This is a genomic window from Vibrio sp. LaRot3, from assembly GCF_027587025.1.
In the GTDB taxonomy this organism is placed as follows: Bacteria; Pseudomonadota; Gammaproteobacteria; order Enterobacterales; family Vibrionaceae; genus Vibrio.
This window is the reverse complement of the sequence record NZ_JAPPTI010000001.1, coordinates 1,151,839-1,209,509: the sequence shown is the minus strand read 5'-3', so window position 1 is coordinate 1,209,509 and position 57,671 is coordinate 1,151,839. Positions and strand designations below refer to the sequence as shown.

The window sequence follows — 57,671 nt, the reverse complement described above, 5'->3', positions numbered from 1 at the left end:
GGCGGTGCACAGCGTAGACACAACACGAGTGCCAGTGGCACCGTTCAATTATACAGCTCGGGTAGATCACTACTGGATGCAGCTGAAAGAATCATTAAAGACCGAACGTTACCAAACCATTTATCGCGATTGGCGAAATGCGCCAAGCCTTGCGGATGTCGGCCATACCTTGTGTCATTTCGATTTGGCGGGCTATAACATGGTGAATACCTCTGCGGGGGCGAAAATCATAGATTGGGAATATGCGACGATTGCAGACCCTCGCTTAGATCTGACATTGAGCCTCGAAGTAGCAGATGCGAATAGCATCGATAACATTCATCGTTATTGTCAATTGCGTGAAATAGAAGGCGTAGATGATTGGGTTGAAGGGGTGCTCGCTTGGACCCCAAGAGCAACAATGATGGCGATGCTGTGGTATCTGCTAGCCTATCAGCTATGGGGTGATGAGCCGTATTTACGCCAAGCAGAGCAGCTTAGCGAACAGTTTTGCAAATGAGATCACTGTTTCACGTAAAGTTATTATGAATTTTACAATGCGATCTTTAAAACCCTGATTTTCGTGTTAGATTAAAATTAGTTTGTTGCAGTTTAGTTAGTCACTCTCGAACTCGTGTTAAAACAAACAGCATAATAAATCGGGGAAATAACATGATAATCTACCTTCACGGCTTTGATAGCACCAGCCCAGGCAATCACGAAAAAGTGTTACAATTGCAGTTCATTGACGACGACGTTCGCTTCATTAACTACAGCACGCTTCATCCAAAACATGATATGCAGCATCTTCTTAAAGAAGTTCATAAGGTGATAGCTCAATCAGATGACCCAAATCCGATTATTTGTGGTGTTGGCCTTGGTGGCTATTGGTCAGAGCGTATTGGCTTCTTATGCGGTATCAAGCAGGTGATCTTTAACCCGAATCTTCATCCAGAGAAAAACATGGTAGGTCGGATTGATCGCCCTGAGGAGTATGAAGACATCGCGACGAAATGTGTTGCTGAATTCCGAATGAAGAATGCCAAGCATTGCTTAGTCGTGTTATCAAAAGAAGATGAGATTCACGACAACTCAAAGAGTGCAGCTGAGCTTGAAGGCTACTACGACATTATCTGGGATGAAAAAGAGAGCCACAAATTTAAGAAAATCTCTCAGCACCTACAAGCGATGAAAGCATTCAAGCAAGCAAGTTAATTTCATCAGGCATAAATTGTTGCAAAAAAGCGACACAACTAACGTTGTGTCGCTTTTTTTGTTTTTTAGCCTATAAAAGTAGCAACTTAGCTGCTTATTAGCCTGTCGAAACGATTTTAAGCAAACTTTCCTGTGGGATTACGAGGGAGCATATTGGCGTTGCTGCATAAATCCCTAACTTTTATGCAGAGATTCGTGCAATCTATGGTTGCGCGGTGAGTTTTGCTCTATATAATGAGCAGAGTAAAAATTATTTGATAAATATCAAAAAAAATTGAGAGTGAGTGAAAAACTTACCCAAAACTTTGCCAAACCGAGCAAATAATTAACTTGGAACGAGCAAACGGCTCCTATTGAGCTTTTAATCCAATACGTAACTTGAAGTACCTCTATCGCAAACGAAGGCGAAGATTGATTAAGAATTCCATCAAATCGCGTAGCGCGGTTTGTACAAATTTAATGTTTATTGTTTTTAGAGGGTAGTTGCTTTGACACGAATTATCGTAGTAGGTGGCGGTGCAGGCGGTTTAGAGCTTGTAACTAAGCTAGGCCATACACTTGGCCGTAAAGGACGTGCTAGCGTAACTTTGGTTGACCGTAAGGCAAGCCATTTATGGAAACCACTATTACACGAAGTGGCAACAGGTTCGTTAGATGAAGGCGTTGACGCATTGAGCTACCGAGCTCACGCGAAAAACCATCATTTTGATTTTCAAATGGGTAGCCTAGCGGACATCGATCGCGAGCGTAAAGTTATCACACTAGCTGAGCTAAAAGATGACAACGGTGAGCTATTGATGCCAAGCCGTGAACTTGAATACGATGTATTGGTTCTTGCTATTGGTTCTACGTCGAACGACTTCAACACTCCGGGTGTTCGTGATAACTGTATCTTCCTAGATAGCCCTGAACAAGCACACCGCTTCCGTACTAATATGAACAACGAATTCTTAAAGCTACACGCTAAGAATGGTCAAGGTACGGTAGACATCGCTATCGTTGGTGCCGGTGCAACGGGTGTTGAGCTTTCAGCAGAATTGCACAACGCAGTGAAAGAGCTACGCACATACGGCTTCGGCGATCTAGATTCAAGCAAGTTGAATGTAAACCTTGTTGAAGCAGGTGAGCGTATTCTTCCTGCTCTACCAACCCGCATTTCAAGTGCAGCGCACCAAGAGCTGACTAAGCTAGGTGTAAACGTTCGCACGGCGACGATGGTGACACAAGCTGATAAAGATGGCCTAGTCACTAAAGACGGCGACAAAATTCCTGCACAAATCATGGTTTGGGCTGCAGGTATTAAAGCACCGGACTTCATGAAAGAGATTGGTGGTCTTGAAAGCAACCGTATTAACCAGCTTGTTGTGAAAGATACGCTACAAACCACTCGTGATGACAACATCTTTGTTATCGGTGATTTAGCTCAGTGCACTCAAGAAGATGGTTCGTTTGTACCACCTCGCGCGCAAGCTGCTCACCAAATGGCGAGCCGAGCGTTTTCAAACATCATCGCGAAGTTAAATGGCCGCGATCTAAAACCTTACGTCTACAAAGACAAAGGCTCATTAGTGTCGCTTAGCCGCTTCTCTACCGTTGGTAGCTTGATGGGTAACCTAACGAAAGGTTCGATGATGGTTGAAGGACGTATCGCACGCGTTGTGTACATCTCTTTATACCGTTTGCACCAAATGGCGTTGCACGGCGTATTTAAGACAGCTTTAATCATTCTAATGGGCCGCATTAACCGCGTATTGCGCCCGAACTTGAAGCTGCATTAATACCAATCAAACCTAATCGTTTGAAATGAAAAGACCTCCGCTTGGAGGTCTTTTTGTATCTGCTTGCTATTCACTGCAGCTGAAACTCTTTAACTAGGAATGATGGAATAAACTGCCCCTTGTTTGGGCTTACCATTAAATACAAAGCGATTCGCGGCGAGCGTTTCAAACGTAGCGCCGCAGGCAATAGCGAGGCGTTGGCTAGCCTGATTTTCTGGGTCACACACGATTTCTACTCGCGTCAGTTTTAAAATATCAAAACAAAACTCGACCAAAGCGTCGACCGCTTGTTTGGCGTAACCTTGTTTTTGATAGTCATCACCAATCCAATAACCAATGCTAGCCATATTGAAGGTTTGATACAGCTCGTTGATTGCCACCATACCAATCAGTTTGTCATCACTACGACGAAAGATACCAAATCCGTAGGCTTCTGATTTTACCCAGTTTAATCGAGTCGCTAGTAAAAATCGTTCGGCTTCAGAGTGGCTGAAATCGCTATGACACCAGTCTATCCATTGGTGCAGGCTAGGGGACTGGGCAACCAGTGTTTGCAATTGCTCACTACACTCGCCGCCGATGAGCCTCAAGACAAACTGTGGGGTAATGATTTGATAATCAGGACTCATAAGGTGTTCATCGCAAAAACAAAAGAGTTAGCACAAATCGACTCATTACTTAAAGCACGTTACTTAAAGCATGGCGCTTTATTGAAATGACTTTCGATTAAGCGTTGAGTGATTGGGTGCTCAGGACAGGTCAAAATGCTTTGTGTATCGCCAGCTTCCACTACGTTACCTTCATGCATCACCATCACTTTGTCGGTAATATGTTTCACTACGCCAATGTGCTGAGACACGTAAACAAAGGACACCCCCATCTCTTCTTGTAGCTCTAAGAAGAGATTGATGATCTGAGAGCGCATCGCCATGTCTAAGCCGTTTAACGCTTCATCTGCAACGATGATCGAAGGTTGCAAAATAAGAGCACGAGCAAGACACACACGTTGTTTTTGGCCGGTCGCCAACATTTGTGGATAGAAGTAAGCATGCTCGGGTAGCAAGCCAACTCTTAGCAACGTATCTTTGACACGACGCATGCGCGCCTCTGGCGGCATATTGGTGTTTCGCTTTAATGGTCCTTCTAAAATGCGACCGATTTGGATTCTTGGGTTGAGCGAGGTGTTCGGGTCTTGGAAGATCATCCGAATCAACTTACAGCGAGTCGAGTAATCTTTGTGCTCTAACAACTCGCCATTAACGCGAATTTCACCAGAGCTTGGTTCAACCATGCCCGCTAACATACGTGCGAGGGTTGATTTACCCGAGCCATTTTGGCCGATAAACCCTATGGTTTGCCCGGCTTCTAAGGTAAAGCTAACCGGCTTAACTGCGTGTTGTTCTTTACGGCGGAAGATACCTGAGCGAGTGACAAATGACTTGGATAAGTTAGTCACTTCGAGCAAAGCATTACTACTGGTCATGCTTTTTTCTCCATATTGAGCGGGAAGTGACAGGCATATTTATGATTCTTCACTCGTTTAGCCATTGGAATTTCGACGCACTGTCTCTGCGCGTAAGGACAACGTGGCCCTAATCGGCAACCGATAGGCAGATGCTGTAGTGGTGGAATTGTCCCCGGTAGTGATTGCAGTTTTTCTTTGTGAGGAATCCATTCCGAAAAATCAGGCATTGCTTTAAGCAGCGCCACCGTATAAGGGTGCTTAGGTTTAGCTAATATCTTATCGGTATCGGCGGATTCAACCGATTGACCACAATACATGACGGTAATACGCGTCGCCCATTGAGTAATCGTTGTTAAGTCATGACCAATCAACATAATGCTGGTGTTATGCAGTTGATTCATACGGCTCAGTAGGCGCAATATTTGCGATTGCGTAATTGGGTCTAAGTCGTTGGTTGGCTCATCGGCAATGAGCAACTTTGGCTTAGCGGCAATCGCCATTGCAATCATGATTTTTTGGCATTCACCGTCAGTCAGCTCGTAAGGGTAGCTACCCATGATTTGTTTGTGATCTTTAATACCGACTTTGTGTAAAAGCGCAATAGCTTGCTTTTTACGCCATTGAAAACGCTGCCACCAACGACCTTCAAATGAACGTGATGGTATCGCCTCAATTAGCTGCTTGCCGACCTCGTCGGACGGGTCTAAACAGGTTGATGGTTCTTGGAAGATCATCGCGATATCACGGGCAATAACACGACGTCTTTCACGCGGCGTTAATTGCAGTAAATCGATATTGCCAAGGCGCATGCGGTCAGCCGTGACGCGCCAGTTGTCTTTACAAACGCCGACAATCGCTTTGGCAACTAGGCTTTTACCTGAGCCTGACTCGCCCACAAGACCACGAATTTCACCTTCGTTCATGGTTAGGCTCATGCGGTCGACGGCTTTCACCATACCTTGTGGTGTTTCGATCTCGATGGTTAAGTGTCGAATATCTAATAATGGCATTATTCGATCCCCGCATTAAGAGCTTGGCGTACGCCTTCACCCACTAAGTTCACCACAATCACGGTACACATGATGGCAAGTCCCGGTAGGGTCACTGTCCAAGGTGCTAAGTAAATCAGCTCAACGGAGTCACCAAGAATCGCGCCCCATTCAGCGCTAGGCGCTTGTGCGCCAAGGCCCAAAAAGCCAAGAGCCGTGATATCAAGAATGGCAATTGATAAAGCGAGGGTAAACTCAGAGGCGAACACAACAAGAATGTTCGGCAGGATAGAGTTCCAAAGTAGGTAAAAATCATTCGCGCCATCTAAACGTGCGGCTAGAACGTAGTCTTTTTCGACTTCGGTGTGCACTGCAATATAGACTGAACGAATAAAGCGTGGGATTAAGGCTAAGCAGATAGCAAGCAATACGTTGAACTCGCCAAAGCCTAGGAATGCGACAAAAATAATCGCTAAAAGCAAAGATGGGATCGACATAACGGTGTCGAGTAAGTGGTTCAACGTACTCGACAGTAGCCCTTTGGTCATGCCTGCAAGAATACCAATTAGACAGCCTATTGCTGCGGCAATCACTGTGATGATGACCGCTGCGCCAAAGGTAAGCTGTGAGCCGACAATCAGGCGAGACAAAATATCGCGGCCTAAATCATCAGTACCTAAAAAGTAGTCAACGGTGCCCGCTGGATTCCAAGATGGCGGCAGCAAAAGCTCACCAGTTTGAGCTTGTGGATCGTGCGGCGCTAACCAAGGGGCAATCAATGTGATCAGAACAATGAGAACGAAACACCATAGACCAAACATCGCGAGGCTATTTGCGCGGTAACTGCGCCAAAACCGCTCAAACTGAGTCGGGATGCGCTCTTCTTGATAAACACTATCGGTTAGCATACCACTCTTTCCTTACTAACGGGTTGATCATCGCACCAATCAAATCAGACAAAATGTTGGCCGTTAAAACCAAGGTCGCGACGACGATAACGCCAGCTTGAATGGCTACGTAATCTTGGTTCGACAGCGCATCCAGTAACCAGCGGCCAATACCCGGCCAGTTGAAAATGGACTCGGTGACGATCGCTAAGGTAAGCATACTCGATAATTGCACGCCTATTTTCGGAATGATCGGCGGAATGGCATTACGCAGTACGTGCTCAGTAACGATCTCGTGAGTTGCTAAACCTTTAATTCGTGCCGCGCGGATGTAGTTTTTACTCATCACCTCAGACACAGAAGCACGCATTAACCCAATAACCTGAGTGGTAGGGGCAAGCGCTAACACTAAACATGGCAAAATTAGGTGATCAATAACACTTTGCAGTGCATGAGCTCGGTATTCACCTTTAGCAAAAAACGCATCGATAATTGCAAAGCCTGTGATGTGGTCGATTTGGTACAACAAGTCGTAACGGCCAGCAACAGGGAACACTTGGTAGTGCAGTGAGAACACCATGATCATCAGCAGCGCAACCCAAAATAGTGGCGCGGAATAGCCGGACATTGAAGTAAACGAGATAATAGTGTCTAGCCACTTACCTTGTTTCATGCCCGCAACAGTGCCGATTGGGATACCAATCAATAATGATAAAACGAATGCAATTAAACACAGCTCTAATGTGGCCGGGAAGACGGATTTTAACTCATCGATAATCGGCACACCGTGTTTGTTAACCCCAAAGTTGAGCTGCATAAGCTCACCAAGGTAGTGAGACCAACCTTGCCAGTAATCTTGTAATAACCACGGGGAGGTAGGATCAAGACGTAGCAGGCTGTAGCCGACGATGGTTAAGATCAGCAAAGTGATAATGAAAAGGTTGAGGCGACGAATAGTATACAGCAGCATTTATTGCACCCTTTCCACTAAATCAAACGGTTGAGCATTAAATGGACTCACTTTAAAACCGGTCAACGATTTGTCATGCGCTTGAAATTGCATGCCATGGTTGAGCGGAATGACAGGAAACTCTTGGTTTAAAATGTTCTGCGCTTGTTTATACAAGTTGAGTCGATAGCGTGTTTTATCCACTTCGAGCGCTAAATCAAGTAAGAAGTCGAAATCAGGATTACACCAGCTCGATACATTTAACCCTGCGCGTTCAGAATCGCAAGAAAGCAGCGGGCGTAGGAAGTTATCAGGGTCTCCCGTATCAGCAATCCAGCCAGTCAGATAAAGGTCGATGTTACTATCGCTGCTTAAATCATTGCGGTTGAATCGGTCATCCGTCATCAAATTCAGTTTGATGCCGATATCGGCAAAGTTCGCTTGGATTAACTCGGCCGTTTTGCGTGGGCTCGGGTTGTAAGAGCGCGGTTCAAGCGGTACCGACATATTTAGCTCTAGTCCTTTGCTATAACCCGCTTCACGCAGCAAGGCGATGGCGTAGTTGCGATCATAGCGAACTTGAATACTGTCGCCGTTATAGGCCCATGAATTCGGTGGCAATACCGAATAGGCTTGACTGCCTGTTCCATAGTAAACCGAGTCGAGAATGTTCTGACGGTTGATGGCATAGTTGAGTGCCTTACGCACTTGAGCATCATTTAGGGCAGGGTGCGATGTGTTGACTGCGATAAAGGAGATGTTCATCGCTGGTTTGGCTGTCAGCTCAATACCATCATGAGCTTCGATAGTCGGAATTTGACTTGAAAGCGGTGAGCTTAAAACATCACACTCATTGCGCAGTAGCTTCGCTAAAGTACCGGTACCACGGTGAGAAATATCGAATACCACTTGCTCCATTTTTGCGCGACCCGCCCAGTAGCCATTGTGGCGCTTCAAACGGACTAAATCATTGATTTGATAATCATCAAGATAAAATGGTCCAGTGCCTACAGGATGGCTGTCTAACATGGGCTTTTCGTCAGCGACTTGCAGTTGATTGCCATACTCTTTCGATAAAATCACTGCATGGCTGGTAGAAATGTTTGATAAGAAAGTGTTGTCAGGGCGAGCAAGGGTAAATTTAACCGTGTGCTTATCTATCGCCTCAATGTCTGTCAATAAGTTCTGAAAATCGATGCCGCTAAACCAAGGATACAGGCCGCTTCCTACATAGTGAAAAGGATGCGAAGAGTCTATGATGCGACGGAAGCTGAATACCACATCATCAGCGGTTAGGTGGCGTGATGGGGTAAACCACTCTGTGGTCTGAAAAGAAACGCCTCGCTTTAGCTTGAAGGTGTATTCCGTGCCCTGATCGTTGACTTGCCAGCTTTCAGCAATATTAGGCACAGGTTGGAAGGTTTCACCATCGAGCGTGAGTAGGGTATCAAACAATTGAGAACTGAGAGTTTCTGACGTAATGCCACTATCCACTAGCTGTGGATTGAACGTAGTTGGCCCGGCTTGTCCACAAAAGACAAATCCGGTTTGGCGCACTTTATTGTGGTTAATTTTTTCTCCACAGCCAGCCAATAGGCTAACCGCGAAAAAACTTAACGTCAGTTGTATGAATGCTTTCATAAGAATATGGGAATCGAAGCACAGCGGAACTCACCATTATGCCCCATCCCCCCAGTGTGTGACTACTAATTGTTTTTGCAAACCTAATTATTAATTTTAAACCTTTTGGTGCGACTTATTTGCTCAGTTTGGTGGCTTGCCGTGAAATCTTGTTAACTCTCGCGACTCAGGTCATATTTTCGCACCATTCCTCTTAATTGATGATAACTTAGGCCAAGCAATTCTGCCGCTTTGCGCTGATTAAATTTACTTTTTTTTAGTGCCGCGGTTAACAAGGTTTGGTCTTGCTGTTCTTGCCAAGCTTTATAATCTAGCGGGAAGCTAAATTCCTCAGTGGTCGTTTGCTGAGGGGCTTGATTGTGTTCCGTGTTGTTTTTCGGCTCACGCTGAAACGGGTCAAAGATGAGATGATCGATAGGGTAATCTTGCACGCCATGTTGATAGACCGCACGCTCTACAACGTTTTTGAGTTCACGCACATTACCTGGCCAAGGGTATTCCAACAACTGGCTCATGGCAGTTTGGCTAAAGCCTACAAAGTATTCAAAACCTAACTCGCGACACATCTTAATGGCGTAGTACTCTGCCAGTAAGGGAATGTCTTCTAGCCTTTCCCTAAGCGGTGGCAAGTGAATCACGTCAAAGGCTAAACGGTCGAGTAAGTCAGCGCGAAATTCCCCTTCATTCGCCATTTTCGGTAAGTCGGCGTTGGTGGCGCATATTAATCGCACGTTGGCATTCATTAGTTGGTGGCCGCCAACCCGTTCATATTGACCGTATTCAATCACTCTAAGTAATTTTTCTTGCACCAGTAGAGGAGCGGTGGCGAGTTCATCAAGAAAAAGAGTGCCATTTTCTGCTCGTTCAAAACGGCCTTTATGGCGCCCTTTAGAGCCAGTGAAAGCCCCTGATTCATGACCGAAAAGTTCGGAGTCGATCAACCCTTCGCTTAAGGTTGAGCAATTCAGGGAGATAAGGGGTTTATCCCAACGTTTGGATAAATAGTGCAAGCGCTGAGCAATCAACTCTTTACCGGTACCACGCTCACCAATAATCAGTACAGGGCGCTCAATCGCGGCTAAGGTGGATACTTTGTCCAATACCGCTAGAAAGGCTGGGGACTCACCAATTAGGTTTTGCTGCATTGACTTTATCTCACTTGGTAAATTTTACCTATAGTTGGTCAAATTTATCACAAAGGCAAGATGAAAGATGATGAATTATGATTAAGTTACTGTTTTTATTGGGATGTAAAGTTGGCACGCGACTTGTAATGTATCTAGCAGATTGATTATCTTCGTTCAGTTATGACCAAGTAAAGGAGTCACCCATGGGTATTTTTTCTCGATTTGCAGACATTGTGAACTCAAATATTAGTGCTCTACTCGATAAAGCGGAAGATCCTGAAAAAATGATCCGTTTAATCATTCAAGAAATGGAAGACACATTAGTTGAGGTTCGCACTAACTCAGCTAAGGCGATTGCTGACAAGAAAGAGTTGGCACGTAAGGTTGAGGCCATTGAAGAGCAAGTTAGCGATTGGGCTGAAAAAGCAACGCTGGCATTAAGTAAGCAGCGTGAAGATTTGGCTCGTGCAGCGTTGATTGAAAAGCAGAAGTTGCAAGATGTATTGAAAGGCCTGCATACCGAACAAACGCTCGTTGAAGAAACCATCGAAAAGCTAACCGGTGAAATTGGTAAGTTAGAAAGTAAAATTACCGAAACCCGTGCGAAGCAGCAGGCGATTGTGATTCGCACCCAAACTGCCACCAATCGCCGTGACGTTCAAAAACAGCTACATACAGCACGAACTCATGAAGCTATGGCGAAGTTTGACCAATATTCACGTAAGATTGATGAGCTAGAGGCAGAAGCGGATCTTTACGCAAAAACAGGTCAAGGTAAGTCACTCGACCAAGAGTTCGCTGAACTACAAGCTCAAGACGAAATTGAGCAAGAGCTAGCAAAATTGAAACAGCAAATGGAAGAAAAGAAATAAATTATTTTGCTGCGACAGAAGCCCGAACACAGCTGGGTTTCTGTCCTAAGAGCCATTAGAGCGAATTTTAGGAGTTGTTTATGTCATGGTTTTGGATCGCGTTACCACTGATCGTATTTATGATCTTTGTAGCGCCAATATGGTTGATTTTGCATTACCGTAGCAAGAAAACCTCAAGCAGCGGCCTTTCTCAGGAAGACTACCATCGTTTAGAGAAGCTCTCTAAGCAGGCGGAATCAATGCGCGACCGCGTTGACACGCTAGAGCGAATTTTGGACTCGGAGTCTCCAAACTGGAGGCGTCGCTATGAGTAGAGAACTGTATCGAGATACGGCCAATGGTAAGCTATCTGGCGTGTGTGCTGGTGTTGCCCACTACTTCGGAATGGAAGTATGGCTAGTTAGAATCTTAGTCATTTCTGCGTTTTTACTCGGGGGTAACTTTTTAGTTCTACTCGCTTATATTGCGATGTCGTTTATGTTGGAAAAGCAGCCAGCTAACTACGTTGAGAGCATCAAGTCACAGCAAGAACATAAGCTAAAAAATAAGCCTTGGCAGGCAGGGCAATCAGCGGAACGTCTGCTTGATACTCTAGAGAGAGACATGGCTAGCCTCGAAGGTAAGGTACGCGATATCGAAGCTTATGTAACTTCCGATACCTTCAAAGTGAATCGCGAGTTCAGCAAGTTATAACCCTTCTATTGAGAGGTGCATTCGCATCTCTCAACTTCTTCATTTTTCACGATTATATCAATAGGACGTGTGGCGGACTATTTAACGGTCAACTATGTTTGATAGAGGCTTTTGCTCTCAAGCGATAGGGATGACCAATTATGCGCACAATTCTTTTGCTCTTTTTTGCCTTTCTTACCCTTTTGGGGTGTAGTGAGGAGCTTCCTCCAATTCCTGAACCTGATTCTCGCCCAGCTAAATTATTCTCTGTGTCTGTTGGCAATTCGCAGTTTCAACGCCAGTTTCCTGCCACCACAGAGGCGGGGGAGCGCGCAGTGTTGGCCTATAGAGTACCCGGCCAAATGCAAACTATCGATGTGGTCGCAGGGCAAATGGTGAAAAAGGGGGAAGTGCTGGCAACGCTCAATCCTGACGAGTACCAGTTATTGGCTGATCAGGCGCAAGCGCAGTTTCGCTTAGCTGACGTTCAGTATCAACGCTCTAAAAAGCTACGCCGAGATAAAGTCGTGTCAGAGCAAGATTTTGACCAAGCTAAAGCGAACCGAAATTCAGCAAAAGCAACACTCGATCAGGCAAAGGCTAATCTTGGTTATACAAAGCTTGTCGCCCCTTATGATGGCACAATCTCTCTAATCCCTGCTGAAAACTATGAATACATCGCAGCCAAACAAGGGGTGATGAATATTCAGACCAATCGTTTAATGAAAGTCTCCTTCCAACTTCCAGATCATTTGTTGACCCGTTTTACGGAAGGGGTGGATAGCGAAGCCTACATGGTATTTGATGCTTTTCCTGCCAACCAATACCCGCTGACCTTTCAAGAAATTGATACTGAAGCCGACCCCAAAACCGGTTCTTACAAAGTCACTATGGTGATGGAGCGACCGGAAAATGTCGGCATATTGCCGGGGATGTCGGGTGCGGTAACCGTAATAGCGGCGTCTTCTACCGCGACCAGTATTCCAGTCTCTGCGCTGTTTGAAGAAAACGGAAAAACCTGTGTGTGGCGGGTTAACCCTGAAGGTATCGTAGAAAAAGCTGCGGTGGAGCTAAATGATAAGCGACAAGTAGTGACTGGTTTAGCGGATGGCGATCAGATTGTCATTTCCGGTGTCAGTGGCATTACCTCCGGCATTAAAGTGCGTGAATGGATTAAAGAGAGAGGGCTGTAATATGAAATCAAGAGTTTGGTTTTTTCTCGCAGCCGCAATGATTTTATCCGCTTGTGGTGGTGAACCTCAGTATGTAGATTTTGGCGCACCAAAAGTGAAGGTTGTGACCTTAGGTTCGAATCAAAAGAACGATAATTTGTATTTTCCTGCGGTGGCTCATGCCGCAGAAAAGTCACATTTGAGCTTTCGTGTTGCTGGTGAAATCAGCCGCGTCTTCGTCAAAGAAGGGGATAAAGTCACCCAAGATATGGTTTTGGCACAGTTAGATCCGACTGATTACCAATTGGAGGTGGATAACGCCTCTGCGCGTTACAGCGTTATCAATAGTCAATACAAGCGCTCAAGCCCGTTAGTGAAGAAAGGGTTATTGGCTAAGTCTCAATTTGATGAGATAGCGGCCGAGCGACAAATCGCCTATGCCGAACTGCAACTCGCTAAGCTGCGTTTATCTTTCACGCAAATCAAAGCGCCAGTGGATGGCATTATTTCACGGGTATCGGTTGATCAGTTTGAGAATGTTCAGGTAGGCCAACAGGTGGTGAACATCCATAGTTTAGATAGCGTAGAAGTATTGATTCAGCTGCCAGACAGAATTTACGTCAATCAACCAGAGCAAGACAAGCTGGCGCAAATTGATGCGGTGGTTAAAGTGCCAAGCGGAAACGAGTACCACGCTACCATCAAAGAGTTTACCACTGAGCCAGATCCAAACACTGGCACCTTCAACGTGACTCTGTCACTTCCAATGCCTGAGAACGAATACATCCTTGATGGTATGGCGGTCGAAGTCACTTCAAAAAGCGAGCAGGTTGGATTGGATCTTAAACAGGGGGTAATGATACCAATCGAAGCCATGTTTAATGCCGATGGTGATGATATTGACCGAGCGAATAAGTTTGTATGGGTGCTTAACCAAGACAGTACCGTAAGCAAAACCAAAATAGTGGTTGGGGCGGCAAGCCAAAATAGCATTCAAGTTTTGTCGGGATTAGACCAAGGGCAGCAGATAGTGATCGCGGGCATTAGTCGATTACGTGATGGGATGCGTGTTGCACTAGCACAGGAGGCGGCCAATGAGTAATCAAGTAGAGCAGAATAATCCGGATGATAGCCAAACGGGCATTGCCGCGTATTTTATTCGCAATCGTGTAATTAGTTGGATGATAGCGCTGATCTTTTTGATTGGTGGTGTCGCTTCATTCTTTGGCTTGGGGCGGTTAGAAGACCCAGCGTTTACCATCAAAGATGCCATGGTGGTGACATCTTACCCCGGAGCAACGCCTCAACAAGTGGAAGAGGAAGTGACTTACCCGCTAGAGAAAGCGATACAGCAGCTGACTTACGTGGATGAAGTGAACTCGATTTCTAGCCGTGGTTTGTCGCAAATTAGCGTTTCAATGAAGAACAATTATGGCCCCGATGATTTACCGCAAATTTGGGATGAGTTACGCCGCAAAGTGAATGATTTAAAAGGGACGTTACCGCCCGGAGTCAATGACCCTCAAGTGATTGATGACTTCGGTGATGTCTACGGGATCTTGCTTGCGGTCACAGGGGAAGGGTATTCATACAAAGAGCTGTTGGATTATGTAGATTATCTGCGCCGCGAACTTGAGTTGGTGGATGGGGTTAGTAAAGTCTCTGTCACGGGGCAGCAGCAAGAACAAGTGTTCATTGAAATTTCGATGAAACGATTGAGTAGTCTAGGGCTTTCACCAACAACCGTATTTAACTTGCTTTCAACGCAAAACGTCGTCTCATCGGCTGGAGCGGTGCGAATTGGCGATGAATATATTCGTATTCATCCAACCGGTGAGTTCCAAAATGTAGAGCAGTTAGGCGACCTGATCATCACTGAAAGCGGTGCTCAAGGTTTGATTTACTTACGTGATGTCGCCAGCATCGAACGTGGTTACGTTGAAGTACCTAGCAATATCATTACCTTCAATGGTCGGCTAGCACTTAATGTTGGGGTCTCATTTGCACAAGGGGTCAATGTTGTTGATGTTGGTACTCGATTTGACCACCGCCTTGCTGAGCTGAAATATCAGCAACCAGTGGGCATTGAAATATCAGAAATTTACAGCCAGCCAAAAGAAGTGGATAAATCGGTCAGCGGTTTTGTTGTCAGCCTTGGTCAAGCGGTCGCCATTGTTATCATCGTGTTGCTGTTCTTTATGGGGCTACGTTCAGGCTTGCTGATTGGCCTTATATTGCTGCTTACCGTATTAGGTACATTCATTTTCATGAAGTACTACCAAATCGACTTACAGCGCATCTCGCTCGGCGCATTAGTGATCGCGCTAGGTATGCTGGTGGATAACGCCATTGTGGTGGTTGAAGGGATATTGATTGGTACCCAAAAAGGGCGAACGAGAATGCAAGCGGCGACAGATATCGTCACTCAAACCAAGTGGCCTTTGCTTGGTGCGACGGTGATTGCGGTTACCGCGTTTGCACCGATTGGTCTTTCTCAAGATGCAACGGGTGAGTATTGTGGCACCTTGTTCAGTGTATTGCTTATCTCCTTAATGCTCAGTTGGTTTACGGCGATTTCACTAACGCCTTTCTCTGCTGATCTGTTTTTCAAAGGGCAAAAGCAAGCGCAGCAAGATGAAGATAGCGACCCTTACAATGGTGTGATCTTCGTGGTGTACAAAAACTTCTTACAGCTTTGTATGAAGCGAGCCTGGCTGACAGTCATTGTGTGTGTGTTGGGTTTGTTTGCCAGTGTTTATGGGTTTACCCATGTGAAACAATCTTTCTTCCCATCATCGACGACACCGATGTTCCAAGTGGATGTTTGGTTGCCAGAAGGGACAGATATACGCGCGACCAATACTAAGCTGAAAGCGTTGCAAGCTTGGATTGCCTCACAACAAGGCGTCGAGCATGTGACCACCACCGCTGGTAAGGGGTTACAACGCTTCATGTTGACCTATGCGCCAGAAAAAAGTTATGCCGCCTATGGTGAAATTACGACCCGTGTTGAGAGCTATGAAATCTTGGCCGATCTGATGACGCGTTTTCGCGCTTATGTGGAATCGACCATGCCTGAGGTCAACTATAAGCTGAAACAGATCGAGCTTGGCCCTGGTGGCGGCGCGAAAATTGAGGCCCGAATTATAGGTTCAGATCCGACTGTGCTTCGCTCCGTTGCGGCGCAAGTTGAAGATATTATGCATGCCGATCCCGGAGCAACTAATATTCGTCATGATTGGCGCGAACGCACGAAAGTACTTGAGCCGCAGTTTAATGAAAGCCAAGCGCGCCGTTATGGTATCACTAAGTCAGACGTGGATGATTTCCTTGCGATGTCATTCTCTGGAACGTCGGTTGGTGTCTATCGAGACGGTACGACCTTGATGCCGATTGTGGCTCGTCTGCCTGAGGAAGAGCGGGTCGATATTCGCAACATTGAGGGAATGAAAATTTGGAGCCCAGCGCTAGGCGAATACATTCCGCTGCAACAGGTGACGCTAGGCTACGATACGCGTTGGGAAGACCCAATTATTGTGCGTAAGAACCGTAAACGCATGCTCACAATCATGGCTGATCCGGATTTGTTAGGAGAGGAAACGGCCGCGACATTACAAAAGCGGTTACAAACTCAAATAGAGGCGATAGAACTACCGCCGGGTTACTCGCTAGAGTGGGGCGGTGAGTATGAATCATCGGGTGAAGCTCAAGCTTCCTTGTTCACAACCATGCCGTTGGGCTATCTGTTTATGTTCCTGATTACGGTGTTCTTGTTCAACTCGGTGAAAGAGCCTTTAATTGTTTGGCTTACTGTGCCTCTGGCTTTGATTGGGGTAACAACGGGCTTACTGGCTCTTAATACGCCATTTGGGTTCATGGCGCTACTCGGTTTCTTAAGTTTGTCAGGGATGTTATTGAAAAACGGTATTGTTCTACTCGACCAAATTGAAATTGAGATGAAATCGGGTAAAGACCCTTATATCGCAGTGGTGGATGCAGCGGTTAGCCGTGTTCGACCCGTTTGTATGGCGGCGGTAACAACGATATTGGGTATGGTACCTTTGTTGCCTGATATCTTCTTCAAACCCATGGCGGTTACTATTATGTTTGGTTTGGGCTTTGCGACCGTACTGACATTAATCGTGGTACCAGTGTTGTATCGTATGTTCCATCGATTAGCCGTTCCAGAGTAAAAGAGTAATATGACAACGCAAACCTGCGCATGGGCGCTAAATCACCCGCTAGAGAAGGAATACCACGATAGTGAATGGGGCGTCCCTGTTTATGATGACAAAACATTATTTGAATTTATCACCCTAGAGGGAGCGCAAGCAGGGCTCAGTTGGATAACTATCTTGAAAAAGCGAGATGGGTATAGAGCTGCATTTGAAGATTATGATTTGCATAAGTTAAGTCAACATGGAGAGGTACGTGTAGAGCAAATCATTGCTCAGTTTGATGTGGTTAAGCATCGGGGCAAAATTGCTTCCGTATTTACCAATGCGCAAGCAGCGCTGGCGTTGATTGATGAATATGGCAGTTTATCCAACGCGCTTTGGTCACAAGTTGGCGGTGAACCTACCGTCAATCATTGGCAAGAGATGTCTCAAGTTCCTGCATCCACAGAAACGTCAAAAGCGTTGAGCAAGTTTTTGAAAAAGCGTGGCTTTAAGTTTGTTGGTGAAACAATCTGTTATGCCTTTATGCAAGCGGTAGGTATGGTTGATGACCATCTTGATGGTTGTCCCAGAAAAACAGGGGCTAAATAAGCCCCTGATTTTTATCTGCTAACTTGTTGCGGCTTTTTCTAGAATAAGTGCGTTATATCGCTCAAAGCCTGCTTCTAAATCGGCAATTAAATCGTCGACGTCTTCTAAACCAATATGTACACGGACTAGTGTCCCTGAAAAGTTAGGGTTAGCGACTGTGCGTAATGAGTTAAAACTTTTTGGCTCGTTAGCTAAAATGAGGCTTTCAAACCCGCCCCAAGAGTAGCCCATACTAAAATGTTTCATGCCATCAAGCAGTGCGGTAGTGGCACGTGGGTAACTGGTTTTTAGTACAAATGAAAATAGCCCATTACCGCCACTAAAATCACGCTCGAAGAATTGGTGGCCGGGACACGTATCCAGAGCAGGGTGGCGAACATGGTCAACTTCTGGTCGAGACTGTAGCCATTGGGCCACTTTTAAGCTGCTTTGCGCATGTTGGCGTAAGCGAACATCTAAAGTGCGAATACCGCGCAAACCTAGATAGGCATCATCAGGAGAGACGCATTGACCCATTAGGTAGCTTTGTTCACGCAATTGATCCCAACATTTTTCGTTAGCGACAGCTGTTCCTAGCATCACATCAGAGTGGCCAACAATGTATTTGGTGGCGGCTTGAATTGAGATATCAACGCCGAACTCAAACGGGGAGAAGTTCACACCCGCGCCCCATGTGTTATCGAGCATCACGACGATATTATGCTGGTGAGCAATGTCCGCCATGGTCGGAACATCTTGCACTTCCATCGTGATTGAACCCGGAGATTCAAGGAACAGAACTTTTGTGTTCGGTTGAATGAGCGTTTCAATCTCTGCACCAATCATTGGGTCGTAATAGGTCGTCTCTACGCCCATTTTCTTCATGATCTTATCGCAAAAATCGCGAGTCGGTTCGTAGCAGGTATCCACCATCAAAATGTGATCGCCAGTTTCGACAAAAGATAAGATGGCATTAGAAATGGCCGCGGTGCCACACGGGTATAGTGCACAACCTGCACCGCCTTCAATCTCAACCATTGCGTCTTGAAAGGCGAAGTGTGTGTTGGTGCCGCGACGGCCATAAAAGAGTGTTTTGTTAGCGCGATTAACGGTGGCATGATGCTTTTCAGCCACAGTATCAAATACTACCGTTGAGGCTCTTTGTACTGGGGGGTTAACGACACCATTTGTCCATTTTTTGTCACGACCTGCGGTTACATATTTGGTCTGCTTACCTTCTGACATAAGAATTCCTTGTCTCTGTTTCGAGTTGCTCTATTTAAACCACGCTGCACCACGAATAGCAAGGAATTGAATAGCTTGCGGCCGGATAAAATGTAAAACAAGTTAATCGCCTACAATAGCGGATTAAACAAATAGAACACGCGCTCAAGGAAACGAGAATACAAGGTGCGCTGACGCCATTGAGTCATATCGACCGTATGGGACTGCTCCATATAGCCTTTTTGCAGGTCGTACATTTGTTGGGTAAAGTCTTGGTCATCAATGGCTAAGGTAAGTTCGAAGTTAAGCCATAAGCTGCGCATATCCATGTTAACTGTGCCAACTAAGCAGAACTGCTCATCAATAACGACCGATTTGGTGTGCAATAGACCGCCATAAAACTCGTAGATCTTTACTCCAGCTTCCAGTAGTTCACTGTAAAACGCCCGAGAAGCCCATTGGACCATAATTGAATCATTTTTATGTGGAATGATGAGTTCGACTTTAATGCCTCGTTGTGCAGTCATTTTAAGCGTTTCAAGCAGATCGGCGCTCGGTACAAAATAGGGCGTTGTAATACGTACCGATTGATTGGCTTGGTTTATCGCTAACGTGAGCACTTGATAGATCAAATACTCTGGCATACCAGGGCCTGATGGCACGACTTGTACTGGATGTTCTGAAGCGAGAGTTTGGCACTGTGGGGTAGGAGGAAAAGCACGTTCACCTGTTTCTACTTCCCAGTCCCAACTGTGCACCGCAGAAAGAACATTGACCGTAGGGCCAGTAATTCTCACCATGATATCAATCCATTGACCGACGCCAGAATCTTGCTTGAAGTAGGCGGGATCAACCATGTTCATTGAACCGGTATAGCCAATGGTTTCATCAATAACGATGATCTTGCGGTGCTGTCTTAGATCCAATCTACGCAGGAAAATACGCCATGGGCTTACTGCTAATGCTTCGACTACTTTAATGCCAGCGGTTTTCATTTTCCCGACCCAAGGACTGCGGAAAAAGCGTGGGCTACCGGCAGAATCGAGGAGGAGTTTAATTTCAACGCCACGCTCGGCTGCACGAATAAGAGCGTTACCCACTTCATCAGCCATGCCGCCGGGGTGCCAAATATAGAAAACCATGCGTATCGAGTGTTGCGCATGGTCAATATCATCAATCACCGAACGCATGATCTCTTCAGGAGATTGTTGTAAAGAGAGCTCGTTGCCGCTTAATGCAGGTAAACCAAGACGATTATTACAAAGCTCATCGATGCGATAGATGTGACGGCCGAATTTCTCTGGCGAGTGGGCGGAACAATCGCTAAGGCTTGAAAACCATTCTGCAAATGGAGTTAGCATTTCTTTAGCGCGTTCAGCGCGCTTTCTACCTAGGTTTAGCTCACCGAATAAGAAGTAACAACCAACCCCTACAATAGGGATGATGTAGATAACCATCAACCACGCGAGCGATACACTCACCGCGCGGCGTTTTAATACCACTCGCAAGGTGACACCTGCGACGAGGATCCAGTACAGCACAATGCTAGCTATAGTGACAAAGTGATAAAACTGTTCCATATCTCAGCCTAAACAGTGGGGTGACGGTTGCCTGTAAGTGATTGTTAAATAGTAAGCTGTTTCTCGCGATCTTCACAGTAAAAGCTTCCGCTATTCATCATTTTTAAAACATGGGGGATTTGGGAGGCTGAGGTTTGTGTTGGAAAAAGTGGATTTGTGTTATGAGAATGTAAAATGCGATAGAAATCGTTTTCTCTGCTTAAAAAAGCAGCATTTAATCGATGTGGTAAGGGTTTTAAATAGAAAATAGAACTCTTGGGGTTCCAATTTTAATCTCAAACTGTTTTACTTGCTACAAATCGAGCGTCACTTATATTTTATAAAAGTGTAAACTTAAATTTACACCCACATTTTAGACGCCTACCTGCAAACACAACAATGGGTATTAACACTATGGCGAGTAACTCAAGAGGCCATTTCTCATCGAAACTGGGCTTTATTATGGCAGCCGCTGGTTCAGCTGTCGGATTAGGTAATGTTTGGGGCTTTCCGACGAAAGCCGCGAGTAATGGCGGCGCAGCATTTCTAGTCATCTATTTAGCAATGGTCTTTTTGATTGCATTTCCAATGTTGGTGGCTGAGCTAACGGTTGGCCGATATGGACAATCTAACCCAATTTCATCGCTGCGTAAGGTATGGACTAAAAATCGCACGGCGGCGGGGCTATTTGGTTTAGTCGCCATGATTGCCGCTTCGATGATTTTGAGTTTCTACTCAATTCTTGCGGGTTGGTTGATGGGCTTCTCAGCTGCTCCAGCGCTCGAGTTCATTGGTTTTCAGTCAGCTGCAGATTGGTTAACCAATTTTAGTGGTAGCCGTAACGTTGTTTTAGCAGTGCTGTTTTCTTTGCTTACCATTTACGTTGTTCAAAAGGGTGTCGCTGACGGTATTGAGAAGTGGTCATCTCGCTTGATGCCTGTGTTATTCGCGTTGTTTGGTGTGATGATCATCTATATCTTCACTCAAGACGGCGCGATGGAAGGTCTCAATATGTACCTTGTGCCAGATCTTTCTCATGTGACACCAAGCTTGATTGTTGATGCAATGGGTCAAGCGTTCTTCTCGCTATCTCTAGGTGTTGGCTCCATGATGGTGTACGGCTCATACCTTAAGAAAGATGTGAACATTCCAAAAACCGCTGCTCAGGTTGCAGCAGTAGATACGGGTGTTGCATTCGGTGCTGGCCTACTGATTTTGCCTGCGATGTTTGTGGCGAGAAATAATGGTGTAGAAATCTTTACTGACGCTGGTGAGCTAAAAAGTTCGGGCGATTTAGTATTTGCTGTGTTGCCTTCAATGTTCCATTCGTTGGAAGGTATTGTTGGGGTAGTTGTCGGAACTGGCTTCTTTATTCTTATGGTGATTGCTGCTTTAACATCTTCTATCTCTATGCTTGAAGTACCAGTATCGTGTGCTCAAGACGAACTTAAGATGGATCGCACCAAAGCAACTTGGGTTATTGGTGGTGCTATCCTAATTCTAAGTATTATTATCTCGCTAAACTTTGGTTCGCTGTTTGGACTTGTGGCTGATATCTCGACTGTTTATATGCAGCCGTTACTGGGGGTGGTATGGGCAATCGTAGTCGGTTGGATTTGGAACCGAAACAAGCTATTGAATGAGCTGAAAGAAGGTAATCCTGAAATTGAGCAAGGGTTGTTCTGGAAGATTTGGCCTTGGTACGTACGCATTGTTTGTCCTGTCGCTATCTTAGCCGTGTTCATCTTCTCAATTATTTAGTGAACTCACTCGCAAAAAGCCTCTAGTATTAGAGGCTTTTTTTATATTAGTTCAATTGCGTATCAAGTTTGCCTGAATTGGGCCGATAACATGACACTGACCTATTTTAAATTTCCTGGTTAGCACAAATCCCCATTTAAATAACAATTACAATTTAGAAGGTAAGCGGAAGTGAATCTATCAGTTAGAAAGAAGTTGTACGCCGGCTTTGGAAGTATTTTGGCGATTCTAATGATTATGGTTTCGATCATCTGGAGTGAAGTGTATTCATCGCACGCAGTGGCTGATGAGATTCGACAAGATGACGTGCCAGAGTTAGTGGGTTATCTAACCATGATTGATAACGCTGGCGATGTGTACCGTGATGCGACTGGTGCAGTCACGGGGGTAAAAGGGGCGTTAGAAGCATATTACGCTAACAAGCAAGAGTTTGCGGATGATGTCGCTCTGCTTAAAACGCTAGAAACCAAAGGTGGCAGCGATTATCAGCAAGTAGTGAAAGTTGAAGGCTTGATGAAGGCCTTTACTTCTGATTTTGAAAACAACATTGTCCCGTTGTTAGAAAGCCGCAACTATACTCTTGCGGCGGTCATTCCTCTGCTTAATCGCGGTTATCAGCAATACTTAGTGCCGATTGAAAACATTTTAGATGAAGCGACATCGGCTGGTGAAGTGAGCTCTCATGAAGCGCTGGTTGGTTTGAGTGATTCATTTGCCAAAATTGAATACACCATCATGGTGCTCTCTTCGATTGCGATTGCCCTGACTTGTGTTATCGCTTACATCCTATCTCACTCTATAACCACTCGATTGACCAAATTGGATGAAGTTGCACAAAAAGTCGCTGATGGCGATCTTTCTACCGAAGAAATTAGCGACAATTCAGGTGATGAGTTGTCAAACCTTGCGCGTTCAATCAACCGCATGCAAGGTTCATTAGTCACGCTGATCGGCTCAATCTCAACCGTTGCTTCAGAGGTTAAGCATGTGACAGGAGAGCTATCTTCAGTAAGCGGCGACATTGTGACTGGTGCTTCTTCACAAGCGGATAAAGCCAGCCTAATCGCAACCGCAGCAGAAGAGTTAAGTTTGACCATTTCGGAAGTGGCACAGCAAGGCGCTGCTACTTATGAAGAGTCTAAGCGCTCTGAGCAATCGGCGGAAGAAGGCCGCCAAGTGATTGTTGAGATGGTGAGCAGCATTCAACAAGTTAGCCAACAAATGGCAGATATGTCCTCACAGATGAACCAACTTGGTAGCCATGGTGAAAAGATTGGTAGTGTCATCAAAGTGATTGAAGACATCGCTGAACAAACTAACCTATTAGCTTTGAATGCTGCAATTGAAGCGGCGCGAGCTGGTGAGTTTGGTCGTGGTTTCGCGGTTGTAGCCGATGAGGTTCGCGCTCTTGCTGAGAGAACGACCAAAGCGACCCAAGAAGTTTCAGGGATTATCCAAGCGATTCAAACAGGCACTCAAGAAGCGGTGACCTTTACAGAAGATAACTGCCGCTTAGTTGAAATTGGCGTAAGTCAAAGTTCGGGTGCGGTTAGTGCGTTAGAAGAGATTGTCTCGGGCGCTTCTCATGTTCAAAGCATGATCAATTCGATTGCGACTGCTGCAGAAGAGCAAACAGCAGTAACCAAAGAGATTGCGGCAGATATTACTTCAATCAGTGACATTTCTACACGCTCACTGGAACTTGCGAATAGCAGCTCTAGCCGTGTAGCAGGCTTAAATGACCGCGTTTCTGAACTTGAAGCCTTAGTGGGTAAGTTCCGCCTAGCGTAACTCTCTACTATTTGCTGAGATAGTAATCAAACAGCTGATTTATAGTAAATTGAATGAGCCAAACTCCTGACTGGGGTTTGGCTCATTTTGCTTTAGGTATATACTCTTGCACTCCAAAGTGGAGTGGCTTCATGTTCGATATTCTTTTTACCCATCCTCAATTTGTTGTAATCAACAAACACCCTAATGTCTCCGTACATAGAGATGACGGCGATACTATGTTGGTCCAAGAGGTGGCGAACCAACTGGGAGAATCTCAGTTATACCTTGTTCATCGGCTAGACAAAATGACCTCTGGTATTTTGTTGTTGGCGCGAACTGCCCAAGCAGCGAGCCTGTTGTCGCAAGCTTTTGCGAATAGACAAGTAGAAAAGTTTTATTTGGCAATTGGCAGCAAGAAGCCGAAGAAAAAACAGGGATTAATCTCAGGGGATATGGAACGCTCAAGACGCTCTGCTTGGAAGCTACTAAACAGTCAGATTAATCCGGCGGTAACGCAGTTTTTCTCGTTAGCGGCAGAGCCGGGCGAGCGACTGTTTCTTTGCAAACCTCATACGGGTAAGACCCATCAAATTCGTGTAGCGATAAAATCAGTGGGTTCTGCCATTGTGGGTGACCCTATATACAACCCATCCTCCCATTCTGATCGAGGCTATTTGCACGCATTTGCTCTAAGATTTTCATATTTAGAGGATACATTTGAATTTATCTGTGACCCCCGTGACTATCAAGCGTTGGGTAGTAAATGGCATCAATCAACGACAAGCGAAGGTATTGACCAATGGCTGGAACCTTGGAGCCTAACATGGCCGAAAATCAACAAATCATAGAGTCTATGCAAATAGAACAGCTGCCAGTGTTTTTTGAACATCTAAATGGTCAGTTAACCGACGCGCCTAATGAAGTTCGCCGTCTTTTCCATGGCCGTGGTCGCCATTGGCCGGGGCTTGAGCAACTTACTTGTGATTGGTTGCAAGGGCAATTAATCGTAAATTTGTTTAAGCCAGTATCGTCTGAGTTTTTAAATGAGCTTAAACAGGGGCTAATGACATTAAGCAACAGTGCGTTATGGCAAGAGAAACAGGGCCGTTCAATGGTGCTTCAGCATCGTTATACCGATGGTGCGCCATCAGAGGTTCTGGTGGGCGAGTTAGACTCAAGACCTGTGGTGATGGAGTCTGGCCTGAAGTATCAGCTTGATATCGGCCGTAACCAGAATTTTGGCTTGTTCTTAGATATGCGATTGGGCCGAGATTGGGTTAAGAAAAATGCCCATCAGGCGAATGTCCTCAATTTGTTCGCTTATACCTGTGGCTTTTCAGTGGCTGCCATCAGTGGTGGCGCGGATAGCGTTGTTAACGTGGATATGGCAAAGTCGTCGCTCTCAAAAGGGCGCGAGAACCATAAAATTAATGGTCACAACATCAATCAAGTTCGCTTTTTTGCCCATGATATTTTTAAGTCTTGGGGCAAGATTAAGAAAGCCGGCCAGTACGACTTGATCATTATTGACCCACCGTCGTTTCAAAAAGGTAGCTTTGCACTGACCAAAGATTATCAAAAAATCTTACGTCGCCTACCTGACCTTCTAGCGGATGGTGGCCAAGTATTAGCATGTGTTAACTCGCCAGTGGTTAACTGCGACTTTTTAATTGATGGTATGAAACAAGAGGCGCCGACACTTCAGTACGTCGAACGACTGGATAACCCGCCAGAGTTCCCAGACACGGACGACCAAGCAGCGTTAAAATGTTTGGTGTTTAAAAAAGCCTAAGTGAAATAAGTAAAAAGCCCCGAAAGGGGCTTTTTTCATTTAGAGGTGCGAGCCGAGTTGTTGCTGCATGATGTTTAGGTATTTGTCGTTTAAGCCGCCTTCGACGTTGGCGTGTTTCAACTCTTCTGAGTCATTAGACAAGAATAGGAATTTCTTTCTGTAATGGGTATTGAGCGGGACTTTATTGATCTCAATGCCAACCGATTTAGCGACGCAGTTAATCCAAACATCATCGGCGTTCGGGCATAATCTGATAGCAAGATCGGTGTCTTTCAGCGATTTTCGTTGCTCATTAGCCGGGAAAAATGTCCCTCCACCAGAGGTAATAAAAGCATCTCCCGCAGTTGGCTCATCAATTTCAAAACTCCAATTGGCGTAAGGGAGTGGTTCATTATTTTTACCACGTTGAATTTGATGCGCGCGGCAACCAATGATGGCTTCAGGTTTTTTCTGGTGTTGTTTGTATAAGCGCTCTACCAGATCGTAAGGATAAAGAATGTCATCATCGACTGTGATGATGTGCATGTCTGGTGCAGAATCGATAGCAGGAAATAGCTTCTTATAAGATCCAGTGTTAGGTGTGAACTTAACCGTTAAGCCACGTTCGATCTGACGTTTTAGCGTTCCGGGCAGCGTCTCCATGGTAAATTCATTTTCATCCAACCAAAGCACAATACTGTTAGGTTTGATGGTCTGTGCGCCTAAAGACTCGATAGTGAGATAAACCAAACTCACGCGCGATGAGTAGCTGGTTAAACTAATCATGATGTTATGCGCAGAGTCGGGGTTGATCAGTGATTTTTCCGACTCTAAACATGAATGGGTGTAGCGATCGATTAATACTTGTTCTTTTACTTTTGACTCAATTGCGATGCGTTTTGATATATGGGAAAAAATTTTACTAATCACGGGCAATCCATTTATTTACACTGACGTTTAAAAGAAGGTGTATTAACTTCTTTTCTTCTATTAATCAGCGCATGTTCCCAATGGTGAGTCGTAAAATAAACCTCTGTACTATACCCGTTTAATATCAAATGAAACTTAAGACAGACCATTTCACTGATTACAATTTGTAGTGATTTAGATCACTATTTGAGAGTTTGAAAGCCAGAGTAAATCCGAGTGAATGTGGTAAACCAGCATGCCGCCCCAAATAGGTAAGCAATGATCGCGAAGTGCTGCGGCAACAGACAAAACAGCACAAAGCAAGCGATGGTCTCGGTGCCTTCGGTTAAGCCACTCATATAGTAGAGCGACTTGTTTTGATAGGTTGGGTTCTCAATGCCTCTTTTCCCTGCCATCACCGCAAAGGCCAAAAAGCTCGATCCAGTGCCAATAAAAGAGAAAATCAGGAAAGCACCGGCAATAGCGTTACTTTCAGGATTGGCGAGAACAAAGCCAAACGGAACCAAGGAATAGAATAAAAAGTCGAGGCTAATATCTAAAAAACCGCCAGCGTCGGTAATTCCTTGTCGTCTCGCTAGTGCGCCATCAAGGCCATCACAGACCCGATTACCAATAATGAACATGAGCGCTAGCCAATATTGTTCAAAAATAAGCGCGGGTAGTGCCAAGCAACCTATAGCAAATCCAAACAAAGTGGTTGCGTTGGCTGTCACTCCCAGATGATCGAGTAGAGATGCCATTTGAGTTAAAGGCCAACGAATGGCTTTGATACTGAATTTATCCAGCATGTTGGTTCTCCTTTGGCCATTGATAAATGGTGCCGTTACTTGGCGCATCATCTCGGTCGTGAGTTACGAGCAGTGCAGGTATATTGGCTTGAATGAGTTGTGCGTACACCCAATCACGAAATTGCTCGCGCAGTGACTGGTCCAGCTTACTGAACGGTTCATCCAACAGTGCGACTTTGGGTTGAGCAAGTAGCATACGCAGTAAGCTAATTCGCGCTCGTTGCCCCCCTGATATTTGCTCGGGAAACGCATTTGCAAGTGATGTGAGGTTAACCTTGGCTAAGTTTTCTAATGCTAACTGCTTTCTTTGATTTCCTTTTACATCATTGGGCAGTGCAAAGGCGAGGTTTTGCCACACGTTGAGATGTGGAAAAAGTAAATCGTCTTGGAATAGCACGCCGACGCCTCGCTCATGGGGCGGTACTTTCGTAATATTCTGTTCGTTCAGCCAGACTTCTCCGTCGTAACTGAAGTCTTTGTTTAAGTGGCCTGCGATAACATTCAATAGCGTTGATTTACCACAACCACTTGGTCCCATCATACAGGCCACTTCTCCCGGTTTTACCGAGATACTGAAGTCTTGAATGAGCGCCTCTTCGGAACGCTTATTGATGGAAAGGTTTTTGAGACAAAGTGTCATGACCAAGAGTTTCCTTAATTGGCGTGTAGGTTCGTTGTCTAGCTTTGTGGCTAATGAGCATAGAAATCATGAAGAAAATCAGTGGCAGGATTGCTTGCCAGATTGCGTAGATAGCGGTGACTCGGCGATCAAATCCGCTAGATAGCGCAACCGCTTCGGTGGTGATGGTTGCAACGCGTCCCCCTCCGAGTATCAATGTCGGTAGGTATTGCGCCAAGCTGACGCTTGCACCAATTGCCCATGCGTACAGCAGGGCAGGGAGCAAGATTCGACCTTTAATCATGACAAAAGCGTATAACGGCTTCTTGCCCAAGCTCAACGCTGTTTTGGTGAAGTTATCATTGTAGCTTCGCCATGGCCCGTCTAAGGCGAGATATACAAAGGGAAAAGCAAAAAACAGATGTGACCAAATCACCCAAAGCATAAATTGGTCGCTATCCAAATAGAGGGTGGTAATTTGCAGACCGAACAACAAAGAGAGTTGAGGCACCAACATGGGTAAGGCAATGATGTAGTTTGGCAGTGAGAAGCGATGTTTGACCCGATACTCTTGGGCGATAATTCCCATGAACAGGGCTAAGAATGCAGTGATTACCGCGAGCAGCAAACTTTGTTCGATAGTTGGCCATATATTCTGCCATTCGAACTGCCAAAAACGTAGGCTATATCGACTCGGTAGCAAGTCGGGAAAACGCCAACGGTGAGCAAAGCTCCACAGCAGCATAATTGGCAACATGAATAGAGCGAGTGCAGAGATCGCCGTAATAAAGGATTTTCCGGGTAACGAAAATCCATAGCGGCCAGAGTATTGCCATTTATTTAACTGCTGAGTTGCCAGCTTTTCAACGCCGACTACGAATAACAACAGCGCACTAGCGATGGCAAACAACACCATGGCTCCAGCTGAGGCTCTAGGTAGTAACGTCAAATCAGGATCACTAAACCATTGCCACACTAGCACAGCAAAAGTAGGTGGGTTGGTAGGACCAAGAATTAAACTTAAATCCACCACAGCAGCACCGTAGGCGATGACTGCAAATAAAGCGAAACGCATCTTGTTGAGCCACTGAGGGAATACGATTTTGAGCCACATTTGCGAGGGCGAATAGCCTAAGGCACTAGCAATGTGATGCGTTTTGTCGAGATTTAACTGCAGTAAGATAGGTAAACTCATTAAGAGTAAAAACGGCACTTCTTTCATCGCTAGTGCAAGAGTTAGCCCGATTGCGTAGGCATCATTCACAAACCAAGCGGTTGTTTGGTTGTTTGGCGCTAGATTAAATACTTCGTGCGCAATTCGAGCAAATACGCCGGTGGGAGCAAGCAAAAACGCAAAGCCGATGGCAAAGGCCACATGGGGGAGCGCCAATAAAGGTGACAGCATGGTTTCTACTTTGCGCCAATGGCGTGAAAACCAGAGTTGCTGAATGATAGCAAAACACACAAGTGCTGCGAGGTATGTACTGGCAATACTACTAAACAATGTGAGAAAAATGGATTGCGCTACGCCTGACCAGTCGAATACCAACGAATAAGCGCCGAGGGAAAGCTGTTCTAACCCTATTGGTGGTATGTAACCAAATGAAGAGAGCGAGACGCCAATAAGCCCTGGGGCCACTGGCGCAATACACACAATAATGAGGATTAAATAGCTCGCTCTAAACATCTGGCTCTCTATCTTTCTTTTTTGGTACTTATTGGCCGTAGCGCTCTAACCACGCCTTTTCTAACGCTGGTTGCCAACTAGGGTGCGGCTCAGCAATAGAAGTAAACAGCTTAGTGTTCTTCGCTGTTCCTGTTAAATGTTGATTTTCCAGCACGGATGGATCACCCCAAATGGCCAAGTCACCTTTGCGTGACTGGGCTTCTGGGCTTAAAAGAAAGTTAATCACTACCTGAGCGCCAGCTGAAGCGTTTGAGTTCCATGGAATAGCAAGGAAGTGGATATTGGATAACGCACCTGCTTGCATTGCATAGGTTTTGGTTGTTTCGGCTAAATTACCGCTTACTTGGGCAGAAAATACGGCATTTGGATTAAAGGTAACGGCCAAATCAAGCTGACCATCATCGAGTAATTGGAAGGTTTCAGTTGAACTTGCTGGAAACTGCTTACCCTGACGCCAAGCCACTTTGTGGAATTGATCGAGATATTGCCAAAGAGGCGCTGTTATCGCCGTGAAGTCTGCTTGCTCAACCGGTTTACTGAGTGCAGGGGCATTAGCGGTTAATTCGATAAGTAATGCTTTTAAGAAGCTTGTTCCATGAAATTCTGGCGGCTTTGGGTAGCTGATGCGGTTAGGAAAGGCTTGCGCGTAGCTCAAAAGCTCAGCAAATGAAGCAGGAGGGTTGTTGAGTGTTTGAGTGTCGTGAATAAACACAAGTTGTCCCACGCCCCATGGTGCTTCTAGGCCCAATGTAGGCTCAGAAAAATCGGAGTCAACAGGCAGAGTTTTGTCGACGAACTGCCAACTAGGCAAGTTTTCTACAAAAGGACCGAACAATAAATCGTTATCCTTCATTGATTTAAAGTTTTCGCCATTGATCCAAACCATATCGACACTGCCACCGTTGTTTTTGCCTGCCGCTTTTTCTGCGATAAGGCGTGTAGTGGTTTCAGCGATATCTGTCACCTTAACGTGTTTTAGCGTAACACCGTACTTTTGCTTTACTTGGTTACCAGCCCAACGAATGTAGTTATTAATTTCTTGGCTGCCACCCCAAGCATGAAAATAGACCGTTTCGCCTTGCGCTTGTTGTAGCGTCGCTTGCCAGTTTGTGTCTGAAGCAAAAAGTGAAAATGAAGTGATTAAGGAAGAAAAGAGTATCAACAGCCTTGTCATAATGATTCCTCGACGTTGTTAAATTATGAGTCTGTATTGCTAGACCGGTGTCGTTCAGTTTTCTATTCATTATGACGGAAAAATTTTAATTTTTTTATGTATTTGGCATGATTGTTATCTAATTGTATGCGTTTTGTGCGCTGGCAATAAAAAAGCAGCCAAATTGGCTGCTTTAAGTTTGTCTGAGTTCTATTTGCGGATTGCTTAGTTTTTCCAATCGCTTAACTTGAATGTTAGCGTGTGTTTTTCACCCGCTAAAACAAGGTTTTCTTTCGTTAGCGTCATTTCGCTCCAGCTTGATAATGTCGTAGCGAACTTGTGCTCGATTTCGTTTGCTGGACCCATGCAAAGCTTCATGGTCATGCCCATTTTATCGATACGGAATTGGTTCATATCTTTAAGTTCAGCAAGGCCAAAATAGTTATTGCAGCCAGCATTACCATTTGCAGTCATCTTTTCGCCAACTTCTAACGTTGGTGCTTTTGCTTCGTCACCTAACGCAAGCTCATCGCCGTCAATGCTGACCAGTTCCCAGTGATGATGTTGTAGATCTGAAGCAGTAATCTGTTGAACTTCATCACCTTGGCTTGCACACGCTGTTAGTAAAACAGGCAGAGTAAGTGCAGCAACGAGTGTTTTTGAGCTAAGCTTCATAGTAATAAACTCCAAAAAAGTGTTTGATGACATAGTGTCGTGGCGCAATTATAGGCTAAGCAATTGGTATCGTGTCAGTTTTTGGTCATGGTTGTGTAGAGTTTTATCGAGAAAATGGATGTAAACAAAATGGGGTAAGGTATGCAGCAGCTAGAATTTTTCACCATTCCCAACCCGTGTGTCGGTGTCTGTTCAGTGGATGAAAAAGGATACTGCCAAGGGTGCATGAGAAAACGTGAAGAGCGGTTTAATTGGCTCAGCTTCTCTCCTGCAGAACAGCTGCACATCATTAAGTTGTGCCGTCAACGATACAGACGGAAAATGTCCTCAAAATCAATTGATAGCAATACACCCACTGAGCCTCAGAGTCCTCAACAAGATTTGTTTTAACCCTGTCCTTTAATGTTTACTTCAATCCCCATTGATCACTGACCCATCCACCCGCATTTTCATCAAAGTGACAGCCTGAAAAACGATGGTTGCGTTCAATGCTTTTTTCACACTCTGGTTCTGAATCGATAAGCTTTTGAATATGGTTGGCCATAGGATCGCCGCTTTGCAGTCGTTGCTGCCTCGTCGCAACTTCTTTGATGATTTGAAGGCGGTACGAATTGCTAGCACGTTTCATAGCGGATGTCCTGTGTTGGTTGACCTTTAGAAAAGTTAGGACTGGAAAAGATCTTCGTCAAATGCTCCGCAGACTTTTTTTCTAATTTCTAACCCAAGTCGAAATCAATACCGAGATAAACACCGAGTTAATGCTGTTTTAAACCATATATTTAACTAATTTTCTGTGCCTCAAATATGAAATAAAAGATTCATATTTGTTCAATATAACGGGTTTGCGCAAAGCGTCTTTTGTTTAACCAAGGCGAAAGAATAGCGCTTAGGGCAATTGTCTTTAATGATAATTGTTTGCATGGATTTAAGTGCTTTAGTCAACGAATCAAGTGATATGTCCGCATGATTTTGATATTACGCGTAAAATATTTATCTGGTCGTACCTGTTAATTAGAGCCTTTGCGTTAAACGAGAGCAATTACTCTAATTAATGGTTTTATAAAGTGAGGCAGTTATAGGACATTTACCACGGAATAAAGTTCTGTAAAATATCAAACAAAACGCCGTAAGGATTAAGGCTGAGCGCCAAGGTTCGGTGTACAAACAGATGTTTTACAGGCATGACAATGACTAATAAATTTACGCTCTCTAACTCTGCATTGCTTATCGGTGCAGCGCTTATCTCTGCTCAAGCAAACGCAGCAGGTTTCCAACTGAACGCTCAATCTGCAACAGGTATCGGCCGCGCATTTGCCGGTGACGCAGTTATCGCTGATAACGCGTCAGTAATGGCACGTAACCCAGCCGCGATGGCCTTATTTGATGAAACAGCGCTTTCTTTAGGTTTTGAAACCATTATTACCGATATTGAAGTGAAGGATTCCACTTATACGTATTTGGAGTCGATTAAGCTTACCAATCCAAATCGCGGCCCTCAATATGTAACGGAAGAGTCTAATTATGACAATGCGGGTGGAACGTCTATTGCGCCGAATATTCATTTGATCGTTCCAATTGATGAGACATTCGCAGTTGGCGTAAACGCTTACTCAAATTTCGGCACTAGTACAGAGTTTGATTCTAGCTTTGCTGCATCAGAATACGGCGGTACAACCGATGTGATGAGCATGAACATTGGCTTATCAGGTTCTTACCGCTTGAATCAGCAGTGGAGTTTTGGTGCAGGTCTTGACCTTATTTACGGTAAAGGTGAACTAGAGCGCACGCTAAACGATGGAATTATGCTTTACGGTGGTGAGACTGGTGCGTCTGCATCTGCAGACGGCTGGGCGTTAGGTTTTAACCTAGGTACGGTTTATGAGCTGAACGAAAACAACCGTTTTGGTTTCTCGTACCGTTATTCCCCTGAAATTGAAGCGGAAGGTGAGGTAGAGTATCTACTGTCTGGCTTAGGTAAGGTAGAAGACACACTGTACTTATCGTTGCCACATATGGTGGAGTTCTCTGGTTATCACCGCATTGAGAATAGTAAATTTGCGGTCCACTATAGTGTTCAATATATTGGTTGGTCGGTATTTGAAGATTTAGAGGCTGAGAAATCAGGCGTACTGAATGAGTACAAATGGCAAGATGGTATGCATTACGCGATTGGCGGTACGTACTATCTGAACAATGATTGGACGCTGCGTGCAGGCTACATGTACGACACCAGCGCGCAGGACGAGCTGACATCTGTTTCTGTCCCAGACTCAGATCGCCAATGGTTCTCTGCTGGCTTTACATATCACATCAATGCGGAATCCAATATCGACTTTGGCTTTACTTACTTAATGGGTAAAGATGTAGACGTACACGAAAGTTTAGAACTTGACGGAATGTTAGTTTCAGAGATCACTGCCACAACACGCGCCAACGCCATTCTTGTTGGTCTGCAGTACAGCCGTACTTTCTAATTCTGTATAGATAATAAAAAACCTCGCAATTGCGAGGTTTTTTAGTTTTGAACTTAGTTGGAGCAGGTCGCTTCGCTGATAAACTCATCGGCGGTTAACTGGCCGCGGCTGTTTCTCATCTTAATACGATAGCTTAGCCCTGCTGCAAGGTTCTGCTTTGTATCTTTGTTACTACAGTAGTATTGCTTACTGTTGGCAATAACCTGAGGAACGCTTTTCGCCCCTTTTTGCTCTTCGTTGTACACCATCATGATTTCAATGGTTGAGCCTTTGGCGCTAGCACGCATAATCGATAGCGGGCCCGCTTCGATAGGCAGTTCAGCAGCTAAAATGCTAGCTCGGTTATTGGCGAGCAATTCTAGTTGTTTTTGTTCATCTGAGTTAGATGCACAGCCCATGACACTCGCGCCAATCAGTGTGGCGAGTAAGATATGTTTTCTCATTAGAATACTTTTTTGAATGGTTTCACAATCACAGATTGATAAACACCAGCATCGATGTACGGATCCGCATCTGCCCATGCTTGAGCTTGCTCTAAACTGTCAAATTGTGCAATCACAGTTGAGCCGGTAAAGCCGGCTTCTGCAGGGTTCTCTGTATCGATAGCTGGCATTGGCCCAGCGGTGAGCAATCGCCCTTCATCTTGTAATTCTTGCAGGCGCGCCAAATGAGCAGGGCGCACACTCATGCGTTTTTCTAGCGAATTTTCTACATCTTGAGAAAAGATTACGTACCACATTTGTTTGTCCTTATTCGTGGGCTTAGGTTAACACTCTACCTCAGCTTGCTAAGGTTTTTGAGTGCAACCGAGCAAAATGTGAAATATTCCTCGAATTGCCAGCTTGTTAGTAGAGTGACAAGCGAGTAATAAGCTAGGCCTGAATCACTCTTGGTTTTCCGTCACTATCAATAGCGACATAGTTAAACGTGGCGTGGCAAACCATAAAGCGGTCTTCAATGCCGTGCTCTTTAACGGGTTTAACCCATACTTCCAACTCGATGCTCATCGATGTGCGGCCAATGCGCGTGCATTCACCGTAACAGCAAACGACGTCGCCAACTTTGACCGGCTTTTTAAAGGTGATGTCTGAAACAGAAACGGTAACGATACGACCGCCAGAAATCTCCTTAGCCAGTATCCCGCCAGCGAGATCGAGCTGAGACATGATCCAACCACCAAAGATGTCACCATTGGCATTGGTATCAGCTGGCATAGCAAGCGTACGAAGCAGCATTTGGCCGCGAGGAGATGAAATTTCTTGGCTCATTTAGACATCCACAACTTAATGATGTCAGTTCACATGATGAACTGCAGGTTTGACAGAGAAACAAAAAGCGACCTCTTGGTCGCTTGACGGTGAATTATACCCAAGATGAGGTAAAAATCATCTGCTTGAATTAATTGTTCGGTTGTTGTTTCTCTTTTGCCATCTGTTTGTAGATGTAGAGTCCGGTGAGCAGAGTAAAACCAAAGGTCGCAGCAAGTAAGCCGAACACTTTAAAATTAACCCACACATCAAGCGGCAGTTGAAACGCTACGTATAAGTTCAGACCAGCACACATTGAAAAGAACAGGACCCACGCCCATGTTATTTTTGTCCAAGTGCTATCAGGTAAGGTGAGCTTTTTTCCAAACATGCCTTTTACTGCTGATTTACCCAGGATATGACTGACAGCAAGGCCGAGGGCGAAGATTGTGTACACGATGGTCACTTTCCATTTGATGAAGTTTTCATCGTGGAAAAATATCGTCATACCGCCAAAGATGGCCACCATGAAAAACGTAATTAATTGCATCTTTTCTACTTTTCTGTACAGAAAGAAGGTAACAGCAATTTGAATGGCAGTCGCGATGATGAGCGCCCCAGTGGCGACGTAAATATCTTGCAGCTTGTAGAGTGCAAAGAAAACAATCAGAGGAAGAAAATCGAGCAGTTGTTTCATGATGGCAAATTATTCGGAATCAAACTACTTTCAGTCTAATCAAATCCCTGCACAAAACAAATGTTGTCTAGTGCGCTGAGCTAACTGATTGACGCTTCGCGCGAAACTTTAGGTATCAAGTTTTTTACCTCTTCTAGATAACCTTCATCGCGTAAGTTGTCTACCGTGCCGATAAGTTCATCGTCAGACATCGAAAAACAGCTCGATTTCCCTGTCATGATGTTCAACGTATGGTGATATTCATCGTTATTGAAGTGACCCATTCTGTCGACCAGTAAGCTTTTTACGCCCAAATGAATTAGGTGGTAGTAGGTCTGTCTTTCTAGTTCCATAACCTTAACCTCATACTGCTGGCTAGTGATGCTATTGGGCAAGCATATTCAATGCCAGTAAAAAATCTTACGTTTGGTAAGGCCAGAGAGGTGTGAGAAATAAAGAGGTGTCAGTATGATTCTCAAAACGACAATCATACTGACAGCAACTTATGCAGGAGTGCTATCTAGGGCTTTTATTAGCGTCTCTTTCAGGGCGAGTTTACTGGTGGGCTTCACTAAACGACCATCCATCAGCTGTTTGATTTTTGCTACCTCCGGTTCGCCGGATTCTCCCGATAGTGCATAAATTGGGATCTGCGGGTAGTTTTCTCGGATAATTTGTGCCGCTTCAAACCCGTTCATGATAGGCATTTGAATGTCCATGAAAACTAAGTCAATGGCATTATTCTGGATGATTTCAACGGCCACCTTGCCGTTGTTTGCCAAGATCACATCGTAACCCAGTTGATTGAGATAGAGTTTAACCAGTTCACGCTGTACTTCTTTGTCATCAACCACAAGAATAGTGTGATAGATACGCTCCGTATGAGGCTCAGTACTCGCAATGGATGGAGTAAGTGTCGGCGAAGCTTCTTCTACATTATGGCGATGAGGCGTCGAAAGCGTGCCAACAGGGAAGGTTAGGTGGAACTCTGTAAATTCCCCTTCTTTTGAATAGCATTGAATGGAGCCGCCGAAAGATTTCATCACACGTTTACAATAACCAAGTCCTAGACCACTACCACCACTTTTATTGTGCGAGAAGAAATCGTCAAAAATGCGGTTGATCAGTTTCTCAGGAATGCCGGGGCCAGTATCGCGGAAGATAACGTAATTTTCGTACTTGCCTGCCATAGTGCGGATTTCTATCTTGCTCTCTGGGTAAGAATCGAAATAGTAAATCGCGTTGCGTAGCAGGTTAAAAAGAACAAAGCTAAACAAGGTATCGTTCATCTTCGCACGGAAGTCTTGAACGGTCACCAAGCTCACTCGCTGACGAATTTCATTTGAGGAAAACGCATAACGTTCGACCGCTTGATGTATCGATTGCTTCATTGACGTTTCGACCGCCGGCTCTTGTTCAAGGGTGGCGTCGTTGACCTCTCTTAGGATGATATCAATCAGCTGGCGACCTCGTTCGATAGCCATTTTTCCTTTAGTCACTTCAAGTTCGAGTTCTTCACTGGTTGCGCCTTGTTGAATCTTTTGGCTTATCGATTCAAATTGCAGTTGAACTTGAGCCAGTGGATTACGCATCTCATGGGCGATTGAATTCGCTAAGGCTTGAGATTGGCGGACTTTTCTATCGGCATTGATATAGCCTTGAGCGATTTTCAGCACTTTTTGCAGCGCTAATACTTCTTCACAGTAATAAAGGTGTCCATTGCGCTTTTTACGCGCGAGTAGCAGGTGCGTCATGTTGTCTTGGTAATCAAATATCGGTAGCACCAAGGCGACATTGTCGCTTTTCATCTTTTGGTACAAATGTTCGAGTACAGGGTTGCTGCTTGATTCGGTGAGAACGATTTCTTCTATTTCTTCATAGATGAGCACGCTGCTTTGGTTAAACAGTTGCGAGGTATAAACCTTCTCTTCATTTAGGTTGGAAATCAGTTGTAGATCGTGCTCTGAAATGTCCAAAGTATCGGCGATTTTAGTAATCGCTGCCGATGTAGAGCGTTGAAACTCGTTGCTCAATGCACGAATGGTTTGATGCGGCGCTTTCATATTGCCGTAAACCAATCGACTGGTGTACTTACCTGTTTTACGCAGCAGTTTGCGCCAAGCAAGGCCGGAGAACAAACAGCTCACGAAGATGATGGCCGAGAAGTCGAAAGTAGAGACTGAATTGATGACCAAAGAGAGCGGGACGGCTATCGCAATACTGGTCAAAACAACGGAAAGGACAGAGTAAAGAATGTGGCGATTGCTATAAAACCGTGAGGTCATCAACGCATAGCCCATCAATAGCATTTCTGTAATCGACAGGGTTGGCGGTAGCCAAGTTAATGAGAAGTTCTGCCAAATCAGAGGAACAATGCCGTTCACTAGGATAGTTGAGACCATGAACACGCCGATGCCAAATAACATATAGAGCGATTTAATATGTTGCAGTGGTCTCGCTTTACGAGAATAAAGCAGGATGTTTCTAAGCGACATGCCAAGCAAGGCAACGATCGAGAAGAAGAACCAAATGGCTTGCTCGCCTAAATGAAGGTGGAAGTTACCGATACTTTGGATGGTTACGCCAGTTACGGTAGGGCCTACATCTGCGTTCCAATAAAGCGCGAGTACCGTCAAGATTAAAAATATCACGCTCTGAATAGCTTGAGGAATCGGCTTATCTATATGTCGAACTAATTTGGTGGTGACGAGAAAGGCGAAGGAAAACGCACAATAAGAGGCGAGGTTAGCAAAAAGTGCCATGTTGAGAATGAGTGACTCATTCACTTCTACCAGTAATGGGGAATAGAAAAAGGCGTTACTCAAAACCCAAGCTAGAATCGAAAATGTATAGCAAACATAAGGGATGCTGATCGCTTTCTCGTAAATGCCGCGTGAAATTTTGATTGAATGAAGAAAATAAATTGCCCAACCGAGTACGATTAAACAAACGGTAGATAACAGTAAGAAGATCGGATGTAAAAACGACTCAATCATAGCCAACCTCATCACCTAGCAACGATTGCTGCGGAGGTTTTGGCATCGACGACACCTGATAACGATTAAAACTGCTCAGAGCCGAGTCTAAGCATTGAGATACAACTTTCATTACGCCAACTATTTCATTTATTGTTTTGATTGCGGTTTCTGGTCACCGCTTAGCATAAGTTATCTATAAACCCTATGAGTTGTAAATAGGTGCATATTACCGCTGGGGGCTATTTCGCGTTTAAATCTTTGCGGCTTATGTGTTGTTGCTTGGTTTTTTGTAGCCAATTCAAATCGGTTTACGAGATGGAACGGCTTCACTAGCTGTTTGCATCAGAGAATGTGCACGCCCTCCAAGTCCCCAATGTAAGGATTGTGGTACTATGTATTAAGGTATGTTGTTTGGTTAATAAAGATGAGTTCTCAATCCTATTATTCGAAAGCGAGCACACAAGCACTGGAAGTGTTAACAGGGCTGCATGGCAATCGCAATGTCGTCGCAGTGCAGCAAGCACAGCAAAAGATCATTCAAATCGTTGAGGAAACAGCGGAAGAACTTAGTCCGGTATTTCATCAGTTTCTCGAAGCAACACTGAGTTATCGTCAAGGTGATTACAAAGTCGCAATCGAGCAGTATGAGGCTTTGCTTGGTGCGATTGAAAAACCAGACGAATTTGTTCTGTATCCTTACGTGTGTATTTATCTCGCGACGATTTATTCACGCTTAGGGCAAACCTTTCTTTCACAACACTACTTTACATTGGCAGAGAAAAATCTCAGTGATTCTGATGCCAAATTGGTACTGTTTTTAAACGTGAACTTGGGTGATATCTACCTGCAACTGTCTGAGTGGGATAAAGCGCTTGAACACAGTTTAAAAGCTGTAAACGTCGGACAGAAGTCCGACAACCAAGAAACTTTTGCTCTGGCGATGGTGAATGCTGGCCTTGCGTACGCGAAACAGGGCATGCATACCGAAGCGGAAGAGATACTACAGCGCGCGCAGCTATTTACTGAACAACATGGCCTTGACCATTCTCACACTTATGTAAAGTTGTATCAGGCTCAGTGGCAAGAAACTCTGGGTGATGCTGCGGCGACTCAAGCGGCCTATCAAACCGCATTTGGTTACATCAAAAAAATCGGTGACGCTTTTTTCCAAATTGAGTTTTTTGAAGCGTATGCCAACTTCCTTTACCAGTCTGGGCAATATAGCAATGCTATTTCGTTCTGCCGTCAGATCTTCATGAGCCCAATGTTGCAATCGCATTCGCATAGTCTGTTGAAACTATATCGAGTAATGTCTGACAGCTGCCATCAGGTGGGGGACCTAGCCCAAGAGAACAAATACCTGCGCTTGATTCAATCACTACTCGATAAAGAGCTCGTCACGCGCAAGAAGAATGAAGTGGAATACATCAACAAAGTGGTTCGCTACGCTGAAAGCGAGAACCGCTATAAACAATCGCTATTGGTGCAAGACAGATTAGCGGGGCTAAGCGAGCTTGGTCAGTTGATTTCCTGTTCTCGCGAATCGGAGCAAGATTTCCTAAAGATCTTCAATGCGATCAACCAAGTATTGCCAATTTCGGCGTTTGGCTTGTCGTTTTATGACAAAGCGAAAAACGAATTGGAGTATCGCTATATGGTGGAAGAGGGCAAGTTCTATGACCCGTTCACTGTTAGTTGCGACAGTGTATGTCGTATTGGCGTGTACAGTGCAGTTAACCGTAAAACCGTTCGGTTAGACACTTCGAGTAGAGCCGAGGTCAATCAATACCTTGATGTTCAATGCCATGATGAAGATGTTTGGTTACATCACGATGAAGAAGAGCAGCCATTAGCATCGGTGATTACCACGCCAGTCTTATTTCATGATGAGTTGCTTGGCGTTATGACGGTGCAAAGAAATCGTGGCTATGAATATAACCAAGCCCATGAGCAACTGGTAGAGCAAGTCGCGAGTTATTTGGCTGTCGCTATTAGTCATGATAAACAAACCATTGAATTGGAAAACCAAAATCAGTATTTGGAGCAGATTTACCATACGGATCATCTAACAGGATTAAAAAATCATTACGGCTTGTTGCAGTGGTTAGGTGAAAATCATCAACCTAAGCCAGATTGTGCGCTGTTAGTGGCGTTGGATGGCTTTAAACGTTTTAATGCTGAACATGGCCGTCAGGCTGGGGATGAAGCGCTGGCGGAGTGCACGCGTTTACTTAAAGACAGCATCACCAGTGATCTCCATTTATTCCGCACTCACAGTGACCAGTTTTTAGTGCTAGGTGTACAGCTTGATAAACAGCAGGCTTTGAAAATAGGTCATCAAATTCGCACCACGATTAAGCAATACTTCACCATGATGTATGGTGATGGTGAAAAAACAGTGCTGACCAGTACCATAGGCATTGCTTTCTTTGCTTCAGATTCAAGTAGCGCACAGTATGAGCAACAGTTGTCTTATTTAGAAACGACGATGCATGCGGCCAAGCAAAGACGTTGCGATGGTGTGTTTTGCGTAACAGGAACAATGTAATAAAGTTAGTATAACCAACTGATTTATATGCATTTAGTCTAACTATGTAAAAAAATAATAGTATTCTAATTAAGTGTATAATTCGAGTATTTTGTTGATATTCAAAATATCATGCTGATTAATGTGTTTGTTATTGAATTTAACGCTATCATTTGGCGGATTTCAGCAAAACTATCTGATTGTTTTTTATGAATAAAGTAAAAACAAGTTAGAAAAAAGTTGGCGAAAATCATGAGCTTGGCATACACTTTCCAAGTAATATCGATATGTCATTGATTGACGAGGCGAAATGCTTTGGCGCTGTCTTTTGACAGTGATGTTTAACACAGCTTTTGAGGAAAATTCTATGGCGCTCACAAAAGCCGAATTGGCTGAGAACCTATTTGAAAAGCTTGGATACAGTAAACGAGATGCCAAGGAGACGGTTGAGGCATTTTTTGAAGAGATTCGCAAGGCACTGGAAAGTGGCGAACAAGTGAAGCTTTCAGGATTTGGTAATTTTGACCTACGTGAAAAGAATGAGCGTCCAGGACGCAACCCTAAGACGGGTGAAGACATTCCAATTAGCGCGCGCCGTGTTGTTACTTTCCGCCCGGGCCAAAAATTAAAAGCTCGCGTTGAGAATATCAAGAAAGCTTAATAACACGATATCACATGGATTCGAGTAGCAGCTGCTTTGTGCCGCTGTTGCATTGTTAGGTGGCGTTGATTATACAACACTGCCTGACAATTTAAGTAAGAGTGAAAAAAATACCCAAGCATTGGCTTGGGTATTTTTTTATCTGGGACGTATTATCTCTGATGAGGTATCCCCATCTGAGATTAGTCTCGTTTCCAAAGGATATGACAGAACTTATGTTCAGGGTCGCGACTGATCAGCAGTCGTGCGAACACATCATCCAGTACATCATTTTCTTCATTAACAAGACCAATACGAACCTCGGCGTATGTTTCTTTGTCGACTTCAAAGCCAACGTGCTCAACCCAGTCTTCGCCAGTTTCTACAAGCTCAGCTGCGCCACGGTCTTCAAACTGAGCGGTGAACAAAATCACATCAGCGGCTTCAAGGTTATCTGGTGCCATCTCAAGAAAGATGTCGTATGCGGTATCGATAACGTCGTCGTATGAAATCAAATCAGACATTAGGCACGGCTCATGTATTTACGTTCAGTTGTATTGACGATGATACGATCACCTGTCGCGATGTACTCAGGTACTTGCACAGAAAGGCCTGTTGCGAAACGTGCAGGTTTAGTACGAGCAGAAGCAGAAGCGCCTTTAATTGATGGATCTGTTTCTTCAATCACTAGTTCAACCGTTGCAGGCAGTTCAATCGCAACAGCAGTGCCGTTGATCAATACAACATGAACACCTTTGATCTCTTCAGTGATGAAAAGTAGCTCATCTTCGATATCATCTTTCTTGAAAGTGAACTGAGTGTAGTCTTCATTATCCATGAAGATGTACTCATCGCCATCAACGTAAGAGAAAGAGACTGCGCGTTTGAACATGTCAACGGTCTCTACTACGTCGTCAGACTTAAAACGCTCGTCAGAACGTGCACCTGTGTTTAGGTCGGTACAGCGAAGCTTGTAAATTTTAGCGCCGCCACGACCACCTGGTGTGGTTACTTCGATATCTTTAATTAGCAATGTTTTGCCATTTGATTCAATCGCAAAACCTTTTTTAAGCTCACTTGCCTTAGGCATGAACAGATTTCCTTCATATAGGTTGTAAGGGCGGCATTATATACCTAACCCAAGTGTAGATGCTACGCTGACATTCGGTTGGCTGAATCTAAAGCACAAGCTGGTAATTGCACGGTTTATCTTGATTGATAAACCTGAGTGAGCGAACATACTATTTAATGACTTCTAGCAATTTGTTTTTTTGTTTCAATGATTTTATCACCAATAGACCCTAAGCAACCTTTACAGCCTGAGTATCAAGCCGCCATCAAAGAGTTGGTCAGCTTTTTACGTAGTGGTGTGGGTAACAATCTCCATAGTGTGTATGTTTACGGTAGTGTGGCGCGAAAAAGGGCAAAGCCTCATCGCTCAAATTTGGATATTATCGTTGTGACTGAAAAAGACTTTAGTGAAACTCGCACGACAGTCTTTAATACCGTTCGATGGCGCTTTCAGAAGTCTTACCCTCATATCAAAGACGTCAATTTTAAAACTGGCTTACTCAGTGACGTCGCTTCGCTCGATAGTATCTTTTCATGGGGATTCCAACTTAGACACTGTGCGGTGTGTGTTTATGGTGAAGATCTCTCTGAATGTTTTGGTGATTACGAACCAAGTTGGGAGATAGCCAAACAGTGGAACATGGATTTGGAAGATTGGCTGGCGGTTTATCGTAAGCGATTTGCTCAAGCGAAAGATGAAGCAGAGCAGGTTGCGGCTCAGGTTCAAATTGCAAAAAAACTGTTGCGCGCAAGTTATGGTGTCGTCATGCCAAGAGACCGTAATTGGTTTGATGACCCTATTGAGTGTGGTAAGAAATTCTTAACCTATCATCCAGATAAACAAGTAGAAATTGAGCGTTTGGCGATTTTGTTATCGGGTCGGTTAATTGCGAAGCGGTCAGTGCTTGGTATCGTTGATTCATATGGCCTCTGGTTGGTCAAACTGTACAAAAAAACCGAATTTAGAATTGGATAATTCGGTTTATTCACTCGTAGCACAGATCAACAGCTTAGATTTGTGCTTTCTATCAATATAAAATGCCATTCCCTAAATCTGTACTTAAATTGACCTGCCTCACAACCGCGTCAGAAATTTTGTTTTATTATCAAGATTATAATAATTTCTTAATATTCTAGTTTGAAATGGAGCCGCGGTTATTTCGTTTATGAGCGTAAAAAAACTCCACCAAGCAATGACCTCCCAATTGCAAGCCATTCGAGAAGGGCTGCTATGGATTTTGCCTTGCTTAATGATCTTGTCATTGATTTTATTTGTTGCCTCGATCGGAGAGTTTGTTCTTGGAAGGGACGAACCTTGGGTCAAAGTGTTGTTCGAGCTTTACTACTTCGTAAATGACCTCTTTCCCGTTTTATTAACCGCCGCGCTCGCATTTATCTTAGCGATGCGATGGCGATTGCCCAGACCGCCTATTGCTCTAGTCTCAATTGTCTATCTAGCCCTTTTTAACCAATTATTCAGTTTTACAGGTAGCACAGTTGTTTTTGAACTCATCATTTCGATGGTCACGCCGCTCTATGCCGTTCCCTTGATCGCGTACTTGTACAAAATACGTTGGATGAAATTTGTGACCAATAATCACCTTGGGCGCATTGTAAAAGAATCCCTCAACCTTATTTTACCGACCCTGATTGTGGGTGTGTTGGTGATGTCAATCAACGCATCGATTATCTTTTTGATCGAAGCAAGCCACATTCTTAATTTGTTTACGGTTAGCTACAGCGAATCACCGCTAGAGTTTGGCGTGTTGTTTGCGATGGTTAACTCATCCTTATGGTTTTTTGGTATTCATGGCTACTACGCCTTGTTGCCATGGGTAGACATTCTCCAAGGCGCTGTCGAAGTCGCAAACCATGAGATTTTGACGACGGGCGTGACTAACAGTTTCGTAAACCATTCGTTTATGGCCGTGTTTACCTTTTTGGGTGGCGCAGGTGCGACTTTGGGTTTGAGCTTTGCCTTATTGCTGTTTAGTAATAACCGCGCGTACCGTTTAATCGCGATTGCTAGCTTGCCTCTTGGCTTACTCAATATTAATGAAGTTCTTCTGTTTGGCTTACCGATTATTTTCAACCCGCGCTTGTTCATTCCGTTTGCTCTGGCTCCGGTTGCAAACACCATCGTGGCGTATTTTGCGATAAGTTTAGGTTGGGTCGCTGCGCCTGTAACCGGAATGCCATTTAGTAGTCCCGTATTCGTAAACGCTTGGATTGTGACGCAAGGTGACCTAAACGCGAGCCTCTTACAATTGGTGAATATTGGCGTGTCACTGCTAGTATATGCCCCTTTTGTGTTGTCGCTTAACCGCACCACCAGTAACAAAACCATATTATTCTCATCGCTAGATACCACTTATTCTCGCCGTCATGAGGAAGCGCTGACGTTAAGCGATGATCGCGTAACTAAAATCGTGAATCAGAGCCACAAACAACAGACCTTAGAGCAAAAACTGCATAGCTTTAGCGACAAAGAATTTTGCATGGAGTATCAGCCGCAAATATGTCGTGTTACCGGCCAAGTGATGGGGTGTGAAGCATTGATTCGTTCGGTAGACGCACAAGGGAATATCGAATACCCAGGTGCATTCCTACCGTGGTTTGAACAAGCGGGTTTAATGAAAGACATTGACCGCTGGGCGGTGATTCAAGTTGTGCATGATATCAAAATAGCGATGGCGGAGGGCTGGGCTGTACCAACCAGCGTTAACCTAACACCAGAAACGTTATTAGATGAAGATTTGATGCAGCAACTGGCCGCTTATATCAGCCGAGTGGGTGAGTATGTTCATGTTGAGATTACCGAGGAAACACTACTTAAAGATAAAGAGCGAGTAACCAAATCTTTGCATGCGCTGCATAAGGTTGGCGCTAAGGTTTATATCGATGACTTTGGCTCAGGTTTCTCTTCGCTCAGCTATCTAACCATGTTCGATGTGGATGCAATTAAAATTGACCGCAGTTTCATCAGTGCCATTGAAAACACCAAAGGGCAAAAGGTGTTTAATGGCTTGATCAGCGTGGCGCAAGACCTCAATTTGGCGGTAGTGGTTGAAGGGGTTGAAACTGAGGCTCAGCTAGAGCGTATTCCTCTGCGAAATCATTTAGCGATTCAAGGCTGGTATTTCAGTAAATCAATGCCATTGGCTCAACTGCGTCATTACGTCACTCAGCGTAAAAGCCGAGAAGAGCCATTAGAACAAGCCTAACTGAGGCTCACTAAGCGTTTTAAAGTCTATTCCTACAAACGGAAGAATCGCTTCGGCAACCGGCTTAAGCTGTTTATCGATGTAGTGTTGATAGTCGATGGCGCTCTTTAAGTAGTCTTTCGGCTCTGGCCCATTAATGGTAATCAGGTATTCGATACGGCCTTTGTTTTGATATTGCAGAGGTCTTCCTAGTTTGCTGTTGATCTCATCTGCCATACGCGCGGCACGTACCTGCGGTGGCACATTCTTCTGGTAATCATGCAGTTTGCGTCGTAGGCGCTTTTGATAAACCAATTGATCATCAAACTCACCTGCTAACGTTTTTTCGACAAAATCGCGCACGTACTGGCTCGGGTTTTCACCGTGAAATACCATCCGGTACAGTTTCTGCTGAAAAGTTTGCGCCAGTGGCGTCCAGTCTGTTCGGGCACTTTCTAACCCTTTGAAGATCAGTCGCTCTGAATCGCCATCACCAATCAAGCCTGCATAACGTTTTTTCGACCCCGTTTCTTGGCCGCGAATAGTTGGCATCAAAAACTTCTTATAGTGGGTTTCGTATTCAAGTTCGAGAATGGAGGCGAGGTTGTATTCTTCACGAAGGTGAGTTGTCCACCATTGGTTGATATCTTTAACCAAAGCATGACCGATCTCATCAGCTTGAGCTTGGTCGTAGCTTCCATTTAGCGATACAAAGGTGGAGTCGGTATCGCCATAGATAACTTGATAACCTTTTTGCTCAATCAGCCGCTTAGTTTGTTTCATGATCTCATGCCCGCGCATAGTGATGCTAGAAGCAAGGCGCGTATCAAAAAAGCGGCAACCTGATGAACCGAGTACGCCGTAAAAAGAGTTCATGATGATTTTTATCGCCTGAGAAAAGGCCTTTTCGTTGTTCTTTTTCGCTACATCCCGCGCCGCCCAAAGCTTTTCGATCATTTCTGGTAAGAAGTGCTTCGTGCGATGAAATTGTCCTCCTCGAAAGCCTGCAACGGCTTGATTTTCATCTTGGCCGAGTTCGAGCTTGAGCCCTTCAATTAGCCCCATTGGGTCAATAAGAAACGAGCGTATGATCGAAGGGTAAAGGCTTTTGAAATCAAGCACCAACACTGAATTATAGAGGTTTGGAATAGAATCCATCACATAGCCGCCCGGGCTAGCGAGCCAGTTTTCTGGATGTAAATTGGGTGCAATGTAGCCCGCGCGATGTAAGCGAGGTAAGTACAAATTGGTGAAAGCGGCGACTGAACCTCCAATACGGTCGAGTTCAACGCCGGTTAATTTAGAACGCTCGATGGCAAATTCAATCAGATGAGTGTGGGCAAATATCTTATTTACCAACACGCAATCTTGCAGATTGTATTTTGCCAGTGAAGGTTTGTCGTGACGGAACATCTGATTGATTTCATCCATTCGGTCATGCACATTGTGGATTTGTTTACCTTCACCTAATAATTCTTGAGAAACCGCCTCTAGTGACCAACTGCGAAAGTGATAAGTGGCGGTTTTGAGTGTATCAATGCCATCCATCACTACTCGGCCCGGTATAGAGATAAAAGCTTGCTGGGTTGTGTTGGAGGTTCGAAAAAAGCTTGCTTGCTGCCCGCGGCCAAGAATCAATTTCATCTGATGAAATTCAGCTCGTTTATGCAGTAAGCGGAAATCAAAGTCGATTACGTTCCAACCAATGATGACATCAGGGTCAAATTGTTCAAACCAAGCCATCATTGCTCGTAATAGTTGTGTCTCGTTGGCTACCCACTCAACTTTAGTATCACAAGGTTGCTCTTCGCCAACCATAATGACCCGGCTATCCATTGGGCTATCGAGTCCAATTGAGTACAAAATACCTTTTTCTGAGCATTCGATGTCCAGCGAAACCACATTAAGTGTTGGTGTGTAGTCCGATTTTCGGCATTGGCTTTGCTGAAAGCGATGATATCGAGGCATCGCGTGGTGCTGACCAGTGAACTCGATACCGCCCTGAATAAAGCGCTCCATTAAGTAGCGATCAGCAAGACGAATATCGTTTTCGTAGCTGACAATATCGTGTTGTAACAATCGCTCTGCCAGCTGCTGAGATTGGCGGATAGTTTTGGTGTAACAGGCCGTGAGCGGTGTTTGGTCAAAGTGCTGTAGCGGTAAAGTTTTAAACTCTGCGGATATTGAATGCTGTTTGGCAATGGCTTGAGCGCTTTCATGTTGCGATTGAGCAATAAAAAACACTGGCTTTTCTTCGTTGATCAGCAGCTGAGTTGGCCCATTGTCAGTGGTGAGCCAAAGTTCAATTTGTGTCGTGCCAGAAACGTCACGAGTTTGGCGAGTCAGCAAAAAGCCTTGTTGAATAGTCAACGAAAAGTCCTTGGAGCAAAGTGGCAGAGCCAAAAAAGAAAAGAGCGGATGTGACATCCGCTCTCTTATTCTAGCAAGGGGTTAAAAGTAAATATAGCCAGTGAGTTTAGCGGTTACTTCTTCTTCGCCCCAATGCAAATAGCTTACTTGGCTTCTTAGCGCCACATTGCGGTTCAAACTCCAATGCCAACTAGCCGTCGCTTTTGCATTTTGGTCTGCGTCAGAGTCGGCGAGAGCGAGGTATTGGCCTTCTAAACCGAGTCGATGATTATCACCAACTTGCATTACCACGCCCGCTTCGACACCTGCACCAAATGTTGCTTGGTAGCCAGTGAGCTCGCCGCCACTGATTTCAGCGGAGAGTAGGCCGTAAAAATGGAGTGATTGGGCATCGCCCCACGCTTTACCATAGCCGCCTTGGCCAAACCATCGGCTTGCCATCTTACCTTCGTTTGGCATGCGGTCGTAACCTACACGAGCATTCCACGCAAGACTATCGAAAACGCGATTGCTTGGGGCCAGTGCCATGGCGTCTATAAGATAAAGGCGGTCAAAGCGGCTTGTTCCTTCTTCATCAACACTGATTTGAGTATCGAGGAAGCTGATTTTAGCACCAGGAATAAAGCCTTGCTGTGAATCAAGCAGGTCATGATACGCGATGCGCCACTCTAAAGTCGCTTTGTCTTGGTAGTTATCACTGTATTGGTAACTTAGACCTGCGCGAGCTGAGGCATGGCCTTGCTCTGGAGAAACTTCGGGCTGTGGAACCGGTGAAAACGGCGAATCAACTTTTATTCGGCTGCGTTGGTAGAGTAGCTCTGTGAGTCTTTTCGCGGTTGGATCGCGTTCTAAGCCTAAGTCATAAAGTTCAAAGTTAAGCCATTCGTAGGCAAATTCCAAAATAGCAGCGCGCTGTTCTTCACTGTATTGTTCTGGTGATGGGAAATCACCTTGCTTTGCTGCAATCGCGGCATCAAATAGGGTTTGGTCGATTTCATTCGCTTGGTGCAACAAGCGTGTGCCAAATGATTCGCGATATTTTGGTGGTTCAATCAACCCTGCATTGCTTAGCGCTTCAACGGTATCTGACGGGATGGCATGCATTGGGAACTGGTCAACAAGCTGGATATCCTCACGTGCTAGCTCAAGTAGTCCAAGCAATTGATATGAACAGTTTTCATCTAGGAAGTAGTAGTCGAACTCAGCTTTTTGCATTTCCCATAAGTGCAGTAGCACTCGCTCAACCTCTTGTTCATTCAGTTTGAGTTTGTACTCCCAGATATCTCTCGATTCAATATCGTTGTACTCACGAACCTTTCGGTAGTACGGCATCACGGTGAAACGACCCGGGTAGCTACCAACGAGACCTTTGATGGCATACAGCGCAGCGTTGTCTTGAGTTTCCGGCTCCGCCGCAAAGTTAATCGCAAACGCTACCAACTCTTTGTGGCGAGTTTGATCTTTGGCGTCAATTCTAAGTAGGGAATGGCCAAACATCGATGAAGGGTTGTTCATAAACGCGGTCGGAAAAACGAGAGTCATTCCCTCTGGGTCAAGTACTTCACGCCATGTATCGAGCTCTTCACAGTTCAATTTAGCGATTCGGCCTTGTTTTGATTCCAACCAAGTGTAACGCGCAGGGAATTCACATCGTGCAACTTGAGCCAATGGCTCATCGGTTTGATATAGCGCCTCGATGGTGGCTTGAAGTTCTGCTTGAGGTGAAGTTTTGCCGTTTTCTGCAAGAAAGAAAGCTTCGCTATCAACGGTACTTTTATAGCTAGAAAGCGTTGCGGGTAGGTAATGACCAAGCTTAAGCCAATAGTTATCTTCGGCAAGCTGTTCGACATCAAACGAAGCAGCTTGAGCGAGTGAAGAGAGTGTCCAGCCGCAACTTAACAGTAGGGCTTTAGAGAGAGCAGAATAGTTCATTCAATTCCGTGAGTATCAGTGTGAATAGGCAAAAGTTTTAATAAATGAAAGCCATTGCCTATTGACGCTAAATCAGAACGAAAAAAGTGCCCTAAAAAGGGCACTTTCTTAATTGAACCGAAATTCAATTAGATCGCGTAACCAGCTAGTGTAGCGTCAGCTGCAACTAGGTTGTTTAGGTTTGCGAAAACTTCTTCAGAAGTTACGTTTTCAGACTTGAATACTTCAGCGAAGTTTTCTTGAGCTAGAGCGTTGAATGCTGCTTTGTCTGCTTCTTGTACGCCCCAAACTTCAGATAGAGTTGCAAGAGTCTCACCTTCGCCTTTAGCGATGTCGCGAGCTAGGTTATCGATGTTGCCGTCGATGAACATTGCAAGTTTTTCAGAAGACGTGATAGTACCGTTACCGTCACAGCCAAGAGTACCGAAAGTGATACCGAAAGTTTGGTTACCAGAAGTACCGTTAGTAGTAGCACCTAGTACTTTGAATACTTTGCCTGATTTACCATCAAAAACCATAGTACCTAGACCACAACCGATGTCTTGGTCAGCCATAGCAATGTTTGACATTGGAAGAGTTGCAGCTAGAGCAGCCACCGCTAGAAGCTTTTTCATAACATATCCTTAATTTATATTAAAACCAGCATAAACCTGCTGATATTTATAATTCGGCGTTTAAAAAACACCAAGCGCAAAAATAAATGAAAAGTGTTTCAGTTTCAATCCATCGGTTGAAATTAAACGAGTTGAATAATCACAAAATGAATGAAAACTTGTGATATCGTCTAACGTATTGATTAGTCGCATATTTGCAATTGACGCGTCAGAAGTGAAAATTAGTTCTTGCTAAACTTTGTGTTTCGGCACATATTCGGAGTAATGAAATTTTCATTTTTAGGTTAAACTAGGCAACTGAATTGTTATCTACCTAAACAGGTAGGTGCAGAGCCAAGCCAATTAATAAGTGTGGAGATACAAGTTTGATAAGTGTTTTCCTTGTAGATGATCACGAGCTGGTTCGCACAGGGATACGACGTATTATTGAAGACGTCCGTGGAATGAACGTGGCAGGGGAAGCTGAAAGCGGTGAAGATGCAGTAAAATGGTGTCGTAACAATCATGTTGACGTCATTTTGATGGATATGAATATGCCGGGTATCGGTGGCTTAGAAGCGACCAAAAAAATCCTGCGTTTCAATCCAGATGTAAAAATCATCGTTTTAACTGTTCATACGGAAAATCCGTTTCCAACTAAAGTGATGCAAGCTGGGGCTGCTGGTTATTTAACCAAAGGCGCTGGCCCTGACGAAATGGTCAATGCAATTCGTGTGGTGAATAGCGGCCAACGCTACATTTCACCTGAAATTGCTCAACAGATGGCGCTAAGCCAATTCTCTCCAGCATCGGAAAATCCATTTGCCGATCTGTCAGAGCGAGAGTTGCAGATCATGATGATGATAACCAAAGGCCAAAAGGTTACTGATATTTCAGAACAGCTAAGCCTGAGCCCGAAAACAGTGAACAGCTATCGCTATCGACTGTTTGCTAAGCTCGATATCAATGGTGATGTAGAACTGACGCACCTTGCTATCCGACATGGAATGCTAGATACCGAGACGTTATAGTGGGTTTGTCCTTTGACTCAACTGCTTTTTTAAAGACGGTAACCAACCAACCCGGCGTATATCGAATGTATAACGCCGAGTCGGTGGTTATTTATGTCGGTAAAGCAAAAGATCTTAAAAAGCGCCTTTCCAGTTACTTTCGTAGCAAAGTAGACAGTGAAAAGACCCGCGCGCTGGTCAGTAATATTGATAAGATTGATGTCACGGTAACTCATACCGAGACAGAAGCGCTCATCCTTGAACACAACTACATCAAGCAGTACTTGCCTAAGTACAATGTTCTGCTGCGTGATGATAAATCTTACCCCTACATCTTTGTCAGTGTTCACAAGCACCCGAGACTGTCGATGCACCGCGGCGCTAAACGTCGTAAAGGTGAGTATTTCGGGCCATATCCTGATTCCGGAGCGGTGCGAGAAACACTGCACTTGATTCAAAAAATCTTTCCTGTTCGTCAATGCGAAGACACGGTTTACAGCAATCGGACGCGTCCTTGTTTGATGTATCAGATTGGCCGTTGTGCAGGCCCGTGTGTCAGCAGCATTATTTCAGACGCTGAATACCAAGAGTTAGTGGATTATGTGCGCTTGTTCTTGCAAGGCAAAGATAAGCAAGTGTTAGAGACGCTAGTGCATAAGATGGAACAGGCGAGCCAGCAGCTGAAATTTGAGGATGCAGCGAAGTTTCGCGATCAAATTCAGGCCATCCGCCGTGTGCAAGAGCAGCAGTTTGTCTCAGAAGATAGCATGGACGATATGGATGTTCTGGGTTTTGCTCAAGAGAATGGCATCGCATGTATTCATATATTGATGATTCGCCAAGGCAAGGTGCTGGGCAGTCGCAGCCATTTTCCTAAAATTCCCAACAATACCACCTCGGAAGAGGTGTTCTATGCCTTCTTAAGCCAATACTATTTGAGCCATAACGAAGCGAGAACTGTGCCGACCCGTATTATCTTAAATTCGGGCTTGCTGGATGACACAGGATCGCTGCAAGAAGCGCTCAGCTCTATTGCAGGGCGAAAGGTACATTTCCATGTGAATCCTACCGGAACAAGAGGCCGCTACTTAAAGCTTTCTAATACCAATGCCCTGACAGCGATTACGACCAAGATTAATCATAAGATGACCATCTCTCAGCGCTTTAAAGAGCTGACGGAATTGTTGGCGATGGACTCGATCAATCGGATGGAATGTTTTGATATCTCTCATACCATGGGCGAAAGTACCATTGCGTCTTGTGTGGTGTTTAATCAGGAAGGGCCAGTAAGGCAAGAGTATCGACGTTACAACATCACTGGCATTACTGGTGGTGATGATTATGCTGCGATGGGGCAGGCGTTAGAGCGTCGTTACTCCAAGCAGTTGGATGTTGATAAGATCCCAGACATCGTGTTTATCGATGGCGGTAAAGGGCAGTTGAACCGCGCACACGAGATCATCACTCAATATTGGGGGGATTGGCCGAAGCGTCCTCGTTTGATTGGTATTGCCAAAGGTGTGACTCGCAAACCAGGTTTGGAAACTTTGATTACCACTGACGGTGATGAGTTTAATTTGCCAAGTGATGCGCCAGCGCTGCATTTGATGCAACATATCCGTGATGAAAGCCATAATCACGCCATTGCTGGACATCGAGCGAAACGCGGAAAAACGCGTAGAACCAGTGCAATAGAAGGCATTGAAGGTATAGGGCCAAAACGCAGACAAGCGCTATTGAAATATATGGGCGGATTGCAAGAGCTAAAACGTGCGACTGTTGAAGAAATCGCCAAAGTACCTGGTATCTCTCGATCTTTGGCAGAAAACATTTATCAAGCATTGAAACAATAGAAAAAATCCCGCACCATAAGGGCCTGTTTTTAGGCAGCAAACAGTGCATACGCAAACAATAAGAGCCAAATAACTATGCGTTTCAATATCCCAAACATTCTTTCACTACTCCGACTGTTCTTAATCCCAGTTTTTGTTGTGGTTTTTTATCTCCCTTACAGCTGGGCTCCGTTTGCAGCGGCAATGGTGTTTTGGGTAGCAGGCTTTACCGATTGGTTAGATGGTATGCTTGCGCGCAAGCTTGGCCAAACCTCGCGTTTTGGTGCGTTTATCGACCCTGTGGCTGATAAAGTGCTGGTGGCAACGGCTCTGATTCTAATTACCGAACATTACCACTCTATCTGGATTACTATTCCTGCGGTGACCATGATTGGCCGTGAGATCATCATTTCAGCATTGCGTGAATGGATGGCAGAAATTGGTAAACGCGCAAGTGTGGCGGTCTCATGGGTTGGTAAATTTAAAACGTTGGCACAGATGTTTGCACTGTGGGTGCTGATCTGGCGTTATGACGATTGGATGATTTGGGTAGGTTATGGTGCGCTTTATATCGCAACGGTACTGACTTACTGGTCAATGGCTCAATACCTGATGGCAGCCAAAGATGATTTACTAAGCGAAGAGCACCAATAAACCCTTAACGTTTCGTCGGTTCTATTGGGTTTCCAATAAAAAGACCTGCTGTTTCAGCAGGTCTTTTTTTTGTTTGAAGCAACGTGTGATTAACTCGCCGTGGTCGTTCCTTGAGAGGTAAAGATCTTTTCATTTAATCGTTCGAGCGTCAGCGGTTTTGCAAAAAAGTAGCCTTGTAATAAGTCGGCGTCTAATTGCTTGAGTTTATCGAGGTGCTGCTGGGTTTCGACACCTTCAATTGTAACTCGCAAGCCCAGTTGATGCCCCATCAATAAAATGGTCGAAACGAAATTGAGTTGAGTGTCATCATTAACGATATCAGCCACGAACGAGCGGTCAATTTTAATCTCATCAACGGGTAAGCGCTGTAATAGGGATAATGATGAAAAGCCAGTGCCAAAATCGTCTAAAGACAGGTAAGCACCGGCTGCTTTTAACTCTTCTAGCGCCAATAGACAACGAGAAAAGTCGGATATCGCCGCTGTTTCAGTGACTTCAAAGCAGAACTTTCTCACGTTTAACTTATGGTGGTTGATAATGCTTAACACATCGCTGGCAAAGTTCTCTTGGATAAGTTGTTTGGCGCTGATGTTAACTGAGATGTGCTTCATCGCTTTTAAGCTTGCTGAGGCTTTTATATCGTCACAAATCTTGTGTAATAGATAGTGGCCTAAGTCATTAATTAATTGGCTTCGTTCTGCTATTTCAATAAAGCGAGTAGGAGGGATATACCCCAGTTGAGGGGAATGCCATCTTGCTAGCGCTTCTACCCCCTCGAACTTATTACTGGTTGGGTTGTATAGCGGTTGGTAGTTAAGCTCGATTTCATCATTGCTAATAGCTCGCTTCAGGTGATGTTCAATGGTGGCTTCATCAACTAATGCACTTTCTTCTTGATGGTTAAAGCATACCGGAGACGCATTCCCTTGACGTTTGGCTTGATACATCGCCATATCCGCGCGCTTAATTAAATCTTCAGCGGATTCCGCATCGAGAGGGTACATTGCGATACCGATACTGCCTTGTGCGGTGATTTCAATATTGTCGCACACCATAGGTTTGGCGATGGTGCGCAAAATATCGTTAGCAAGTTGGATTGCACTTTCGTGTTCTGCCACATCGCAGAAAAACAAAAACTCATCGCCACCAAGGCGTGCAAGCTGGTGATTTTCTCCTAGATAGCTTTGCAACTCTTTCGCCACATGAACCAGCAACGCATCCCCAACATGGTGACCAAAGGAGTCGTTAATCATTTTAAAGCGATTGAGGTCCATCATCATGACCGCACGCGGGTAAGTAGGGTGTTGTTCAATGTGTTGGCTGATATTTTCTATGATCATCCTACGGTTTGCGGCTCCGGTCAGCGCGTCGTAGTAAGCCATGCGATGTATCTTTTCTTGGCTATTCATCTGCTCGGTAATATCGCTGATCGAGCCGATGATTCGCACTGGCGACCCGTTCGCTTCATAAACGGCGGAGCCACTTGCTTTAACCCAAATGTAGCGGCCACTGTTTTTGCGTAATCTAAACTCGACTTTGAACGGGTGATGATCGGTAAGATGCCCTTGGATGCTCTCTTCAATGCTAGAAAGGTCTTCAGGGTGGATAAGTTCCACAAGTTGGCGTAAACCGAAGACAGACGTAGTTTTTGATGATGTATCGCCGATTATTGATAACATGCGAGCATTCAAACGAAACTGTTTCGTCTTTAAATCCCATTCCCAAATGCCATCGTTAGAGCTGTTCGATACCACTTCAAGTTGCTGCAATAGCTGTTGTGACTTCTGCTCTTTTTGATTGCTGGTGGAGACCAGTTCATCACGTTCAATAAACAGCGCCAACATATCTAGATAATTGTTAAACGTATCTTGCGGAATGATCTTATGTTGCTGGGATACGCGATCAATTACCGCGACCAATTTCCATCGATTTTTTTGACCGGTGGCGATAGGCAAAATGGTCGCCACATAGTGCGGACAACCTTGGAGGAATGGGAACTCTTCAATTCTGTCGTTAAGCCCTGAATCTTTCGGAATAGGTGTTGGCTGAGTCATACCCGCTTCAGCCCAGCTTTCAATACAATAATCCTCGTTATTGGACGAGGCTAAACAAGCCCAGTCTAATCGACTGCCGTAGAGGCTTTTCGCATCTAGTATGGCGTTAAAGCCACCTTTGGCTTGCGAGTAAAAATTGTCGAAGATTTCCGAAGTCGAGGTTTGTGTACTTTGCGATATAGCAGAGCGAATTGAATGGGTTGCTTCTGCATCATCCTTTGCCTGATTGCCACATGAGCTGCGGCGGATGATTTTTTGTGGTTGGATATAAATTTGAGAAGAAAAAGCGACGCCATTAATACGAGATACAGCGCGGTTGAAAACATGGGAGGTCAATGCTTCTAGCTGCTGATCAACCGTCGTTAGACTAGGGGAAGTATGTTTGCCTGCGAAGATGTTATCTATCCCCACCACGGCGATATCTTCTGGCACTCGGAACCCTAAGTGTGTGAGCTGCTCAATCATGCCTAATGCATTGTGGTCGGTCGCACAGATGATGGCGCTACATGGTTGATTACGTTGCTGAAAAAGGACAGCGCCGTCTCGTCCACCCGCAAGATAGCAATTGTGTACCGAAAACAGCAACTCAGGATCAAATGGCTCAGTGATTTGATTACGGTATGAGTTATAGCGCTCTCTGATGTCATTGACATTGAGGTCGCCACAAAATCCTATCTTTTGATGGCCTTGCTCGGTGAGCCACTGGTAAAGCTCGGCGACACCTTGAGTTTGGTCGCTATAAAATTGCTCAACGGGGAGAGGGTTGTAGCTTGCTCCCATCGAGAACACGGGAATATCTTGTTTTATGGCTTGCTCAACAAGCCGATGGGTGGCGGAGTGGAGTACGACGATAAGTGCATCGATATGGGCGAGGGACACATTGAGTGCAAAGTCTCTTTTGTCGCCGGAGCGAATAAAAATAAGATTAACTTCATGTTCGCTGGCAAGTTTGCGTAAGGTTACGTTTATCTCACCC

Annotated in this window: 51 protein-coding genes (2 of these 51 only partly in view); 23 read left to right on the top strand and 28 right to left on the bottom strand. The window is 44.9% G+C overall.

Going from position 1 to position 57,671, the window contains the following annotated elements:
* The 3 genes from OH461_RS05515 to OH461_RS05505 all read left to right on the top strand — a co-directional run.
* Positions 1–499 carry the 3' portion of a phosphotransferase gene (locus OH461_RS05515; RefSeq protein WP_270019602.1) on the top strand. It extends 356 nt beyond the left edge of the window, so 499 of the gene's 855 nt are visible here — the last part of the coding sequence; the start codon falls outside the window, past its left edge; its stop codon occupies positions 497–499.
* Positions 500–651: 152 nt separating this feature from the next.
* Positions 652–1,194: an alpha/beta hydrolase YcfP gene (gene ycfP, locus OH461_RS05510; RefSeq protein WP_270019601.1), complete on the top strand. Its 543-nt coding sequence runs from the start codon at positions 652–654 to the stop codon at positions 1,192–1,194.
* 488 nt (positions 1,195–1,682) lie between these two features.
* The gene (locus tag OH461_RS05505) at positions 1,683–2,972 is read left to right on the top strand and encodes an NAD(P)/FAD-dependent oxidoreductase (protein WP_270019600.1); all 1,290 of its coding nucleotides are present in this window, start codon (positions 1,683–1,685) and stop codon (positions 2,970–2,972) included.
* Positions 2,973–3,061: 89 nt separating this feature from the next.
* Here OH461_RS05505 and OH461_RS05500 read toward each other — a convergent pair whose 3' ends face one another.
* The 7 genes from OH461_RS05500 to pspF form a co-directional block, all read right to left on the bottom strand.
* Entirely contained in the window at positions 3,062–3,601 is a 540-nt protein-coding gene (locus tag OH461_RS05500) for a GNAT family N-acetyltransferase (protein ID WP_270019599.1), read from the bottom strand.
* A 59-nt stretch (positions 3,602–3,660) separates the two neighbouring features.
* Entirely contained in the window at positions 3,661–4,455 is a 795-nt protein-coding gene (locus OH461_RS05495; protein ID WP_270019598.1) for a peptide ABC transporter ATP-binding protein, read from the bottom strand.
* Complete coding sequence (locus OH461_RS05490; RefSeq protein WP_270019597.1) at positions 4,452–5,447, bottom strand: peptide ABC transporter ATP-binding protein; 996 nt, start codon at positions 5,445–5,447, stop codon at positions 4,452–4,454. The genes OH461_RS05495 and OH461_RS05490 overlap by 4 nt, the downstream gene beginning before the upstream one ends.
* Positions 5,447–6,334 (bottom strand): putrescine export ABC transporter permease SapC, encoded by an 888-nt coding sequence (gene sapC, locus OH461_RS05485; RefSeq protein WP_270019596.1) that lies wholly within the window; start codon positions 6,332–6,334, stop codon positions 5,447–5,449. Before sapC ends, OH461_RS05490 begins: the two co-directional genes overlap by 1 nt.
* On the bottom strand, positions 6,321–7,283 hold the full coding sequence (locus OH461_RS05480) for an ABC transporter permease (protein WP_270019595.1): 963 nt from the start codon (positions 7,281–7,283) through the stop codon (positions 6,321–6,323). Before OH461_RS05480 ends, sapC begins: the two co-directional genes overlap by 14 nt.
* Positions 7,284–8,903 carry an ABC transporter substrate-binding protein gene (locus OH461_RS05475; protein WP_270019594.1) on the bottom strand — a complete coding sequence of 540 codons (1,620 nt, stop codon included), beginning with the start codon at positions 8,901–8,903 and terminating at the stop codon, positions 7,284–7,286.
* 152 nt (positions 8,904–9,055) lie between these two features.
* Positions 9,056–10,048: a phage shock protein operon transcriptional activator gene (gene pspF, locus OH461_RS05470; protein ID WP_270019593.1), complete on the bottom strand. Its 993-nt coding sequence runs from the start codon at positions 10,046–10,048 to the stop codon at positions 9,056–9,058.
* Between the two features lie 185 nt (positions 10,049–10,233).
* Between pspF and pspA the strand changes: the two genes are divergently transcribed.
* The 7 genes from pspA (at position 10,234) to OH461_RS05435 (ending at position 17,515) form a co-directional block, all read left to right on the top strand.
* Complete coding sequence (gene pspA, locus OH461_RS05465) at positions 10,234–10,902, top strand: phage shock protein PspA (RefSeq protein WP_270019592.1); 669 nt, start codon at positions 10,234–10,236, stop codon at positions 10,900–10,902.
* Positions 10,903–10,982: 80 nt separating this feature from the next.
* On the top strand, positions 10,983–11,216 hold the full coding sequence (gene pspB / locus OH461_RS05460; protein ID WP_270019591.1) for an envelope stress response membrane protein PspB: 234 nt from the start codon (positions 10,983–10,985) through the stop codon (positions 11,214–11,216).
* Positions 11,209–11,595: an envelope stress response membrane protein PspC gene (gene pspC, locus OH461_RS05455; RefSeq protein ID WP_270019590.1), complete on the top strand. Its 387-nt coding sequence runs from the start codon at positions 11,209–11,211 to the stop codon at positions 11,593–11,595. The genes pspB and pspC overlap by 8 nt, the downstream gene beginning before the upstream one ends.
* A 140-nt stretch (positions 11,596–11,735) precedes the next feature.
* Positions 11,736–12,767 carry an efflux RND transporter periplasmic adaptor subunit gene (locus tag OH461_RS05450; RefSeq protein WP_270019589.1) on the top strand — a complete coding sequence of 344 codons (1,032 nt, stop codon included), beginning with the start codon at positions 11,736–11,738 and terminating at the stop codon, positions 12,765–12,767.
* 1 nt (position 12,768) lies between these two features.
* Positions 12,769–13,848 carry an efflux RND transporter periplasmic adaptor subunit gene (locus OH461_RS05445; RefSeq protein ID WP_270019588.1) on the top strand — a complete coding sequence of 360 codons (1,080 nt, stop codon included), beginning with the start codon at positions 12,769–12,771 and terminating at the stop codon, positions 13,846–13,848.
* A complete protein-coding gene (locus tag OH461_RS05440) occupies positions 13,841–16,939 on the top strand; it encodes an efflux RND transporter permease subunit (protein ID WP_270019587.1) in 3,099 nt (1,032 codons plus the stop codon). Before OH461_RS05445 ends, OH461_RS05440 begins: the two co-directional genes overlap by 8 nt.
* A 9-nt stretch (positions 16,940–16,948) precedes the next feature.
* Positions 16,949–17,515: a DNA-3-methyladenine glycosylase I gene (locus OH461_RS05435; protein ID WP_270019586.1), complete on the top strand. Its 567-nt coding sequence runs from the start codon at positions 16,949–16,951 to the stop codon at positions 17,513–17,515.
* An 18-nt stretch (positions 17,516–17,533) separates the two neighbouring features.
* On the opposite strand, the gene OH461_RS05430 is transcribed toward OH461_RS05435, so the two are convergent.
* Together OH461_RS05430 and cls are read right to left on the bottom strand one after the other, a co-directional pair.
* The gene (locus OH461_RS05430) at positions 17,534–18,739 is read right to left on the bottom strand and encodes a cystathionine beta-lyase (protein ID WP_270019585.1); all 1,206 of its coding nucleotides are present in this window, start codon (positions 18,737–18,739) and stop codon (positions 17,534–17,536) included.
* Positions 18,740–18,849: 110 nt separating this feature from the next.
* Positions 18,850–20,298 (bottom strand): cardiolipin synthase, encoded by a 1,449-nt coding sequence (gene cls / locus OH461_RS05425; RefSeq protein WP_270019584.1) that lies wholly within the window; start codon positions 20,296–20,298, stop codon positions 18,850–18,852.
* A 393-nt stretch (positions 20,299–20,691) separates the two neighbouring features.
* Here cls and OH461_RS05420 point away from each other — a divergent pair, with 393 nt between their 5' ends.
* The 4 genes from OH461_RS05420 (at position 20,692) to OH461_RS05405 (ending at position 25,603) form a co-directional block, all read left to right on the top strand.
* Entirely contained in the window at positions 20,692–22,038 is a 1,347-nt protein-coding gene (locus OH461_RS05420; RefSeq protein WP_270019583.1) for a sodium-dependent transporter, read from the top strand.
* A 171-nt stretch (positions 22,039–22,209) separates the two neighbouring features.
* On the top strand, positions 22,210–23,829 hold the full coding sequence (locus OH461_RS05415) for a methyl-accepting chemotaxis protein (protein WP_270019582.1): 1,620 nt from the start codon (positions 22,210–22,212) through the stop codon (positions 23,827–23,829).
* 131 nt (positions 23,830–23,960) lie between these two features.
* On the top strand, positions 23,961–24,659 hold the full coding sequence (locus tag OH461_RS05410) for a TIGR01621 family pseudouridine synthase (RefSeq protein WP_270019581.1): 699 nt from the start codon (positions 23,961–23,963) through the stop codon (positions 24,657–24,659).
* 5 nt (positions 24,660–24,664) lie between these two features.
* Positions 24,665–25,603, top strand: coding sequence for a class I SAM-dependent methyltransferase (locus tag OH461_RS05405; protein ID WP_270019870.1), 939 nt, complete (start codon positions 24,665–24,667; stop codon positions 25,601–25,603).
* Positions 25,604–25,642: 39 nt separating this feature from the next.
* Here the strand turns inward: OH461_RS05405 and OH461_RS05400 are convergent, their stop codons facing one another.
* From OH461_RS05400 to OH461_RS05375, 6 genes are all read right to left on the bottom strand, one after another.
* A complete protein-coding gene (locus tag OH461_RS05400; protein WP_270019580.1) occupies positions 25,643–26,512 on the bottom strand; it encodes a glycosyltransferase family 2 protein in 870 nt (289 codons plus the stop codon).
* Positions 26,513–26,694: 182 nt separating this feature from the next.
* Entirely contained in the window at positions 26,695–27,300 is a 606-nt protein-coding gene (locus OH461_RS05395) for a CDP-alcohol phosphatidyltransferase family protein (protein ID WP_270019579.1), read from the bottom strand.
* The gene (locus tag OH461_RS05390; RefSeq protein ID WP_270019578.1) at positions 27,290–27,940 is read right to left on the bottom strand and encodes an ATP-binding cassette domain-containing protein; all 651 of its coding nucleotides are present in this window, start codon (positions 27,938–27,940) and stop codon (positions 27,290–27,292) included. Before OH461_RS05390 ends, OH461_RS05395 begins: the two co-directional genes overlap by 11 nt.
* Positions 27,906–29,606 carry an ABC transporter permease gene (locus OH461_RS05385; RefSeq protein ID WP_270019577.1) on the bottom strand — a complete coding sequence of 567 codons (1,701 nt, stop codon included), beginning with the start codon at positions 29,604–29,606 and terminating at the stop codon, positions 27,906–27,908. Before OH461_RS05385 ends, OH461_RS05390 begins: the two co-directional genes overlap by 35 nt.
* Before the next feature lie 28 nt (positions 29,607–29,634).
* Positions 29,635–30,780 (bottom strand): ABC transporter substrate-binding protein, encoded by a 1,146-nt coding sequence (locus tag OH461_RS05380; protein ID WP_270019576.1) that lies wholly within the window; start codon positions 30,778–30,780, stop codon positions 29,635–29,637.
* A 204-nt stretch (positions 30,781–30,984) separates the two neighbouring features.
* The gene (locus OH461_RS05375; protein ID WP_270019575.1) at positions 30,985–31,434 is read right to left on the bottom strand and encodes an META domain-containing protein; all 450 of its coding nucleotides are present in this window, start codon (positions 31,432–31,434) and stop codon (positions 30,985–30,987) included.
* Between the two features lie 141 nt (positions 31,435–31,575).
* Here OH461_RS05375 and OH461_RS05370 point away from each other — a divergent pair, with 141 nt between their 5' ends.
* Positions 31,576–31,824, top strand: coding sequence for a DUF1289 domain-containing protein (locus tag OH461_RS05370; RefSeq protein WP_270019574.1), 249 nt, complete (start codon positions 31,576–31,578; stop codon positions 31,822–31,824).
* 16 nt (positions 31,825–31,840) lie between these two features.
* Here OH461_RS05370 and OH461_RS05365 read toward each other — a convergent pair whose 3' ends face one another.
* Complete coding sequence (locus OH461_RS05365) at positions 31,841–32,062, bottom strand: hypothetical protein (RefSeq protein WP_270019573.1); 222 nt, start codon at positions 32,060–32,062, stop codon at positions 31,841–31,843.
* Between the two features lie 553 nt (positions 32,063–32,615).
* Here OH461_RS05365 and OH461_RS05360 point away from each other — a divergent pair.
* Entirely contained in the window at positions 32,616–33,908 is a 1,293-nt protein-coding gene (locus OH461_RS05360; protein WP_443088440.1) for an outer membrane protein transport protein, read from the top strand.
* A gap of 53 nt (positions 33,909–33,961) precedes the next feature.
* Here OH461_RS05360 and OH461_RS05355 read toward each other — a convergent pair whose 3' ends face one another.
* The 6 genes from OH461_RS05355 to OH461_RS05330 form a co-directional block, all read right to left on the bottom strand.
* On the bottom strand, positions 33,962–34,351 hold the full coding sequence (locus OH461_RS05355) for a GspS/AspS pilotin family protein (protein ID WP_270019571.1): 390 nt from the start codon (positions 34,349–34,351) through the stop codon (positions 33,962–33,964).
* Positions 34,351–34,647 (bottom strand): YciI family protein, encoded by a 297-nt coding sequence (locus tag OH461_RS05350; RefSeq protein ID WP_270019570.1) that lies wholly within the window; start codon positions 34,645–34,647, stop codon positions 34,351–34,353. The genes OH461_RS05355 and OH461_RS05350 overlap by 1 nt, the downstream gene beginning before the upstream one ends.
* Before the next feature lie 133 nt (positions 34,648–34,780).
* Positions 34,781–35,176 carry an acyl-CoA thioester hydrolase YciA gene (gene yciA / locus OH461_RS05345; protein WP_270019569.1) on the bottom strand — a complete coding sequence of 132 codons (396 nt, stop codon included), beginning with the start codon at positions 35,174–35,176 and terminating at the stop codon, positions 34,781–34,783.
* A 130-nt stretch (positions 35,177–35,306) separates the two neighbouring features.
* Complete coding sequence (locus tag OH461_RS05340; RefSeq protein ID WP_270019568.1) at positions 35,307–35,852, bottom strand: septation protein A; 546 nt, start codon at positions 35,850–35,852, stop codon at positions 35,307–35,309.
* 80 nt (positions 35,853–35,932) lie between these two features.
* On the bottom strand, positions 35,933–36,184 hold the full coding sequence (locus tag OH461_RS05335; protein ID WP_270019567.1) for a hypothetical protein: 252 nt from the start codon (positions 36,182–36,184) through the stop codon (positions 35,933–35,935).
* Positions 36,185–36,334: 150 nt separating this feature from the next.
* A complete protein-coding gene (locus OH461_RS05330) occupies positions 36,335–38,827 on the bottom strand; it encodes a response regulator (protein WP_270019566.1) in 2,493 nt (830 codons plus the stop codon).
* Between the two features lie 406 nt (positions 38,828–39,233).
* On the opposite strand from OH461_RS05330, the gene OH461_RS05325 reads away from it, so the two are divergent.
* Complete coding sequence (locus OH461_RS05325) at positions 39,234–41,357, top strand: tetratricopeptide repeat-containing diguanylate cyclase (protein ID WP_270019565.1); 2,124 nt, start codon at positions 39,234–39,236, stop codon at positions 41,355–41,357.
* A 346-nt stretch (positions 41,358–41,703) separates the two neighbouring features.
* Positions 41,704–41,997 (top strand): integration host factor subunit alpha, encoded by a 294-nt coding sequence (ihfA, locus tag OH461_RS05320; protein ID WP_260259209.1) that lies wholly within the window; start codon positions 41,704–41,706, stop codon positions 41,995–41,997.
* A 182-nt stretch (positions 41,998–42,179) separates the two neighbouring features.
* Here ihfA and OH461_RS05315 read toward each other — a convergent pair whose 3' ends face one another.
* The gene (locus tag OH461_RS05315) at positions 42,180–42,500 is read right to left on the bottom strand and encodes an HI1450 family dsDNA-mimic protein (protein ID WP_270019564.1); all 321 of its coding nucleotides are present in this window, start codon (positions 42,498–42,500) and stop codon (positions 42,180–42,182) included.
* Positions 42,500–43,066, bottom strand: a complete 567-nt coding sequence (gene yeiP / locus OH461_RS05310) for an elongation factor P-like protein YeiP (protein ID WP_270019563.1) — start codon at positions 43,064–43,066, stop codon at positions 42,500–42,502. Before yeiP ends, OH461_RS05315 begins: the two co-directional genes overlap by 1 nt.
* A gap of 189 nt (positions 43,067–43,255) precedes the next feature.
* On the opposite strand from yeiP, the gene OH461_RS05305 reads away from it, so the two are divergent.
* Entirely contained in the window at positions 43,256–44,023 is a 768-nt protein-coding gene (locus OH461_RS05305) for a nucleotidyltransferase domain-containing protein (RefSeq protein WP_270019562.1), read from the top strand.
* A 190-nt stretch (positions 44,024–44,213) separates the two neighbouring features.
* Positions 44,214–46,271 (top strand): EAL domain-containing protein, encoded by a 2,058-nt coding sequence (locus tag OH461_RS05300; protein ID WP_270019561.1) that lies wholly within the window; start codon positions 44,214–44,216, stop codon positions 46,269–46,271.
* Here the strand turns inward: OH461_RS05300 and OH461_RS05295 are convergent.
* The 3 genes from OH461_RS05295 to OH461_RS05285 form a co-directional block, all read right to left on the bottom strand.
* Positions 46,257–48,620: a DNA polymerase II gene (locus OH461_RS05295; protein WP_270019560.1), complete on the bottom strand. Its 2,364-nt coding sequence runs from the start codon at positions 48,618–48,620 to the stop codon at positions 46,257–46,259. The genes OH461_RS05300 and OH461_RS05295 overlap by 15 nt on opposite strands.
* Before the next feature lie 81 nt (positions 48,621–48,701).
* Positions 48,702–50,552 (bottom strand): Lnb N-terminal periplasmic domain-containing protein, encoded by a 1,851-nt coding sequence (locus tag OH461_RS05290; RefSeq protein WP_270019559.1) that lies wholly within the window; start codon positions 50,550–50,552, stop codon positions 48,702–48,704.
* Between the two features lie 128 nt (positions 50,553–50,680).
* Positions 50,681–51,166 carry a DUF3015 domain-containing protein gene (locus OH461_RS05285; protein ID WP_270019558.1) on the bottom strand — a complete coding sequence of 162 codons (486 nt, stop codon included), beginning with the start codon at positions 51,164–51,166 and terminating at the stop codon, positions 50,681–50,683.
* A gap of 365 nt (positions 51,167–51,531) precedes the next feature.
* Here OH461_RS05285 and uvrY point away from each other — a divergent pair, with 365 nt between their 5' ends.
* The 3 genes from uvrY to pgsA all read left to right on the top strand — a co-directional run bounded on the left by uvrY (position 51,532) and on the right by pgsA (position 54,641).
* Complete coding sequence (uvrY, locus tag OH461_RS05280) at positions 51,532–52,176, top strand: UvrY/SirA/GacA family response regulator transcription factor (RefSeq protein ID WP_260259201.1); 645 nt, start codon at positions 51,532–51,534, stop codon at positions 52,174–52,176.
* Positions 52,176–54,008 carry an excinuclease ABC subunit UvrC gene (uvrC, locus tag OH461_RS05275; RefSeq protein ID WP_270019557.1) on the top strand — a complete coding sequence of 611 codons (1,833 nt, stop codon included), beginning with the start codon at positions 52,176–52,178 and terminating at the stop codon, positions 54,006–54,008. Before uvrY ends, uvrC begins: the two co-directional genes overlap by 1 nt.
* A 75-nt stretch (positions 54,009–54,083) precedes the next feature.
* The gene (pgsA, locus tag OH461_RS05270; protein WP_270019556.1) at positions 54,084–54,641 is read left to right on the top strand and encodes a CDP-diacylglycerol--glycerol-3-phosphate 3-phosphatidyltransferase; all 558 of its coding nucleotides are present in this window, start codon (positions 54,084–54,086) and stop codon (positions 54,639–54,641) included.
* A gap of 89 nt (positions 54,642–54,730) precedes the next feature.
* Here the strand turns inward: pgsA and OH461_RS05265 are convergent, their stop codons facing one another.
* Positions 54,731–57,671: the 3' portion of an EAL domain-containing protein gene (locus OH461_RS05265; protein WP_270019555.1), read on the bottom strand. 71 nt of this gene lie beyond the right edge of the window; only the last 2,941 of its 3,012 coding nucleotides appear in the window; its start codon lies beyond the right edge, outside the window — the gene reads right to left on this strand; the stop codon is at positions 54,731–54,733.

Coding starts and splice junctions, on each gene's coding strand:
- ycfP (WP_270019601.1), top strand. CDS start 652: ATGATAATCTACCTTCACGGCTTTGATAGCACCAGCCCAGGCAATCAC.
- OH461_RS05500 (WP_270019599.1), bottom strand. CDS start 3,601: ATGAGTCCTGATTATCAAATCATTACCCCACAGTTTGTCTTGAGGCTC.
- OH461_RS05495 (WP_270019598.1), bottom strand. CDS start 4,455: ATGACCAGTAGTAATGCTTTGCTCGAAGTGACTAACTTATCCAAGTCA.
- OH461_RS05490 (WP_270019597.1), bottom strand. CDS start 5,447: ATGCCATTATTAGATATTCGACACTTAACCATCGAGATCGAAACACCA.
- sapC (WP_270019596.1), bottom strand. CDS start 6,334: ATGCTAACCGATAGTGTTTATCAAGAAGAGCGCATCCCGACTCAGTTT.
- OH461_RS05480 (WP_270019595.1), bottom strand. CDS start 7,283: ATGCTGCTGTATACTATTCGTCGCCTCAACCTTTTCATTATCACTTTG.
- OH461_RS05475 (WP_270019594.1), bottom strand. CDS start 8,903: ATGAAAGCATTCATACAACTGACGTTAAGTTTTTTCGCGGTTAGCCTA.
- pspF (WP_270019593.1), bottom strand. CDS start 10,048: ATGCAGCAAAACCTAATTGGTGAGTCCCCAGCCTTTCTAGCGGTATTG.
- pspA (WP_270019592.1), top strand. CDS start 10,234: ATGGGTATTTTTTCTCGATTTGCAGACATTGTGAACTCAAATATTAGT.
- pspB (WP_270019591.1), top strand. CDS start 10,983: ATGTCATGGTTTTGGATCGCGTTACCACTGATCGTATTTATGATCTTT.
- pspC (WP_270019590.1), top strand. CDS start 11,209: ATGAGTAGAGAACTGTATCGAGATACGGCCAATGGTAAGCTATCTGGC.
- OH461_RS05450 (WP_270019589.1), top strand. CDS start 11,736: ATGCGCACAATTCTTTTGCTCTTTTTTGCCTTTCTTACCCTTTTGGGG.
- OH461_RS05445 (WP_270019588.1), top strand. CDS start 12,769: ATGAAATCAAGAGTTTGGTTTTTTCTCGCAGCCGCAATGATTTTATCC.
- OH461_RS05440 (WP_270019587.1), top strand. CDS start 13,841: ATGAGTAATCAAGTAGAGCAGAATAATCCGGATGATAGCCAAACGGGC.
- OH461_RS05435 (WP_270019586.1), top strand. CDS start 16,949: ATGACAACGCAAACCTGCGCATGGGCGCTAAATCACCCGCTAGAGAAG.
- OH461_RS05430 (WP_270019585.1), bottom strand. CDS start 18,739: ATGTCAGAAGGTAAGCAGACCAAATATGTAACCGCAGGTCGTGACAAA.
- cls (WP_270019584.1), bottom strand. CDS start 20,298: ATGGAACAGTTTTATCACTTTGTCACTATAGCTAGCATTGTGCTGTAC.
- OH461_RS05420 (WP_270019583.1), top strand. CDS start 20,692: ATGGCGAGTAACTCAAGAGGCCATTTCTCATCGAAACTGGGCTTTATT.
- OH461_RS05410 (WP_270019581.1), top strand. CDS start 23,961: ATGTTCGATATTCTTTTTACCCATCCTCAATTTGTTGTAATCAACAAA.
- OH461_RS05405 (WP_270019870.1), top strand. CDS start 24,665: ATGCAAATAGAACAGCTGCCAGTGTTTTTTGAACATCTAAATGGTCAG.
- OH461_RS05395 (WP_270019579.1), bottom strand. CDS start 27,300: ATGCTGGATAAATTCAGTATCAAAGCCATTCGTTGGCCTTTAACTCAA.
- OH461_RS05390 (WP_270019578.1), bottom strand. CDS start 27,940: ATGACACTTTGTCTCAAAAACCTTTCCATCAATAAGCGTTCCGAAGAG.
- OH461_RS05385 (WP_270019577.1), bottom strand. CDS start 29,606: ATGTTTAGAGCGAGCTATTTAATCCTCATTATTGTGTGTATTGCGCCA.
- OH461_RS05380 (WP_270019576.1), bottom strand. CDS start 30,780: ATGACAAGGCTGTTGATACTCTTTTCTTCCTTAATCACTTCATTTTCA.
- OH461_RS05375 (WP_270019575.1), bottom strand. CDS start 31,434: ATGAAGCTTAGCTCAAAAACACTCGTTGCTGCACTTACTCTGCCTGTT.
- OH461_RS05370 (WP_270019574.1), top strand. CDS start 31,576: ATGCAGCAGCTAGAATTTTTCACCATTCCCAACCCGTGTGTCGGTGTC.
- OH461_RS05365 (WP_270019573.1), bottom strand. CDS start 32,062: ATGAAACGTGCTAGCAATTCGTACCGCCTTCAAATCATCAAAGAAGTT.
- OH461_RS05360 (WP_443088440.1), top strand. CDS start 32,616: ATGACAATGACTAATAAATTTACGCTCTCTAACTCTGCATTGCTTATC.
- OH461_RS05355 (WP_270019571.1), bottom strand. CDS start 34,351: ATGAGAAAACATATCTTACTCGCCACACTGATTGGCGCGAGTGTCATG.
- OH461_RS05350 (WP_270019570.1), bottom strand. CDS start 34,647: ATGTGGTACGTAATCTTTTCTCAAGATGTAGAAAATTCGCTAGAAAAA.
- yciA (WP_270019569.1), bottom strand. CDS start 35,176: ATGAGCCAAGAAATTTCATCTCCTCGCGGCCAAATGCTGCTTCGTACG.
- OH461_RS05340 (WP_270019568.1), bottom strand. CDS start 35,852: ATGAAACAACTGCTCGATTTTCTTCCTCTGATTGTTTTCTTTGCACTC.
- OH461_RS05335 (WP_270019567.1), bottom strand. CDS start 36,184: ATGGAACTAGAAAGACAGACCTACTACCACCTAATTCATTTGGGCGTA.
- OH461_RS05330 (WP_270019566.1), bottom strand. CDS start 38,827: ATGATTGAGTCGTTTTTACATCCGATCTTCTTACTGTTATCTACCGTT.
- OH461_RS05325 (WP_270019565.1), top strand. CDS start 39,234: ATGAGTTCTCAATCCTATTATTCGAAAGCGAGCACACAAGCACTGGAA.
- ihfA (WP_260259209.1), top strand. CDS start 41,704: ATGGCGCTCACAAAAGCCGAATTGGCTGAGAACCTATTTGAAAAGCTT.
- OH461_RS05315 (WP_270019564.1), bottom strand. CDS start 42,500: ATGTCTGATTTGATTTCATACGACGACGTTATCGATACCGCATACGAC.
- yeiP (WP_270019563.1), bottom strand. CDS start 43,066: ATGCCTAAGGCAAGTGAGCTTAAAAAAGGTTTTGCGATTGAATCAAAT.
- OH461_RS05305 (WP_270019562.1), top strand. CDS start 43,256: ATGATTTTATCACCAATAGACCCTAAGCAACCTTTACAGCCTGAGTAT.
- OH461_RS05300 (WP_270019561.1), top strand. CDS start 44,214: ATGAGCGTAAAAAAACTCCACCAAGCAATGACCTCCCAATTGCAAGCC.
- OH461_RS05290 (WP_270019559.1), bottom strand. CDS start 50,552: ATGAACTATTCTGCTCTCTCTAAAGCCCTACTGTTAAGTTGCGGCTGG.
- OH461_RS05285 (WP_270019558.1), bottom strand. CDS start 51,166: ATGAAAAAGCTTCTAGCGGTGGCTGCTCTAGCTGCAACTCTTCCAATG.
- pgsA (WP_270019556.1), top strand. CDS start 54,084: ATGCGTTTCAATATCCCAAACATTCTTTCACTACTCCGACTGTTCTTA.